The sequence below is a fragment of the Nocardia jejuensis NBRC 103114 genome, assembly GCF_001613145.1.
Lineage (GTDB): Bacteria > Actinomycetota > Actinomycetes > Mycobacteriales > Mycobacteriaceae > Nocardia > Nocardia jejuensis.
Map to the genome: position 1 here is coordinate 1 of NZ_BDBU01000049.1, position 57,671 is coordinate 57,671.

General features: G+C 69.5%; 18 protein-coding genes (1 of these 18 running past the window's edge). 5 read left to right on the forward strand and 13 right to left on the reverse strand.

Annotated features, from left to right (window positions below; all coding sequences use genetic code 11):
- Positions 1-215 precede the first annotated feature (215 nt).
- From NJ1_RS31860 to NJ1_RS31875, 4 genes are all read right to left on the reverse strand, one after another.
- Positions 216-1,694, reverse strand: coding sequence for an NAD(P)/FAD-dependent oxidoreductase (locus NJ1_RS31860; protein ID WP_067701928.1), 1,479 nt, complete (start codon positions 1,692-1,694; stop codon positions 216-218).
- 150 nt (positions 1,695-1,844) lie between these two features.
- Positions 1,845-2,660 carry a ParA family protein gene (locus NJ1_RS31865; RefSeq protein ID WP_245717677.1) on the reverse strand — a complete coding sequence of 272 codons (816 nt, stop codon included), beginning with the start codon at positions 2,658-2,660 and terminating at the stop codon, positions 1,845-1,847.
- A 404-nt stretch (positions 2,661-3,064) separates the two neighbouring features.
- Complete coding sequence (locus NJ1_RS31870; RefSeq protein WP_245717678.1) at positions 3,065-3,340, reverse strand: PQ-loop repeat-containing protein; 276 nt, start codon at positions 3,338-3,340, stop codon at positions 3,065-3,067.
- A gap of 18 nt (positions 3,341-3,358) precedes the next feature.
- On the reverse strand, positions 3,359-3,631 hold the full coding sequence (locus tag NJ1_RS31875) for a DUF4242 domain-containing protein (RefSeq protein WP_067701937.1): 273 nt from the start codon (positions 3,629-3,631) through the stop codon (positions 3,359-3,361).
- 199 nt (positions 3,632-3,830) lie between these two features.
- Here NJ1_RS31875 and NJ1_RS31880 point away from each other — a divergent pair, with 199 nt between their 5' ends.
- The gene (locus tag NJ1_RS31880; protein ID WP_245717679.1) at positions 3,831-6,413 is read left to right on the forward strand and encodes an ATP-binding protein; all 2,583 of its coding nucleotides are present in this window, start codon (positions 3,831-3,833) and stop codon (positions 6,411-6,413) included.
- A 27-nt stretch (positions 6,414-6,440) separates the two neighbouring features.
- On the opposite strand, the gene NJ1_RS31885 is transcribed toward NJ1_RS31880, so the two are convergent.
- A complete protein-coding gene (locus tag NJ1_RS31885; protein WP_169813228.1) occupies positions 6,441-7,586 on the reverse strand; it encodes a GGDEF domain-containing protein in 1,146 nt (381 codons plus the stop codon).
- Between the two features lie 259 nt (positions 7,587-7,845).
- Here NJ1_RS31885 and NJ1_RS31890 point away from each other — a divergent pair, with 259 nt between their 5' ends.
- Complete coding sequence (locus NJ1_RS31890) at positions 7,846-8,226, forward strand: DUF1801 domain-containing protein (protein ID WP_067701948.1); 381 nt, start codon at positions 7,846-7,848, stop codon at positions 8,224-8,226.
- Between the two features lie 8 nt (positions 8,227-8,234).
- On the opposite strand, the gene NJ1_RS31895 is transcribed toward NJ1_RS31890, so the two are convergent.
- Positions 8,235-9,380: an LLM class flavin-dependent oxidoreductase gene (locus tag NJ1_RS31895; protein WP_157574406.1), complete on the reverse strand. Its 1,146-nt coding sequence runs from the start codon at positions 9,378-9,380 to the stop codon at positions 8,235-8,237.
- Between the two features lie 93 nt (positions 9,381-9,473).
- The gene (locus NJ1_RS31900) at positions 9,474-10,712 is read right to left on the reverse strand and encodes a serine hydrolase domain-containing protein (protein WP_067701951.1); all 1,239 of its coding nucleotides are present in this window, start codon (positions 10,710-10,712) and stop codon (positions 9,474-9,476) included.
- Positions 10,713-10,816: 104 nt separating this feature from the next.
- Between NJ1_RS31900 and NJ1_RS31905 the strand changes: the two genes are divergently transcribed.
- Together NJ1_RS31905 and NJ1_RS31910 are read left to right on the forward strand one after the other, a co-directional pair.
- Positions 10,817-11,023 carry a hypothetical protein gene (locus tag NJ1_RS31905; protein WP_067701954.1) on the forward strand — a complete coding sequence of 69 codons (207 nt, stop codon included), beginning with the start codon at positions 10,817-10,819 and terminating at the stop codon, positions 11,021-11,023.
- Between the two features lie 332 nt (positions 11,024-11,355).
- Positions 11,356-12,858, forward strand: a complete 1,503-nt coding sequence (locus NJ1_RS31910) for a WS/DGAT/MGAT family O-acyltransferase (RefSeq protein ID WP_084479077.1) — start codon at positions 11,356-11,358, stop codon at positions 12,856-12,858.
- A 14-nt stretch (positions 12,859-12,872) separates the two neighbouring features.
- Here NJ1_RS31910 and NJ1_RS31915 read toward each other — a convergent pair whose 3' ends face one another.
- The 3 genes from NJ1_RS31915 to NJ1_RS31925 form a co-directional block, all read right to left on the reverse strand.
- Positions 12,873-13,721 carry an NAD(P)H-binding protein gene (locus NJ1_RS31915; protein WP_157574408.1) on the reverse strand — a complete coding sequence of 283 codons (849 nt, stop codon included), beginning with the start codon at positions 13,719-13,721 and terminating at the stop codon, positions 12,873-12,875.
- Positions 13,722-13,732: 11 nt separating this feature from the next.
- Positions 13,733-14,737 (reverse strand): saccharopine dehydrogenase NADP-binding domain-containing protein, encoded by a 1,005-nt coding sequence (locus tag NJ1_RS31920; RefSeq protein ID WP_067701960.1) that lies wholly within the window; start codon positions 14,735-14,737, stop codon positions 13,733-13,735.
- Positions 14,738-14,837: 100 nt separating this feature from the next.
- Positions 14,838-16,109, reverse strand: coding sequence for an SDR family oxidoreductase (locus NJ1_RS31925; protein ID WP_157574410.1), 1,272 nt, complete (start codon positions 16,107-16,109; stop codon positions 14,838-14,840).
- Between the two features lie 464 nt (positions 16,110-16,573).
- Here NJ1_RS31925 and NJ1_RS31930 point away from each other — a divergent pair, with 464 nt between their 5' ends.
- Entirely contained in the window at positions 16,574-17,332 is a 759-nt protein-coding gene (locus NJ1_RS31930; protein ID WP_067701966.1) for a thioesterase II family protein, read from the forward strand.
- Between the two features lie 69 nt (positions 17,333-17,401).
- Here the strand turns inward: NJ1_RS31930 and NJ1_RS39470 are convergent, their stop codons facing one another.
- The 3 genes in view from NJ1_RS39470 to NJ1_RS31945 are tightly spaced (at most 8 nt apart) and all read right to left on the reverse strand, a layout consistent with a single transcriptional unit that may run on beyond the window.
- Positions 17,402-33,625 carry a type I polyketide synthase gene (locus NJ1_RS39470; protein ID WP_067701969.1) on the reverse strand — a complete coding sequence of 5,408 codons (16,224 nt, stop codon included), beginning with the start codon at positions 33,623-33,625 and terminating at the stop codon, positions 17,402-17,404.
- Between the two features lie 8 nt (positions 33,626-33,633).
- The gene (locus NJ1_RS31940; RefSeq protein ID WP_067701972.1) at positions 33,634-49,392 is read right to left on the reverse strand and encodes a type I polyketide synthase; all 15,759 of its coding nucleotides are present in this window, start codon (positions 49,390-49,392) and stop codon (positions 33,634-33,636) included.
- A protein-coding gene (locus tag NJ1_RS31945; RefSeq protein WP_067701975.1) for a type I polyketide synthase crosses the window boundary here: on the reverse strand, positions 49,389-57,671 show its 3' portion. It continues 2,559 nt past the right edge of the window; 8,283 of the gene's 10,842 nt are visible here — the last part of the coding sequence; its start codon lies beyond the right edge, outside the window; it ends in the stop codon at positions 49,389-49,391. The genes NJ1_RS31940 and NJ1_RS31945 overlap by 4 nt, the downstream gene beginning before the upstream one ends.

Below are 57,671 nucleotides of genomic sequence, written 5' to 3' on the forward strand. Positions count from 1 at the left end.
CTCTCTCGTCCCAGCCGGGCTGGATGGCTGTGGTCACCACTCGGGCACTCCAGGACCACCACCCACATGCCCTACTGACCCGCACGCCCTACTGCCCCAAGAGTGCCCCGCACCCCCTCTCCACACCCGACATCCGGCAGACCTGGAAACCGCCGTTTGCGCGGGCACTTCTTCCCTTCTCTTCCAGGCATCTCTTGTCTTTGATCTTGTTATCTTTAACTCTTATCCCCTAACTCCCACCATTCCCCACCCCCGAACCACCCCGGAACCACATCCCGCACAAACGAACTGATGCACTCCGCAGTAGGCCCCGAGAGAACCTCACCGACAAAGTAGATCCCACCCCTCCCCTGAACACCTTCCACCCGCCCGAACCACCCATCCCGCATCGCAGCCGCACTGGGATACACCGGCCACTCCGCAACAGTCTCCGCAACCAACTCCGCATCCTCGAACAGGAACAAGCTGTCTCTCGCCACAGCCCACGCCTCGGCATCCGAGACAGACAGATCAGAGTTGCTGAACCCCACCCAATACGCCCCCGGGTGCTGCTTGTTGACAGCCGTGATCCGATGCATGGCCTGCGCGGGATCGGTATCTGTGTAGCTGCCGTAGGGATCGATCACCCAGAACCCCAGAGGTTCATCGGCTCCGGCGCGACGGGGAAACGTGATCAGCTCACCCGGTACCCGAAACAGGTAACTGCGAGTCCACGCCCGCGGACAGTTCCGTTCGGAGAAGAGTTCGTGGATGTCCCCAGCCGGGAACATGTCCCGGATCTGCGCCGGTCTCGCGGTGATGATCACCCGTGAAAAGGTCCGGGTGCGCTCGACTCCATCGGCCGTGTAGGTGAGCAGGACTTCCCCGTCACGCACCGGCTCGACGCGGGTCACCCTGCTGTTCAACGACACCTGCAGCCGACACTCCTCGACGATCCTCCGCAGCATCGTGATGAACCCCTGCCGGAAGCTCCGACTGACCGGCCGCCGCGAACTCATTTGCGCGATCAGGGTTTCCGGCATGCGCGTCAGCAACTCCTCTCGCTGTGCCGGGTAGGCGGAGAGCAGCATTTTCGCCAGCTGTGACACGTGCCCGGAAATGTGCGCGTTGATATTGATGACCGTCTCGGCAGGCTGCCGCGGGCGGCGCATGTTCGAGTAGAGCGTCAGACCCTGCAGGATCTCCCCCACCAGGGGCGCGTGGCGAGTCCGGTATGTCTCCCAGGTCTCGCCGGGGGTCCGGTCGAAGTCCAGTCCGGCCAGGCCCGGGCCACGCCTGTTCCGCACCGCTCGTTCGATGATGTTCCAGGCCTGGCACAGCTGATCCACGGCTTGCTCGGGTGTCAGCATTCCGAGCAGAGGCACGAAGTGCGGCGGAATCGCTATCTGCGGCTTGCCCGATTCGGATCTCGACACGAAGTACAGGATCTCGGTCTGCAGTTCCGTGCCGAACCTGCTGGTCAACTCGTCGATGGCGGTTCCTGCGATGTCCGCACCGAAATCCTGCTGCACGATGAGGTGCGACTGGAAGTCGTAGACATCCCCGTCCAGGGTGACGGTTTCGCAGTATCCACCCAATTGTGGACCCGCTTCGAAGATTTCGATATTCCGGTAGCCGAGATCACGCAGCTTCGCCGCCGTGATGATTCCGCTTTGACCGGCGCCGACAATGCACACGGGTGCCGAGAGATCCATGAGGACTCCTTCAGGATCAACAAATTATCGGCGGCACGGCGGGACAGAGTCAATGCCCGGAAAACGGTCTGCGACACGCGAAAACCGACCACACGGGCCTGTGGGCGAACCCGTGCGGTCGGCGAAGAGCGTGTCGGCCCGAGAAGGTGCTCAGCGGCCGGAGCGGGCGATGACCTCCTTGGCCAATGCCCGGTACTGATCGGCACCCGTGGACGAGGGCGCCCAACTGGTGATCGGTTCGCCGGCGATGCTGGCGTCGGGGAAACGGACCGTGCGCGAGATCATGGTGTCGTAGACCTTGTCGCCGAAGACTTCCACGACCCGCGCCTGAACCTGACGCGAATGCAGCAGGCGGCGGTCGTACATGGTCACGACGATCCCGAAGAGGTTGAGCGCGGGATTCAGTCTGTCGCGGACCTTCTCCATGGTGTCGTTGAGCAGGGCGAGGCCGCGGAGCGAGAAGAACTCGCACTCCATCGGAATGATCACGCCGTCCGCGCACGCGAGTGCGTTCACCGTGAGCAGGCTCAGCGAGGGCTGGCAGTCGATGAGGATGTAGTCGTACCGGTCCCGGACGGGATCCAGTGCCCGCCGCAACGCCTGCTCGCGACCGACCTCGTTGACGAGCTGAATCTCCGTGGCGGACAGGTCGATATTGCTCGGCAGCAGATCCATTCTCTCGACGCCGGTCCGCAGCAGCACGTCGTCGATCGAGGGCGCCGATTTCCCGAGCAGGTCGTACACCGTCAATTCGAGTTCGTTGACGGCCACACCCAGCCCGGCCGACAGCGCACCCTGCGGATCGAGATCCACCAGCAGCACCCGCAGGCCCTGCTCCGCCAGTGCGGCACCGAGATTGATGGTCGACGTGGTCTTACCGACCCCGCCCTTCTGATTGCACAGCGCGACGATCTGCGCCTGACCAGTGGCGACGTCCACGTCCCTGGATCGCTCGAAAGCGCTCACGGTACTCACGATCCGCAAACGTTTCCGCTCGGAGCCGCCCCTGACTCACTCTGACCGCTAGGCCTTTCAACAGGCCACCGATAGTTTGCCGACATGTCGCTAGGCTAGTCCCGCAAACCCGAAACCGTTCAACACGCCGCATGAGTCATTGCTCACGAACCGCCGATAAGACCACGCTGACCTGGCGATTTATCGAGAAACAAGCCGTCACAGACAATTACGGCACCGAGCATGTCGTAATGCCGAGGGACGCATACGCCGTCGGGTTCGGGAGTGACACCGATCAGACGGGACGAGCCGGAACGGACTGAGGGTGGTGCACACGCGAGCCCAACCACCCGCGCGCACCCGACCGCGCGGCGACCGAGGTCCCGACTCCGCCCCCGCACGAAATCGTCACGCTCTCAGTGGATCTCAGCCTCGCTACGCCGAGCCAGGACCACGTACCGCAGGTACCAGATCAACATCAGCGCCGAGCTCAGCGTGTGGAACAGGTGTAGTGCCCAGATCGGGCCCGGCGGCAAATGCAGCACGTACACCATGTAGATGATGTTGCCGATGTTGGCGAGGGCGATATTGCTCGGACTGTAGGAGCTCACGTCTTTCGTGCGTACCGCCTTCACCAACATCGGCAGTGTGCTGGAGGCGAAGACCGCGGTCGCGACCGCACCCGCAACCACGGGAACCTCCACGTCTACCTACCCGGCGGTGTGGGGGCCGAATTCGTTGGCCACCACCGAGACGACGTTCGCGGGGAAACCGCCGCGGCGGGCGTGCTCGCGGATGGCGTCCTCGTCATCGCTCTCGTGCAGGCAGTAGATCTTGTCACCGGCGACGAAGCTGGTGATCCACGTGTAGGGAACACCGAGCGAGGCCATTGCGGCATTGGACTTCTGGGCGATGGCGGCGAGATCTGCCTCGGTGAGGTCCGCCGCGCCGGGGATTTCCCGTTCGATGAGGAAGCGCTTCATGAGGGTTCGGTCCTGTCGTGTCGTTCGTCGGAGTTGTGTCTCGCGGCCTCTGGATGGCGACCGGTGACTACTACGGTCGGCTATCCGGACGCGAAGGTCATGGGGAGTGATTCCCTATCTTCGATCCGGTGGCCCGGTCGGCCCGCTCGGGTAACAGCGCTGGTCGGGCGAGATTCGGGCCGGTAATATCCACCCTGTGATGCTCACCGAGCGCGAGTACGAGCTCGGAGAGCTCGCGACTCTGGCAACCGCGGCGCGCGCCGGACAGGGCGCGGCCGTTCTGGTCTGCGGTGAATCCGGTGGCGGCAAGACCTCGTTCGTCGAGGCGTTCCTCGAACGCCACGACGCGAACGGCAGAGTGCTGTGGGGAGCGTGCGATCCGCTGTCCACTCCCAGACCGCTGGGACCACTGCACGATCTCGCACCTCGCCTCGACGGCGCGACGCAGGCGCTGCTGCGGAACGGCGATCAGCCCTACGACATCTTCGCGGCGGTGTTCGAGGACCTGCGGACCGAGCCGACGATCCTGGTGCTCGACGACCTGCACTGGGCCGATCAGGGCACCATCGACCTGTTCCGGTTCCTGCTGCGGCGGGCGGCACAGACCCCTTTGCTGCTGATCGGGATCGCGCGCGATGACGAAGTGGGCGTGACGCATCCGCTGCGCGGACTGCTCGGCGATGTCGCGCGGTCACCGCACGCCCGATCATTGACATTGCCGCCGCTGAGCCTGGGCGCGGTGACGACGCTGGCCGCGGACCGGGACGTGGATCCGGAGTGGCTGCACCGGGTTACGGGCGGGAACGCGTTCTTCGTCTGCGAGATGCTGGACCACCGCACGGGTGAGCTGCCGACCACGGTCCGGGATGCGATTCTGGCTCGCACGGCCGGACTCGATGTTCCGGCATGGGATCTGCTGCATCTGCTCACCTGCGCGCCGGGAGCGATCGCGGATCATCTGCTCACCGATCTGGGAGTGACACTGCCGGCGCTGCGCGCACTCGACGACGCGAAGCTGATCCGGCGCAACGATCGCGGCGTGGCGTTCCGGCACGATCTGTGCCGGTTGGCCGTCACCAGCGTGATTCCGCCCGGGGCCGAGCCGGGTTTGCATCGGCGGTTCATCGACGCGCATTACGCGGCGGCGCATCCCGATCCGGCGGTGATCACCCATCATGCCCTCGGGGCCGGTGACCGGGTGCTGATCAGCGAGGCGGCCGCCGACGCGGGCCGGGCCTCGGCCCGGTCGGGGGCGCACACCCAGGCGACCGAGTTCTTCCGGATCGCGCTGGATCAGCATCGGCTCCCGAGCGAGACGGAGGCCGAGCTGCTGGAACTGCTTGCCGCCGAGTACTACCTGACCGATCAGCTCGACGATGCGATCGTGTCCTGCCGACGGGCGATGGAGTTGCGCGAGGCCATGAGCGCCCGCGTGGCGGTGAGCGCGGATCATCACGCGCTCGCGGTGTACGAGTGGTACAACTCCAACCGCCGGGCCGCCGACGACCATGTCGCCGCGGCTATTTCGGTGCTCGACGCCGACGCGGGAACCGATGAGCCGGTGCTGCTCGCGCGAGTAGGGCACGCGTTCGCACTACAGGCTTTCCTGGCGGTTCAGGCGAGCCGGCTCGATTCCGCGACGCAACTGCTCGAGCGAGCCCGCGAGATCGCCGCCAAGGCAGAGGATCCCGCGCTGCGGGTGCGGGTCTCGCTGATCGAGGGGTACTGCGCGGTCCTGGGCGGACAGCAGATCGCACGCCACGAACTGCTGGAGGTCCTCGCGGCCGGGCCCGAGCACATCGACGAGGTCTACTCCAGCGGCTACACGAACCTGTCCTTCTTCGACGTCGAACAGCGCCGACTCGACGCGGCCGCGGACCTGCTCGAGGTGTGCATCCCACTCATGGTCGAGCACGACCTGCCGGTGTGCCGTGTAGTGCAACTGGGTTCGCGCAGCCGATTGAAGCTGCTCGTCGGGGATTGGAACGGCGCGATCGCGGATGCCGACTCGGTGCTCGACAGTCCCAGCGCGCCACTGGCCCGGGGATGGCCGCTGCTGATTCGAGCGATGGTGGCCTTGCGCCGGTCCGGGGACGACGGCGGCGGTATCGAGGAAGCGTGGCGGCTCGCCTGCCGATACGGGGAGCCCGTGCGAATGCTGCCGGTGGCGGCGGCGATCGTGGAGAAGACGTGGCTGACCGGGGTGGCCGACGCGCGCCTGGACGAGTGCCGGGCACTGCTGGGCACGGTGCCGATCACCGGGCTCGAATGGGCGCGTGGGGAATTGGCGATGTGGCTGCGACGGATCGGCGACGACACCGCGACCGCGGAGGTGGCCGAGCCCTATCGGCTGCTGGCCCAGGGCCGGTTCGAGGATGCGGCGAACGCGTTCGAACGGCTGTCGACGCCGTACGACGCCGCCCTCGCCTTGGCGGAGTCGGGCGAGTCGGGGCTCGCGCGGCGGGCGCTGGATATTCTCGATCGGCTCGGAGCCGACGCGGTGGCGGGCAAGGTGCGCTTCGAGTTGAGAGCCGCTGGGGCGCGCGATGTCCCGGCGCCGCGACGGGCCACCACCCGGGCCAATCCAGCCGGTCTGACCACCCGGCAGATCGAGGTGCTGCGACTACTCGAGACCGGCCTCACCAATGCCGAACTGGCCGAGCGGCTCTATCTTTCGGTGAAGACCGTCGACCATCACGTGTCGGCGATTCTGACCAAGTTGCAGGTCACCAAGCGCCGGGACGCGGTGCGGCGAGCCCGGGAGACGGGGATTCTGGGCTGAGCCGGGTCAGAGATACAGGTCGCCGCATCACCCCGGGAAGCGGGAAAGCTTCAGGAAACGGCCGGGGCGATGATGGGCCAGTCGTTCGGGATCGGCGGGTGAGAGCGTGCCCGCGACCACGACGGCGTCCCCGCCCTGCTGCTTCGCCTGGTACATCGCCTGATCCGCGGACCGGATGACCTCGCGCAGCGAGCACCGGTTGCGCTCACCGGCCACGTCCCGGTTCACCAGTGCGAGTCCGATACTCGCGGTGACCGAGATCGATCCGATCGGTTCGGCAACGGCGCAGCGCAGGCGGTCCGCCGCCGCCAACGCCGAATCGGCGGGCAGCCGGACGATGATCGCGAATTCCTCACCGCCGAACCGGGACACGATGCTCCCTGCGGGCGCTGCTCTGCGCAGGCGGTCGGCGGTGCGCACCAGAACGTCGTCACCGGCACAGTGTCCGAAGGTGTCGTTGACCACCTTGAAGCGGTCCAGGTCGATCATCAGGACGCCGAGGGGCACCGGTGTGCGGCGCGCGAGCATCGGCGCGGCGTGATAGTCGAGCCCGCGCCGGCTCAGCAGCATCGTCAGTGGGTCCGACAGCATTTCGCTGCGCAGCACCCAGTAGCAGAATTGCAGCCCGGGCGGCACGACGACGGCGGCGGCCATTCCCAGCATCATGACGACCGCGGAGGTGGTGTCACCGCTGCCGAACAGCGGCGCGGCGAAGACCCCCACCGAGCCCATCGACCATACGGTGTGCGCGGCAAGGACTTTGGGGCTGTGAAAGGCGCTGACGTAGACGCCGACGATCAACAGCAGAATCGTCCCCACCGAGCGGATCGCGTATCCGGTACTCACGGCGCACATCACGGTGACGCACCCGTCCGCCGCCGCGACCAACGCCAGCGACGCGCGCTTACCCGGCCAGGGCAGCACCAGCCAGTGCGCCGCCCAGGCGATTCCCCCGGCAATGAGAATCCACAGCACCGTACGGCCCAGATGTGTGCTCGGCCCGGCCGGTGACAACACCGTGAGCACACCGATCATCGGCGCGGCCAATCCGGACCATCCGATCGCGACCTTCAGTATGCCGAGCGCCGATCTGGACGCGATCGCGTCCACGACCCACTGATAGTCGACGTCCTCACGCCACCATTCCCGAAGCAAACGCAGATCAACCCACATGTACTTCCCCTCGGAACCGGACGAACCCACCGCTGCGGCCGAGCAATATCCGGTCACTCCCCCGAGTCGGGCCGGATACCGCAGTCTATTCAGGCCGTGATGCGACGACCGCATGACTGTAATCCAAGTCACACTCCGGGAAATTCGGTCACCCGGAAGCCCTCGGCGGTGTCGATCGCACGCTGCCGCCGTCACGTGTGATAGCAAGATCGTGTAGTCGGCACATACGCGAACTCGATGCTCAGGACAGGAATCGGCTATGAGCAATGCGTCCGAGGAAGTCGATCGGCGAATCGAAGAGCTCGGTGATTGGCGGGGTGAGACGCTGGCTCGGGTTCGGGAGCTGATCAAAGCCGCGGTTCCGGATGTGGTCGAGGAATTGAAGTGGAAGAAGGCCACGAATCCCGGGGTGCCGACATGGTCGTGCGATGGGCTCATCTGCACCGGGGAGCCGTATCAGAAGGTCGTGAAGCTGACCTTTGCCAAAGGGGCTGCGCTGGAGGATCCGGCGGGGCTGTTCAACTCGAGCCTCGATGGCAAAGTCAGGCGGGCGATCGATATTCGGCAGGACGAGGCGATCGACGAGGACGCGCTACAGGAGCTGTTCCGGGCAGCGGTCGCGGTGAATCGCTCGAAATAGGGCGGTGCTCAGGCGGGCGTGCGGCGCAGGCGGTCGGCCAGCCACAGAACGGTCCCGTAACCGAAGGCCGCATCGGCATTGGAGACCATCGCCGAGGCCGGGAAGACGATGGCGTGACGCAGACCCGCCTCGGCGAGAGCGCGCAGCCGAGCCAGAACCTCTGCGGGAGAACCGATTACGAGCCACTCGTGCAGCACCTCGTCGGGAACCTCCGCGATGGCGGCCAGCACCTCGGCTCTGGTCAGCTGATGCGGCATCAGGTCGATGAGGCCCCGGAAGTCCTCTCCGAAAGGATGTTTCGCCCCGCACCGGGTCCAGACGGCGCCCGGGGCGAACAGGCCCAGATAGCGCACGCCGGGCGCGGCGAGGAGTTTCTTGATTCCGGCGGGGGTGCGGGCGGTGAGGAACGAGACCATCTGCGCGGGCACGATCGAGTCGGGATCTCGCCCGGCCGCCCGGGCGGCGGCGTGCACGACACCGAGCCGCCGTTCGTATTCGTCCGGCGATTGCGACTCCCAGGGGTACCAGCCGTCGGCGTAGCGGCCGGTGAGTTCGAGCATGCGGGGACCGTGTGCCCCGATCCAGATCTGGGGCAGGCGCCCGGGCGGGGCGGTGAGATCCATTGGGCCACGGTCTATCCGGTAGTACTTTCCGGAGAAATCGATGGGTTCGGTCGAGGTCAGGGCGATGCGCAGGATCTGCAGGGCCTCTTCCAGACGGGAGACCGGCCGATCCCAGGCGAAGCCGTACGGCTCGAGGTTCTCCCGTTCGCCGGAACCGATTCCGAGGATGGGCGGCGACTTCGTCATATGCGACAGGGTCAGGAACGTCTGCGCCAGCAGGATCGGGTGGCGGCGAATGGGATCGGTGGCACCGACACCCAATTGCACCCGCCCCGCGCTCGCGGCCAGATGCGCCAGCAGTGGGGCGAAGTCGAACTGCTCGTCGGGGCTGCGAACGGTTTTGGCCTGGATACTGAACTCGGCGTCCCAGGCCGCGCGGGGGAACACCCCGATCAGGTGGTCGGTGGCCAGAACCGAATCCAGCCGCCCGAGTTTGGCCATTCGCGCCACTAGACGGGCCGCTCCCAGTGGCGGATTGACGCCCGCCATGGTGCCGACGGCGAAGGATTTCTGATTACGCGAGTCCGACACGGTGGTCTCCTCTCGACGGGACACCCGGTGCGGGGCCGCACCGATTATCCCGTCGAGTCACCGACCGCGTCCGGCGAACGCGAGCATTCCCCCTCAGGCCGCGCCCCGGGCGCGACGCTCGGTCTCCCCCGCCGGGAGCCGGGCGGCACGCAGGATCAGGTGCAGCAGCGGCACCAGCACGGTCATGTCGATTGCGCTCCAGCCCAGCGACATTCGGTTGTGCACGAAGCCCACCGAGACTCCGGATCCGGGATCGGCCCAGCCCGCCGAGCCGAACGCGCCGAGGTGACCGTAGCCGCGCGGCGCGTGCGGAGAGGGGAAGCTGTGGTAGCCCAGATGCCAGAACGGGACGATCAGCGCGCGGTCGAGTTGGTAGGTGCGAATGCGCTCGAGTTCGGTGACCGTCCGCGCCGAGAGGTAGCGCCGGCCGTCCACCATGCCGCCGCATGCCAGGGCGCTGTACATCTTGGCGAGCGCGTCGGCGGTGCAGACGGCGTTGCCCGCGGGCAGCGCGGTGTCCAGGATCGGCGGCCGCTCGCCACGGAAGATGGCCTCCAGGCCGGGCAGATAGATGGATGCCAGCGGTGCGCGCACCGTGCGCAGCAGGCGCAGCACCCGATCGGCGACCGGCCCCGGAATACTGCGGTCGGCAAGGGTTTTCACCGAGCCGACCAGGTCCGCGGCGAGGGTGGGCGAGCCCGCGGGCGGGCGGCCCAGATGGATGCCGTCGACGCCCAGCGGTTCCGCGACCTCGGTGCGGTAGAGCTCGGCCATATCCCGACCGGTCACAGCCCGGGCCACACCGGCCATCAACCAGCCGATGGTGAGCGCGTGGTAGATCGGCTTGCCCAGTAGATGATCCGGCTTCGCCGCGGCCAGCCGCTCCTCCATGAGCCGGTGATCGAGCACCTCACCCAGGTTCGCCGCCGGGAGCGCCGACAGGCCCGCACGGTGACTCAGCAACTGGGTCACGGTGATTCGGCTCTTGCCGTTCGCGGCGAATTCCGGCCAGTATTCCGCGACCGGCGCGGCGTAGTCGAGCATCCCGCGATCGGCCAGCCGATGCAGGACCGTCGCCGAAATGCCCTTGGACGCCGAGTAGATCATCGTTCCGGTATCGCGGGTCCACGGCGTACCCGCCGCGTCGGCGGAACCGGCCCAGACATCGACGACCGGTTCACCCCGCAGATACACCGACAGCGCACCCCCGTTTCCGGTCCGCTCGGCAAAGATCCTCGCGAAAGTCTTGACAGCGGAATCGAATCGCGGGTCCGAGGACCCACTCACCCCGACCGGAAGACCGTCGACGGTGACGGCTCTAGATGCGTTCATTTACCAACAGTAGCGGCGGAACCACACCGAAACAAGCATTGTCTGAGACAGAGAGCTTGGAGACTCTGCCCCTTGTAGTCCTGCGCTGCCTTACAGTCAAGCCCATGTCAACATCTTCGACCGACGTCGATCTCGCCGCCGAACGCGCCCACCTCCGCGAACTCGAGCATGTACTCGATCTGGCGGAGGGCGCGTACAGCCGCGCGACCAGCGCCGCCGCCCGGGACACCATGGAGCGACGAATCGACAAGCTGGGCCTCGACATCGAGGCGGTTCACGCGCGGATCGCCGCCGCCGAGTCCAGGCTGTGAACTAGCCGAGTTCGGCTCCGCGCCATTCGGCGCATTCGCACCGGAAACCCTGTGAGTGTTTTTCTGTGTCGCCGAATAACATTCATGTTTTCCGTCAATTTACCGTGCGTGTCGAGCGAGGACGACCATTCGCCGCGCCATAGGCACTACACTCGAGCCGTATCTTCGATGATGGAAGATCAGTCGGCCGAGAACAGTCAGACGAACCGGCTTCAGCGCCCGTGCCGCGATGCATGGAAATCCACTGAACAATCGGGGTGCCTCCGTACCCGACTTCCGCGGATGTGCGCGTGACTCGGATCGGGGATCCCGGCATATGCCAAGGGGATCAGATGACTATCTCGGATACCGCACCGGTGCGAGTGACGATCCGTACCACCACCCACGGCGAGGTGTACGCCGCCGGGCGAATGACCAAGACCCGCACGGCGACTCCCGCCGTGACCATGCTGGTGTCGGGCGACTCCGGCCCGACGCGGCAGCTCAGTTCGCTCGATGTCCAACTGCTGGACAATGAAACACCGGCCACGCCGATGAGCATCGGTGGCGTGGTGATGCTCCAGCCCGAGGACGCCCCGCTCACCCTCGGCGCGCTACGCCGCTTGTTCGCGAGCCGCCTGCACATGATCGCCCCGCTGCGGTGGCGATTGCGCACCGTGCCACTGGGGTTGGATCTGCCGTACTGGGACGACAGCGCGTCGATCGATCTCGGCTTCCACGTTCGGGAGACGATGTTTCCCGACGGCGCGAGCGATCAGGATCTGGCGGATCTCGTCGCCCGACTACATTCCTCACCGCTGGATCGCGATCGGCCCCTGTGGGAATGCCATCTCGTCACCGGGCTGTCCGGTGGTCGCCAAGCCCTGTACATGAAGGTGCATCACGCACTGATCGACGGCTTGTCCGCCGCCGAGATCATGGCCGCGATCTGCGACATCGTCCCCGATGCGACGCCACTGCCCGCACCGGTGCGGGGCGTCCGGCTCAACCGGACCCCGGAGCTGCCCGAGATGCTGGCCCGCAGCGCGGTGAACGGCATCGAGCGCCAAAGGAATCGGATTCGCGCGCTGGCGAGCTCAGGTCCGGCGTTGCTGCGGACACTGCCCGAGCTGTTCAAGAAGCATCCGGACGTGCCCTTCAACCGGACCAACACCGCCGGGCGGAGCCTGGCGTTCGCCTCGGTGCCGCTCGCGGACGTCAAGCTCGTCAAGCAGAGCGTCGGCGGAACCGTCAACGACGTGGTGATGACGCTGTGCACCGCGGCGCTGCGGCGATGGCTGCTGGCACACGACCTGCCCGCGGACCGGTCACTGGTCGCCGCGGTGCCGGTCTCGGTGCGCACGCCCGAGCAACTCGGCACCGCCGGCAATCAGTTCTCGATCATGTTCTGCGATCTGCCCGTGGACGAGTCCGAGCCGCGGCGGCGACTGAATCGGTTGCACGACGGGCTCATCGAGGCGAAGGAGCGATTCCAGACCGCGCCCTCGACCATGATGCACGAGGCCACCGGAATGCTGACGCCGCTGTTGAACGGGGCGCCCACGCGTGTCGCCCTGCGCGCGGCCGCCGCTGTCCTGCCGTTCGCCAATACCATCGTGTCGAATGTTCCCGGTCCGCAGATTCCGCTGTATGTAGCGGGAATTCGGGTAACGGCGAGTTATCCGGTTTCGTTGCTGACCGACCTTTCGGGCGGGCTCAATATCACGGTCATGTCCTATGACGGCCATTTGGATTTCGGCATTCTCGCCTGCGCCGATTCGATTCCGGATGTCGGGACCATCGGCGAATATCTGGTCGAGGCGCTGGAGGAGTTGCTCGCGGGTATCCGCGCCTGACTCGCGGGGTCGGATTACCCGGGATCGACGAAATCGCGCAGGGTGCGTGGCGGGCGGCCGGTGAATTCCTCGATGGATTCGGTGACCCGGAACAGTTCGTGGCCGGAACCGATGGCGGCGAACATGGTCCACAGGTGGGTGAGGTGCTCCACCACGACGTCGTCGCGGTACCGGGCCATCGCCGAGGCGGCCCATTCCTCGGGATCGACGTTCACGTAGGGGACGTCGAATATCGCGGCCGCCTCGCCGACGGTCATGATCTCGCCCGCCAGCCACTGCACGGGCGCGACAGGCGTGTCGGCGCACAGGACACCGGCGCCCACGTCGGCCACGTCCGCACCCGCGATCAGGGGCAGGACCGTATCGGGGGATCCGAGCGGGAGCCGGAGTTCGCCGGTATCCCCGATGGCCACTCGAAGGTTCTCGAAGAAGACGGCGGCCCGCAGGTGGACCGCGCCGATACCGGCGCGGTCCAGCAGTTGCTCGGCCACCCAGTGCCGTCGCATGTGCGGGGTGCCCGCCTGCGGGTCGGAGCCCAGTTGGGAGACCGCGACCACGCGTTCCAGCCCGGACTGGTGGGCCACGGCGGCGAAAACCGCTGCGGCGTCGAGCATTCCGGCGGCGACCGGGTAGGTGAAGTACGCGCGCCGGACGTCCTGCAGAGCCGGGGTGACCGCTCGGATCTCGCGCAGGTCGCCCAGCGCGATCTCCGCGCCGAGGTCCTTCAGTTCGGCGGCACGGGCATCGTCGCCGCGCACGAAGGCGCGGACCGGCAGGCCCGCACGCAGTAGGGTTTCGGCGACTCGGCGACCGGTGCCGCCCTGGGTTCCACCGGCCGCGCCGGTGACGAGGATGGGGGTCATCTCGGTGTTCCTCACGCCGTGGCGGGCAGGTCGAGGGTGAACGCGCCGCGCTCGGCGAGCGTGCTCAGGAACTCGACGGGGTCGAAAACCTCACCGGGACTTGACACTCCCGCCTTGGCCGCGCCCTCGGTGAGCCGGATGGCCGCCTCCACCGAGGCCAGGGCGGCGGCCGACCACAGGTCGCGGCCGTGCAGGTACCCGGCCGTCGACGCGGGACCGGCGAGAATCTGTGCGGCGATGGTGAATTCGCTGGCGGACCGGGCGGCGGGGTCCACCTTTTCGCTGGTGAACGCCTGATCCTCTTCGAAAGTGCGGGTGGTGAGCTGTGCTTCGACCGCCCTGGTCCGGGTGTGGCGAGGCACGGTGACGGCTTCGGGGAACGGCACCGGGGCGATCATGGGGCGCGGGCCGACGGGCGGAGGGAAGGCAAACACCGCTTGACGGGGTTCGACGAAACCGTACTTCGGTTCGCCGTCGGCATAGCCGATCCGGTCGGTACCGGCGAACAGCAGGCCGGCGGTCTCGACCGCGCCGTGGGTCATCATCCAGTTGTGCACGTGGTAAGCCACTGTCACACGGTCGATTTCGGCAATGCCGCGCGCGCTCGCGCCCGCGAGCAGGTCACCGAGGCCGCCGTAGAAGCTGACGCTGGGCACCATGGCGATCCCGGCGCGCTGAGCCTTGTCCTGGAAGGTGTCGAACAGCAGTTTCACCGGATGAACTTCGACGGAATGATCGACGTAGTGCGCACCGCCTTCGACGGCGGCGGTGGCGACCGGCAGGCCGGTGACGGTGAAAGGTCCCGCGCAGTGGACGATCACGTCGGCGGCCTCGGCGAGGGCGCGCAGGGCCGCGGGGTCGTCCACGGCGGCGGGCAGAATCGGCCCGGTGCCCAAGGCTGCCAGGGCAACTGGATCCCGGCCGGAGAGCAGGACCTGCTTACCGCGGGCGAGGAGGTCGGCGGTGACGAGGCGGCCGGTATGACCGGTGGCCCCGTAGACGGCGAATACGGTCATGAGAGATCAACTCTTTTGAATCGACGGACAATGGGAACGTCTGTCGAATCAGGGTAGGCCCGAGCACCGACAGAAAATCCTCGCCGGAGCCGGGAACCGCTCAGGCGGTGATGCCGCAGGCGGTGGGGGTCGGCAGGAACCCCACCTCCGTCAAGTAGTCGATGTGGCGGTCGATCAGGTCGAGAGTCATCGGGGGGCAGGCGATTCCGGAGTCGGACAGAGCGCCGCGAGCGACGACATCGTCCCACTGGCTCTCGCCCGGGGTGGCGAGCTGGCTCAGGATCAGGGCACGGGCCATGCCCATATCGGTGAGCGCGGCGGCGGAGAGATCGGCGACGAAGTCCTCGGCAGAGGCGATCTGGATCGGAAACCCGTTGGCGCGCAGGCGGTCCAGCACCGCGTGCAGGGGAATGCCGGAGTGGTTGACCAGGTGGTGCACCGGGGCATGGCCGGTGGCCGGGGTGGGGAGGCCGACCGTGTGCGCGATCGCGGAGGCGACATAGTCCGCGGGAACGAGACTCACGGCCGCGTCGCCGAGGGGCGGGACGACGCCGAGTGTGGCGATGGCGCGAATGATGGTCCAGAACGCGTCGTCCGTCCCGGTCGCGCCCGTGGTGGATCCGCCGCAGATCCGGTCGGGGCGGTGAATCACGGCAGGGAGGCCGCGGGCGGCGGCCTGCGACACCAGCGTCTCCCCCACCCATTTGCTCAGCACGTAGCCGTCGGCGACAGCGGGACGGCTCGGCACCGATTCACGGACGGGGTTGTGCTCGTGTGCGGCAACGGAAGTCGTGGACACGAAGTGCACGGGCGTCGCACCGCCTCGGCAGGCGAGACGCAGTATCGCGACGGTCCCGCCCACATTGGCCGTCCGAAGTCGCCCATAGGGTTCCGCGTGATTGACCCGGGCTCCGTTGTGCACGATCGCATCCGTCGTTTCGGCGAGGCGGTCGTGCTGCGCGGCGGTGAGGCCGAGCCGCGGCGCGGACAGGTCGCCGGGAATCGCCTCGACGTTCCGCATGATCGATTCGCTCCAGAGTCGATGCCGGCGCAGCGCCGCCTCGACCCTGCCCTGCGCGGTCACCGGCCCGGAGGCGCGCACCACGCATCGCACCCGGACCCCGAGACGGCTCACCAGCGCGTGCACCAGATACGCGCCGAGGAACCCACTCGCGCCGGTCAGCAGGACCGTCTCGAGCTCACCCGATCGCCGCGCACCGGGCCGCACGCCCGCATCCAGCACGGCGTCCGCGAGAGCCGCGTCACCCGGCGGCGACCGGCGCGGATCCGCCCGGAACGGACCGCCCAACTCCTCCAACGACTTCGGGCGAGCCAGCAACCCCATTCGGATCCGCCCCCTCGCCGTAGACACGTGTCCCGAGGCTATTGACCGAGATCACGACGCGGCAGACCCCGATTCCTGTGCCCCGGATCTCTCCGGCGTCCCGGTCCGGTCGCGCGCGGCCCCGGATGGGAGCGGGTGAACGGCGGCGATCCTCCTGGCCACCGATCAGCTGGGCGAACGGATCACCGGCGCGGTGCGGTGCGCAGACCCAGTCGCGGCAAACCATGCTGAGTCGCCCAGCGGACCGCGTGCCGTGCATTCATCAAAACTCCTGTGTCGCACAGCGAACGCTTCACAGTACGTTGAGCGGCGACTGAGCGCCGAGGTCGAGCTCGCCCATGACCACGGCGAATGCCGGGCAGCGCAGCCCGGGCCTGCTTGGTAGCCTGAGTCGTTCATACGTGCGAACGCGACCGACAGGTGTGGCGCGGATGCCTTTCCCGTCGCCCTGATCGGTGAAACCCCGCTCGAACGAAAGGCTTCACAGCTCCATGGCTGATAGTTGGCTACGCCGTTTGACCTCCTCGCCCAGCGACGACGCCCACACACTGGTGTGCTTTCCGCACGCGGGCGGCTCGGCCATCTCCTTCGGGCCGTTGGCCAAGAGCATCGGGCCGGACTACGAGATGCTCGCCGTTCAGTACCCGGGGCGGCAGGACAGGCGCCGCGAACCGCTAGTCGGGGATATCGGAGAGCTGGTCGACGGCCTGCTTCCCGAGCTGACCGGCCTGCTCGGGGACTCGCGGGCGTTCTCGCTGTTCGGGCACAGCATGGGATCCGTCGTCGCTTTCGAGACCTCCCGGCGGCTGGAGTCGACGATGGGAGCGACCGCGCGCGTGCTGTTCGCCTCCGGTCGGCGGGCACCCTCGGCCGCGCTGCCGGAGGTTCGGATACATCAGATCAGTGATCGGGAGCTGGCCGATCACCTCGTGCGGTCCGGCGGCACTCCGGCGGCGTTGCTCGAGGATCCGGAATTTCGCCGGTTGATCCTGGAGGTCGTGCGGAACGACTATCGCGCCATCGAGACGTACCGCTGCGACGCGGATGCCCGGGTCGGCAGCCCGATCGTCGCGCTGGCCGGCGAAGCGGATCCCGACGCGAGTCTCGCTCAGATTCAGGAGTGGGGCGCGCACACGTCCGAAAGCTTCTCCGCGACAACGTTTCCCGGTGGCCACTTCTTCATCGACGCCAATCGCGCACCGATCGGCGAGCTGATTCGCGAGCATTGCGCGCGAGCGCTGTCGAAGTAGGCGCGCTCGAGCGCGTGTCGAAGTAGGCCGGAGCGACCGGGTGGGCACGGGCCCACCCGGTCGGTGTCGCTAGCGGTCCAACCAGTTCTCGATCGCGGCGGCGGCTTCGGCCGAGCGGTCCTCCAGGATCGTGAAGTGGTCGGCATCCACCGATACGACGGTGTGGGCGGGGTCCCAGGGTTCGGCCTGCCAGTCGGCGCGGTCCGGGTCACTGCCGAGGAACGACCGGGCGCACTGCAGGAACAGGGTCGGGACGGCGACCGATCCGGGCGCCATGTGCTGCAGCAGGTGCACGTAGCGACCCATCCCGGTGAGCCGGGCCTGATCGAAGCGGCCGAAGGTGGCCTGATCCGAGACCATGTGCTCGGCCATCGCGCGCAGCAGCCATTCGCCGTCGTCGTGGACCTCGTAGGTGTCCAGCAAGACCACGCTCTCCGGCGTCGGACCGCCTGCGCCTTCGAGGTACTCGGCGGTGAGGTAGGCCAGCAGGCCGCCCGAGGAGTAGCCGAGCAGGACGAACGGATCACCCTGTGCCGCTTCGAGAACGGAGCGGGCCAAGCCCTGCAGCGCGGCGGCCGGGGTCGACGGCAGCGACTCCCCCGCACCGAAACCCACTGGCGGCAGTGCGATTACGTCGCGGTCGGCGCCCAGGTGCGAGACGACGCGGGCATACTGGTGTGCGCCGCCGGTGGCCAGTGGCGGTGTGACGCAGATGATCCGCGGCCGGGTGGGGCCGACCGCGAGTCGCGCGGGCACCGGTAGCCGATCGAGTTCCGCCGCCGTGGCGAACTCCTCACGCAGCTCCGCCACCGCACGCAGGAGATGGAATCCCTTGGCGGCCTGTCCGCTCAGTACCGCACCACGGAACATTCCGTACAGGGAGTCGTCCATGGCGGCGCCGGTGGACGCGGTGGGTTCGCCGGTGGTGAGCTCCTTGCACAGATACCGCGCCAGGGCCGCGGGTGTCTTGTGATCGAAGATCGCGGCAGTGGGCAGGGTCAGGCCGGTGGAGGCGTTGAGCGCGGTGCGCAGTTCCATCGCGGCGAGCGAGTCGAAACCGGATTCGAGGAAATCGCGTTCGGGATCGAGTGATTCGGCGCTGTCGTGGCCGAGCAGCCTGGCGGCGTTCTCCAGGATGTGCGTGCGGAGCCACTGTTCGGCCTCCGATTCCGAGAGTTGCGCCAGGCGGCGGCGCAGCGCTCCGGCATCCTGCGCGCTGCCACCGCGACGTCCCGTGCGCGTGACCAGATCGCGCAGCAGCGCGGGGACCGTGTCCCGGGCCCGCAGGGCGGTCCGATCGATGTCGACCGGAACCGATACCGGGCGATCGGAAACGACCGCGGCGTCGAACAGTTCGAGCGCCTCGGCCGCGGACAGCGGCGGGAAGCCTTGACGGCGCAGGCGCCGGCGGTCGGTCTCGCCGAGCCACTGCGAGAGCCCGGTGTCGATGCCCCACAGACCGTAGGCGAGTGAGGTGGCGGGCAGGCCGGCGGCGTGCCGGTGAGTCGCCAGAGCGTCGAGGAACAGATTGGCGGCGGCGTACCCGCCCTGTCCGGCGGGCAGGATCAGACCGGCCACCGAGGAGATCAGCACGAAGGCCGACAGATCCAGGTCGCGGGTGAGTTCGTGCAGGTGCCAGGCGGAGTCGGCCTTGGCGGCCAGGGAGTAGTCGATCTGGTCGGGGGTCAGCGATTCCACGAGGCCGTTGTGGGCGACGCCCGCCACGTGGACGATCGCGCCCAGCGGGTGGTCCGCGGGGATGGAGGCGAGCAGATCCCGCAGGGCGGCACGGTCCGCGACGTCGCAGGCAGCGACTCGGACCTGGGCCCCCAGGGTTTCCAGGTCACCGGTGAAGTCTGTGAGGGTGGCGGGATCGCGGCGGCCGACGAGCAGCAGGTGACGGACGCCGTGGTGGGTGACCAGGTGTTCGGCCAGAATGCGGCCGATTCCGCCGGTGCCGCCGGTGATGAGGACGGTGCGGTCCGGATCCCAGGGGCTCGGCAGGTCGTGCTCGGGTGCTACGGCGCGCACGAGCCGGGGGACCCGGGTTCCCTCGGTGTCGACGGCCAGTTCCGGTTCGCCGGTGATCGCCACGGCGGCAAGGCGTTCGGACGCGATCGCGGCGGGAGCCTGGAGCAGGACGACGCGACCGGGGTTCTCCGCCTGTGCCGCGCGGACCAGACCCCACACCGCGGCGGCGGCCGGGTCGTCGGCGCTGTCGGTGACCACCGCGAGAGTGCTTGCGGCATAAGCCTGTTCGCGCAGGAACTCGTGCAGCACCGCGAGCGTGCCGTGCAGGGCGTCGCGCAGTGCGGCGGGCACATCGGCGCCCGTGACCGGGGGGCGGAACAGCAGCAGCGGTGCGGGGTCCGCGGTGCCCCACTCCGCCCAGGCGATGTTGCCCGAGCGCGGCTCGGGACCCGGACGCCAGCTGAGTTCGTACAGCGCGTCGGGTGCGGATCGGGTTGCGGCGGTGAGCAGCTCGCGGGACATCGGACGGACGGCCAGCGACCGCACCGACAGCAGTGGTCCACCGGCGGCGTCGGTCATCGCCAGGGTGAGCGCGCCGTCCACCCAGGTCAGGCGGACCCGGACTCGGCGCGCGCCGTCGGCGTGCACGCGGACCGAGGACCAGGCGAACGGGACCAGTGTCGGGCGGTCGGCGCCGTCGTCGGTGAGCGGTGCGCCGAAGGACAGGGCGTGCATGGCGGCGTCCAGCAGTGCCGGATGGACGCCGTAGCCCTGGGCGGAGACCTGTTCGGGCAGGGCGATCTCGGCGTAGAGGTCGCCCTCGCGCCGCCACAGAGCCGAAAGTCCTTGGAAGGCAGGGCCGTAGTGGTAGCCCTGGTCGGCGAGTGTGTCGTACGCACCGTCGATGCCGATGGCCGTGGCCCCCGCCGGTGGCCAGTCGGCGAAGTCGGTCCAGGTGGTGAACTCGTCGTCGGTGCTCGGGCGTACCGCGCCGATGGCGTGGTGCGTCCATGGGAGGGAGGGATCCTCGCCGTCTCCGCTCGAGTAGATGTCGAGCGTGCGGCGACCGGTGTCGTCGGCCTCACCGACGATCACCTGGAGTTGCACTCCGGTATGCCCCCGCAGGATCAGCGGGGCCAGGAGGGTGAGTTCCTCCAATTCCGCGCAGTCGACCTGGGTTCCGGCGTAGACGGCCAGTTCGACGAAACCGGTGCCGGGCAGCAGGACGGTGCCCAGCACATCGTGATCGGCCAGCCATGGATGCGTGGTCGTTCCGAGGCGGCCGGTGAATCGGATGCCCCCGGTCTCCGGCTGCGGGACCGCCGCTCCGAGCAGCGGGTGCTCGGTGGAGCGCAGGCCCAGGGTGAAGGCTTCGCCGGTGTGGAGCGGGCCGGTGGTCCAGAAGCGACGGTGCTGGAAGTCGTAGGTGGGCAGATCGATCCGGGCGGCACCGGTGCCGGTGTAGTAGCCGGGCCAGTCCACCTGCGCACCGGTGACGTGCAGGCGGGCCAGCGCGGTCAGCAGGGTCACGGGGTCGGCGCTGTGCCGCTTGGCGAGCGGGACGGTGGTCGCCGGATCGAGAGTCTGGGCGACCATCGGGGTCAGGACGGCATCGGGGCCTACCTCGGCGACGCGGACGACGCCCAGGGAGGCCATGGTGGTGACGGCGTCGGCGAAGCGGACGGCGCCGCGAACCTGGTTCACCCAGTAGGCCGGATCGGACATCTCGTCCTCGACCCGTGTCCCGGTCACGGTGGAGACCAGTGCGATATGCGGACGGCCGAAGGCCAGGCCCGCTATGGCCGTGGCGAATTCGGCGAGCATCGGGTCCATGAGCGCGGAGTGGAACGCGTGTGAGACGCGCAGTCGATGTGTGCGCCAGCTGTTTTCGACGCATCGATCGAGAATCGGTGCGATATCGGCCTCGGTGCCGGACAGGACCACCGAGAACGGGCCGTTGACGGCGGCGATCGAGACGTCACCGGACAGCAGGGGTGCGATATCCGCCTCCGAGGCGCCCACCGCGACCATTGCTCCCGCGGTGGGCAAGGCCTGCATCAGGCGGCCGCGCGCGGCGACGAGCACACAGGCGTCGCGCAGGGACATGACCCCGGCGACATGGGCCGCGGCTATTTCGCCGATCGAGTGACCGGCGACGACATCGGCACGGACGCCCCAGGATTCGACGAGGCGGAACAGCGCCACCTCGAAGGCGAACAGGCTCGCCTGGGCGAACACCGTCGCGTCGATGAGGTCCTCCGAGTGCAGCGCCTCGGCCAACGACACCTGGTGTCCGAGGAGGGGATCCAGCTCGGCGACGATCGCGTCGAAGGCTTCGGCGAACACCGGGTAGGCGGTGTGCAGCTCGGTGGCCATGCCGGACCACTGTGCGCCCTGACCGGAGAACACCATGCCCGTCGAGCCCGTCACCGCGCGCCCGGTCACGACGCCGGGGGTCTGCGCACCCGAGGCGAGTGCCTCTACTCTCGTGCGCAGATCGGCGGGATCCGAGGCCAGCACCACCGCGCGGTGCTCGAATACCGCACGGGTCGCGGCCAGGGAGAAGCCGATGTCGATCGGATCGTGTTCGGCGGCATGACGTGTCAGGCGTTCCGCCTGCCCGGCCAGCGCCGTGCCGTGCCGTGCGGAAATCACCCAGGGCAGGATGTTCCCGGCCGGAGCTGTCGTGGTCCCGGCGACCGGAACCGGTTGCGGGGCCTGCTCGATGATGACGTGCGCGTTGGTGCCGCTGATGCCGAAGGAGGAGACACCGGCGCGACGGGGGCGATCGACCTGCGGCCAGGCCACCGACTCGGTCAGCAACTGGACGTTGCCGTCGGTCCACTCGACCTTGGTGCTCGGCTGATCCACGTGCAGGGTGCGCGGCAGCACCCCGTGGCGCATGGCCATGATCATCTTGATCACGCCGCCCACGCCCGCGGCGGCTTGAGCGTGGCCGATATTGGATTTGAGCGAGCCGAGCCACAGCGGCCGATCCGCCGCGCGGCCCTGGCCATAGGTGGCCAGGAGGGCTTGCGCCTCGATGGGATCACCCAGTGTCGTTCCGGTGCCGTGGGCTTCGACCGCGTCCACCTCGGCCGCGACCACGCCCGCGTTGGCCAGCGCCTGCCGGATGACGCGGCGTTGCGCGGGGCCGTTGGGGGCGGTCAGACCGTTGGAGGCGCCGTCCTGATTCACCGCGGAACCGGCGAGCACCGCCAGCACCCGGTGCCCGTTGCGCTGGGCGTCCGACAGACGCTCGAGCACGAGCACGCCCGCGCCCTCGGCCCAGCCGACGCCATCGGCGTTGTCGGAGAACGATTTACACCGGCCATCCGGTGACAGGCCGCGCTGGCGGCTGAATTCCACGAAGGTCTCCGGTGTCGCCATGACGGCTACGCCACCGGCCAGCGCCAGGTCGGACTCCCCCGAGCGCAGGGACTGCGCGGCCAGATGCATGGCCACCAGCGACGACGAGCAGGCCGTGTCCACCGACACCGCGGGACCTTCCAGGCCGAGTGTGTACGCGATGCGGCCGGAGACCAGGCTGCCGGTCGCGCCGACCCCGGCGCCCTGGGCGTAGTCGTGGTACATCACGCCGGTGAATACGCCGGTCGCGCTGCCGCGCAGCGACGCGGGATCGAGTCCGGCGCGTTCCAGTGCCTCCCAGGTGGTTTCGAGCAGCTGACGCTGCTGCGGGTCCATCATGGTGGCTTCGTTGGGGCCGATGCCGAAGAAGTCGGCGTCGAAATCGGCCGCGGTGTGCAGGAATCCGCCTTCGCGGGTGTAGGACTTGCCCGCGCGGCCCGGTTCGGGGTCGTAGATGCCGTTGATGTCCCAGCCTCGGTCGACGGGCAGCCCGGATACCGCGTCGGTGCCCAGGCGCACGAGTTCCCAGAGATCCTCCGCAGATGTGACCCCGCCGGGGTAGCGGCAGGCCATGCCCACCACGGCTATCGGATCGTCACCGGCGGATCGGGTCGCGGTGACCGCGACATCGCGGTTGACGCCGGTGAATTCGTCGGCCAGGTATTCCGCCAGTGCCTGCGGAGTCGGATAGTCGAAGACCAGGGTCGCGGGCAGTCGCAGACCGGTGGCGGTGTCGAGGGCATTGCGGAACTCGACGGCGCTGATCGAGTCGAAGCCGAGTTCGCTGAAGGCCTTGTCGGCGGCGATGGCGTTCGCGTCCTGATGGCCCAGAATCGCCGCGGCCTGAGCGCGCACGATCTCGACCAGAATGCCGAGGCGTTCATGCCCGGGGGTGTCGGTGAGACGGCTGCGCAGTGCGGTGGCGGCCGCGGATGCTGCCTTGCGGCGAGCGGGGATCAGGCCGGTGAACAAGGGCGGCACCGGGATTCCGGCTCCGCGCATGGTGTCCAGATCCAGCCGGGCCAGGACGAGGGTGGCCGCGTCGGTGCGGGTCGCGGCGTCGAACAGGGCCAGGCCCTGATCGGCGGACAGCGGCAGCAGACCGGAACGGGACATGCGGCGGCGTTCGATCTCGCCGAGTTCGCCGGCCATGCCGCCGTCCCAGAGTCCCCAGGCGAAGGACTGAGCGGGGCGGCCCGAGGTCCTGCGGTGGGCCGCGAGAGCGTCCAGGCAGGAGTTGGCGGCGGCGTAGTTGCCCTGACCGGCATTGCCCAACGCCCCGGCCGCGGAACTGAAGAGCACGAAGGCTTTCAGCGGCAGGTCGGCGGTCAGCTCGTGCAGATGCAGGGCGGCGTCGACCTTGGGGCGCAGGACCGTGTCCATGCGCTCGGGGGTGAGCGATGCGATGGCGCCGTCGTCCAGGACACCGGCCAGGTGGAACACCCCGGCGAGGGGGCGCGCGGCGGGGATGTCGCTCAGCACTCGGGTGAGGGCGTCACGATCTGCCACGTCGCAGGCGTCGAACTCGACCTCCGCGCCCAATTGCCGCAATTGCGAACCCAATTCGGCGGACTCGGGGGTGGAGTCGCCGCGACGGCTCAGCAGCACCAGGTGGCGCACGCCGTGCGAGGCCACCAGGTGCCGGGCGAACAGGCCGCCGAGCAGGCCACTGGCTCCGGTGATCAGAACGGTGTCCTCGGGACCGAACGAGGCTGTAGCCGAGAGTGTTTCGGCGCTCGCCGCGAGCGAGTCGGCGCGAGCGAGCCGGGCGATGTGTACCTGACCGTGCCGGACGGCCGCCTGGGGCTCACCCGCGGCGATGATTCCTCCGAGCGGTACGTCCGCATCGGAATCGCTGTCCAGCAGCAGGATTCGGCCGGGGAATTCGGCCTGGGCCGAACGTGCCAGACCGCACACCGCCGCACCGGCCAGGTTCGTGAGGTCCTCGCCCGCCACCGATACCGCGCCGCTGGTGCGGATCACCAGGACCGATTCCGCGAACTGTTCCCGGCTGGTGAAGGACTGCAGGACCTGGAGTACCTCCTGCGTGGCGGCGTGCACGGTGGCGGAGTCGTTACCCGCGGGCGGCGACAGGATCACCGCCCGCGGAGCCGGCTGCTCCCCCGGTTCCGCCCATGCGGCCGTGGTGATCTCACTCTCGGCAACGGTCAGCGGGGTCCACGAAACGTGGAACAGGGCAGTTCGGGCGATGGGGGTGCTCGCGGCGAGCTGAGCCGGATCGATCGGGCGCGAGGCCAGATGGCGCACCGTCGCCACCGGTGCGCCGGTGGGGTCCGCGAGGTCGAGGGAGACGCCGCGTTCGCCTCTGCGGGTGAGTCGCACGCGCAGGGCGTCGGCGCCGGCGGCGTGCACGGTGACGCCGGACCATTCGAACGGCAGGGCCAGCTCGGCGCGCTCGGCAGGCTGTTCGTCGGCGAAACGCAGGGCGTGCAGGGCGGCGTCGAGCAGCGCGGGGTGCAGGCCGAAACGTTCTGCCTCGGAACGGGAATGCTCCGGGAGCTCGACCTCGGCGTAAACGGCCTCGGGTGTGCGCCACACCCGCGAGAGAGCCTGGAACACCGGGCCGTAGTGATACCCCTGCGCATCGAGCGAGTCATAGGCGTCGTCGATGTCGACCGGCGTCGCACCGGCGGGCGGCCACTGCGTCAGATCCGCCGGTGCACTGTCGAATCCGGAGGCGAGGGTGCCTTCGGCGTTCAGCGTCCAGGAGCGCGCGGAATCATCGGCCTCGTCGTCGGGGCGGGAGAAGATCCGGACGCCGCGACGGCCGCCGCCGTCGTCGCCGCCGAGTACGACGCGAACCGCCACGCCCGCCGAATCCGGCAGGACCAGGGGCGCGCGCAGCACCAGTTCGTCCAGGACCGCGCAGCCGACGCGCTCGCCGGCGTGCAGGGCGAGTTCGACGAGTCCGGTGCCGGGAAACAGCACGGTGTCCATCACGCGGTGATCGGCGAGCCACGGGTGGGTCTGCACGGACAGCCGTCCGCTCACGGAGATCACGTCGGAGTCCGGTTGGGAGAGCACCGCCGAGACGAGGGGGTGTCCGGTGGCCACCAGGCCCATCGAACGGGCGTCACCGCCCCCGGCGGGTCCTTCGGTCAGCCAGTAGCGGCGGTGCTGGAACGCGTAGGTGGGCAGGTCGATTCGGCGGGCCCGGGTACCGGCGAAGAGGGCGGGCCAGTCGATGTCCGCACCGGAGACGAACAGGGCGGCCACACCGGTCGACACCGAGGTCGAATCGGCGTTCGCCTTGCGGGCCAGCGCGATTGCCGCCGATGCCACCGGCGTTGATCCGATGTCGAGGGTGTGGGCGATCATCGGGGTGAGGACGGCGTCGGGCCCGATCTCGGCGAATCTCACCACGCCCGACTCGGCCATGGTGGTGACGGCGTCGGCGAAGCGCACGGTGCCACGGACCTGATCGACCCAGTAGCCGGGGTCGCTCATCTCATCGTCGACCCGCGTGCCGGTGAGGGTGGACACGAGCGGAAGGACCGGGCGATGGAAGGTCAGACCCGCGAGCACCGAGGCGAACTCGGTCAGCATGGGATCCATGAGAGCGGAGTGGAACGCGTGTGACACGCGGAGACGGTGTGTGCGCCAGCCGTTCTCGGCACAGCGGTCGATCATGGCGTCGATGTCGGCGGTGGCGCCGGACAGGACCACCGACGACGGGCTGTTGATCGCGGCGATCGAGACGTCGCCCGGCAACAGCGGCCGCACCTGCGATTCCGACGCGCCGACCGCGACCATCGCGCCGCCGGCCGGGAGCGCCTGCATCAGGCGGCCGCGGGCTGCCACCAGCACGCAGGCGTCGGGCAGTGACATGACTCCCGCGACGTGGGCCGCGGCGATCTCGCCGATCGAGTGACCGGCGAGCACCCCGGGGCGCACGCCCCAGGACTCGAGCAGGCGGTACAGCGCCACCTCGAAGGCGAACAGGCCCGCCTGGGCATAGACGGTCCGGTCGATCAGATCCTCGGCGGGCAAGGCGGCGGGCAGCGACACCTCTTGCCCGAGAAGAGGATCCAGTTCGGCGACGATCGCGTCGAAGGACTCGGCGAAAACGGGGTGGGCGGCGTGGAGTGCGGTGGCCATCCCTGCCCACTGCGCACCCTGGCCGGAGAACACCAGGCCCGTCGAACCGGCTGTCGCGCGACCGGTCACCACGGCCGGGACGGTATCTCCGAGACTCAGTGCTCCCGCGGCGTTCAGCAGACCTTCGCGCTCGGCCGACAGGACCACGGCACGGTGCTCGAATCGCACCGCGGCCGTTGCCAGCGAGAAACCGATGTCGATCGGATCATGCTCGGCGGCATGGGATATCAGGCGCGCGGCTCGGTCGGCGAGGGCCTGTTCGCCGCGCGCGGAGATCACCCACGGCAGCACCGCGCCGGAAGGGGTGGTCTCGGGCACGACCGCGGATTCGACCACCGGAGCCTGCTCGACGATGAGGTGGGCGTTGGTGCCGCTGAGGCCGAACGAGGAGACACCGGCGCGGCGCGGGCGATCGACCTGCGGCCACGGCATCTGCTCGGTCAGCAGCCGGATGTCGCCGTCGGTCCACTCGACCTTGGTGCTGGGCTGATCCACGTGCAGGGTGCGCGGGAGCACGCCGTGCCGCATGGCCATGATCATCTTGATCACGCCGCCCACACCGGCCGCGGCCTGCGAGTGACCGATATTGGATTTGAACGAGCCCAGCCACAGCGGGCGGCCGGGTTCGCGGTCCTGACCGTAGGTGGCCAGGAGCGCCTGGGCCTCGATCGGGTCGCCCAATGTCGTTCCGGTGCCGTGGGCTTCCACGGCGTCGACCTCGGCGGCGGTGACTCCGGCATTGGCCAGGGCCTGGCGGATGACCTTGCGCTGCGCGGGGCCGTTCGGGGCGGTCAGGCCGTTGGAGGCGCCGTCCTGGTTGACCGCGGAACCGGCGATGACCGCGAGCACCTGGTGGCCGTTGCGGCGGGCATCGGAAAGGCGTTCCAGGACAAGGACTCCGGCGCCCTCGGCCCAGGCGACGCCGTCTGCCGCATCGGCGAAGGACTTACAGCGACCGTCCGGAGCCAGGGCGCGCTGGCGGCTGAACTCGAGGAACATCTCGGGCGAGGCCATGACCGCCACACCGCCCGCCAGCGCCAGATCGCATTCGCGGGATCGCAGGGACTGGGCGGCCAGATGCATCGCCACGAGGGAGGACGAGCAGGCCGTGTCGATGGAGACCGAGGGGCCCTCCAGGCCGAAGACGTACGAAACCCGGCCCGAGACAAGGCTTCCGGCCGCCTTGCCCTGTGCGTAGTCGTGGTACATGACGCCGGTGAACACGCCGGTCGCGCTGCCGCGCAGCGCCGCCGGGTCGACCCCGGCACGCTCGAGCGCCTCCCAGGAGATCTCCAGCAGCAGACGCTGCTGCGGGTCCATGATCAGGGCTTCGTTGGGACTGATCCCGAAGAACTCGGCATCGAACTCGGCTGCGTCGTAGAGGAATCCGCCGCGCCGCGCGTAGGTTTTGCCCGCCTTGCCGGGGTCCGGATCGTAGATGCCGTCGATGTCCCAGCCTCGGTCGGCCGGGGAGTCACCCGTGGCATCGGTTCCCGAGGCCACCAGGTTCCACAGTTCCTCCGGCGAGGTGACGCCGCCGGGGAAGCGGCAACCCATGGCCACCACCGCGATCGGTTCGTCATCGGCGCGGACCCGGCTGATCGCGTGGTCCTGAGCCGTCCCGGTCCCGGTCAGCTGGGCGGCGACGAAGTCAGCGACGACCTGCGGATTGGGCTGGTCGAAAACCAGGGTGGCGGGCAATGCCAGGCCTGTCGCGGCATTGATCCGGTTGCGGAACTCGACGGCGCTGAGCGAGTCGAAACCGAGCTGCTGGAACGGCTGGTCGGGTTCGACGGCCTCGAGGGAGGCGTGGCCCAGCACCTCGGCGGCGATCGAGCGGACGAGGCCGAGCAGAGCGGTGCCGCGGTCGGCCTCGGAGAGTCCGGACAGTTGCCGTGCGAGGGCCTGCGCGGCGGGAGTGCGGGACGCGCGGCGGGGCGCGGCCGGAACGAGTGCGCGCACCAGAGCCGGGAGTTGCTCGCCTCGGGTGCGCAGGACGGCCGGATCGACACGCAGCGCGACGAGTCGGTCGATACCGGTCGCGATGGCCGCGTCGAACAGGGCCAGGCCCTCGGCCTCGGTGAGGGGCGGGAAGCCCTGTCTGCGCATCCGATCGAAGTCGGCCTCGGACAGGTCGGCGCCCAGGCCGGTGGATCGGGCCCAGAGTCCGTAGTCGATGGAGGTGGCGGGCAAGCCCAGACGGTGACGGTGGGCCGCGAGGGCGTCCAGGAAAACATTGGCGGCGGCGTAGTTCGCCTGACCGGCGGCCAGCACCAGACCACCCGCGGAGGACAGCAGAGCGAACAGGGTCAGCGGGTGGTCGAGGGTCAGTTCGTGCAGATGCCATGCGGCATCGGCTTTGGGGCGCAGGACCCGGTCGATCCGGTCGGGGGTGATCGATTCGAGGAGACCGTTGTCTGCGACGCCGGCGGCGTGCACCACACCCGCCAGCGGGTGCTCGTCGGTGACGGTGGCGAGCAGGGACTCCAGCTGTGTGCGATCGGAGACGTCGCAGGCGGCGATGGTGACCGAGGCGCCGAGGTCGGCCAGTTCGAGCTGGAGTTCGATCGCTCCGGGGGCGTCGGGTCCGCGGCGGGAGGTCAGGAGTAGTTGGCGCACACCGTGTTCGGTGACGAGGTGGCGGGCGATCAGCGCGCCGAGACCGCCGGTGCCGCCGGTGACCAGCACGGTGCCCTCGAGCGCGGGACGAGTGACCGCGCCGGGCGCGTGACGGGCCAGCCTGGGAATCAGCAGCGTCGCGTCGCGCAGTGCGGCTTCGGGTTCCTCGGCCGCGGCTACGGCTGCCGCGATGACGGTGCCGGGTGCGGCGTGAGCGTCGAGGTCCAAGAGCTGGAATCGGCCCGGGTGTTCCGCCTGAGCGGCGCGGAGCAGACCCCATACCGGCGCATGGGCCAGATCGATGGGATCGGAATCGGTGACGACCACCGCGTGCCGGGTGAGGACGACCAGTCGCGAGTCGGCGAATCGGGGCTCGGCGAGCCAACTCCGCACGGTGGCGAGAACTTCGGTCACGACCCGGCGTGCGGATTCCGGCGGAGCGCCGTCGGCGCTCGGGCACTCGAGTAGGACGAGGCCGGGCACGGTCGATTCGGGGGTGGAGTCGAGGTCGGCGATCAGGGACGCCAGATCGCGTCCGCCGGGGCTCAGCGTGGCGACGCGGGCCGGATCGACCGACTCCGTCGACACCGCCCGCGCGGTCGCCCATTCCACTGTGAAGAGGGCTTCGGAGGTGTGGTCGCCGGGGAGCCGGTCGGCCGATATGGGCCGTGAGACCAGCGAGCCCACCGAGAGCACGGGGCGGCCGTGGTCGTCGGCCATCTGGATCGCGAAGCGGTCGCCCCGCGGTTCGATCCGGACGCGGACGGTGGTGGCGCCGGTCGTGTGCACCCGCACCTGGTTCCAGGAGAACGGCAGCGCCGGGAAACCCGCCGCCCCGCCCCGGAGCGCGTGCACGATCGCGACGTGCAGCGCGGCATCGAACAGCGCCGGATGCACGCCGAATCCCTTGCCTGACTGCGTATCCGGCAGGGAGACCTCGGCGAACAATTCCTCACCGCGCTGCCAGGCGGCGCGCAGGCCGCGGAAGGACGGACCGTAGCCGTAGCCCGCGCCGAGCAGTTCGTCGTAGGCATCGTCGATCGAGAGCGGCTGCGCGCCGACCGGAGGCCAGGAGGCGAGATCGACCGCGACCACCGGTTCGTCGGGCGCGAGCACGCCGTCGGTGTGCAGAACCCACGGCCCCTCCCCCGCCGGGCGCGAGTGCACGGTCAGCCGGCGGCGACCGGAGTCGTCGGCCGCGGTCACCACGACCTGTACCGAGACGCTGCCCGAGGCGGGCACGGTCAGCGGGGCATGCAGGATGAGCTCCTGCACCAGCGGAGAGCCGAGCAGGTCGCCGACATAGGCGGCGAGTTCGACGAACCCTGTTCCGGGTAGCAGAACGGTGCCCAGCACGCTGTGGTCGGCCAGCCAGTGCACCGAGTCCACCGACCAGCGGCCGGTGAAGCTCACGCCGCCGGAATCCGGATGCGGCACCACCGCACCCAGCAGCGGATGCTCGATGAGGTCGAGCCCGGCGGAGCCGAGACCACGCAGATCGGCGGCCGACCAGGACTGCGTCAGCCACTGCTTGGCGTCGAGCCAGAAGCGCTCGCGCTGGAAGGCATAGGTGGGCAGGTCGATCGCCTGCGATCCGGTGCCGGAATACGGAGCGGCCCAGTCGATGTCGGCTCCGGTCACGAACAGGGCGGCCAGCCCGGACAGCAGCGTGTGCGCGTCGGCGTGGTCGCGACGTGCCAGTGCGACGGCCGCCACATCACCGGCAGTGTGCGCGATCATCGGCGTCAGGGCGGCGGCGGGGCCGAGTTCGGCGAATCTGCTGACACCCGACTCCGCCATGGCGACAACGGCATCCGCGAAGCGGACGGTGTCGCGGACCTGCCGGACCCAGTAGGCCGGGTCGCACATCTCGTCGCCGATCCGGGCGCCGGTGACCGTGGAGACGAGGGGCAGGTTCGGACGAGTGAAGCTCAGCCCCGAGATCGTGGTCGCGAAATCGGCGAGCATCGGCTCCATCAGGGCCGAGTGGAACGCATGCGAGACACGCAGACGGGTTGTGCGCCAGCCGTGTTCGGCACAGGCTTCGCTCACCGCGGCGATGTCGCCCTCGGGACCCGACAGCACCACGGCAGCGGGACCGTTGACGGCTGCGAGCTGCGTGGCACCGGACAGCAACGGCAGGACGTCCGATTCCCCGGCGGCGACCGCGACCATCGCGCCACCGGCGGGCAGAGCCTGCATGAGGCGGCCCCGGGCGGCCACCAGGACACACGCGTCCCGGAGTGACATCACACCGGCGACGTGGGCGGCCGCGATCTCGCCGATGGAGTGACCGGCCACGACGCCGGGGCGCAGGCCCCAGGATTCGAGAAGGCGGAACTGTGCGACCTCGAATGCGAACAGGGCGGCCTGGGCGAAAACGGTTCGGTCGATCAAGGTTTCGTCGGTCAGCGCGGTGCCGAGCGAGACGGTTTGCCCCAGTTGAGGATCCAGCTCCGCGATGATCTCGTCGAAGGACTCGGCGAACACCGGGAAGGCGGCGCGAAGCTCGATGGCCATACCCGCCCACTGCGCGCCCTGACCGGAGAACACGATCCCGGTGGTCCCGGGCACCACCCGGCCGGTCACGAGTCCCGGACCGGTGCCGGTGTGGCCGAGTGCGCGCAGCCCGGCCAGCAGGCCGTCGCGGTCCTCGGCGAGGACCACGGCGCGGTGCTCGAAGACAGCCCGGGTCGTCGCCAGGGAGAAGCCGACGTCGGCCGGATCCTGTTCGGCCGCAGGGGACGTCAGGCGGGCGGCGTGGGCGGCGAGACCCGCCGCGGTCCGGGCAGACAGGACCCAGGGCAGCAGGCCGCCGACCGGAACTGGCCGTGGTGCCGGTGTCGGTGCGTCTTCGGCCGAGGGGGCCTGTTCCACGATGACGTGTGCGTTGGTGCCGCTGATACCGAAGGAGGACACCCCCGCGCGGCGGGGACGATCGGTCTGTGGCCAGGGCACGGACTCGGTCAACAGGCGGACGTGGCCATCGGTCCACTCCACCTTGGTACTGGGCTGATCCACGTGCAGGGTCTTGGGCAGCACACCGTGCCGCATCGCCATGACCATCTTGATCACGCCACCCACACCCGCGGCCGCCTGGGCATGACCGATATTGGACTTGAGCGAGCCCAGCCACAACGGCCGATCCCCGGGACGATCCTGACCGTAGGTCGCAAGCAGAGCCTGTGCCTCGATCGGATCACCCAATGTCGTTCCCGTGCCGTGCGCTTCGACCACATCCACCTCGGCCGCGGACACTCCGGCATTGGTCAGCGCCTGGCGGATCACCCGGCGCTGGGACGGGCCGTTCGGCGCGGTGAGGCCATTGGACGCGCCGTCCTGGTTCACCGCGGAGCCCGCCATGACCGCGAGGATTCGATGGCCGTTGCGCTGGGCGTCCGACAGGCGCTCGAGCACCAGGACACCCGCGCCTTCGGCCCAGCCGACGCCATCGGCGTTGTCGGAGAACGATTTACACCGCCCGTCCGCCGACAGGCCACGCTGCCTACCGAACTCGATGAAGGTCTCGGGTGTCGCCATGACGGCCACACCACCCGCGAGCGCGAGGTCGCACTCCCCCGACCGCAGCGAGGCGGCCGCCGAATGCATGGCCACCAGCGAGGACGAGCACGCCGTGTCCACCGTGACCGACGGCCCCTCGAGGCCGAAGACATACGAAATACGCCCGGAGGCAATGGATCCCGAGTTCGCGTTGGCGGGATAGTCGTGGTACATCATGCCGACCCAGACGCCGGTCCTGCTGCCCTTCAGGGTGCCGGGGTCCACGCCCGCGCGCTCGAAGGCCTCCCACGATGTTTCCAGCAGCAGGAACTGCTGCGGATCCATCAGCGCGGCCTCGTTGGGGCTGATATTGAAGAAGGCGGGATCGAATTCGCCTGCGGAGTGCAGGAATCCGCCCTCGCGGGTGTACGTGCTGTTCGGCGTCTCACCGGTGGGGTCGTAGAGACGGTCGATATCCCAGCCGCGATCGGCGGGGAACCGCGACGTCGCGTCGGTGCCGTCCGAGACGAGCCGCCAGAGATCCTCGGGAGAGTTGACGCCGCCGGGATAGCGGCAGGCCATGCCCACGATGGCGATGGGCTCGCGCAGGGCCGCGTCGAGGGAGCGATTGCGGGCCCGCAGCCGCTCGGTCTCCTTGAGGGAGACGCGCAGCGCCTGGGCGAGCTTCTGGGTGTTGTCCTCGGGCTTGGTCATAGTCGCCGTCAGTCCTCTGCGGAGTTGTTGTACGCCATGGTGATCAGGTCGTCGATATCGAGCTCGTCGATCGATTCCTCGGTGTCGCTCTGCTCGGGATCGCCGGGGGTTTCGGGTCCGCGGGCGAGTTGCATGAGCGCGTCGAGCAATCCGGCCTCGCGCAGACGCGGGAGCGGAATCGAATGCAGAGCGGTGCGAATATCGTTGTCCGACAGACCTGTCGACGGTTCGGGGGCGCTGTGGTCGGTGAGTTCCTCGGCCAGGTAGTCGGCCAGGGCGTGCGGTGAGGGGTAGTCGAAGACCAGCGTTGCCGGAAGTCGCAGGCCCGTCGTGGTTTTGAGGGCATTGCGGAACTCGATGGCGGTGATGGAGTCGAATCCCAGTTCGCTGAAGGCGCGGTCCGGCGCGATCGCGTTCGCGTCGCGGTGTCCCAGTACCGCTGCCGCTGTGCCGCGAACGATCTCCACGAGCACCCCGAGGCGTTCCCCCTCGGGGGTGTTCGCCAGGCGGGCGCGCAGGGCCGCGGAATCGTCCGAGGTGGTGGTCCGGCGAGCCGGGATCAACCCGGACAGCAGGGCTGCGGCGAAGCCGGCATCGCGCAGGGCCGGTAGTTCCAGGCGGGCGAGAACCGGTGCCGCAGTGCCGAGTTCGGCAGCGGCGGCGAACAGCGCCAGGCCCTGGTCCGGTGACAGCGGCAGCATGCCCGAGCGGGACATGCGGTGGCGGTCGATCTCGCTCAGGTCCGCTGCCATGCCGCCGTCGGTGCTCCACAGACCCCAGGCGAGGGATTGCGCGGCGCGGCCGGAGGCCCGGCGGTGCACCGCCAGCGCGTCCAGGCACGCATTGGCGGCGGCGTAGTTGCCCTGACCGGGATTTCCGAACGCCCCTGCCGCGGAGCTGAAGAGCACGAAGGCGGTCAGCGGCAGATCGGCGGTCAGCTCGTGCAGGTGCAGGGCGGCATCGACCTTGGGGCGCAGCACCGTATCGAGCCGGTCCGGCGTCAGGGCCGTGATCGCGCCGTCGTCCAGAACACCGGCGGTGTGGAAGATGCCGGTGAGCGGATTGCTCGCGGGGATGGCAGCCAGCACCTCGGCGAGAGCGTCGCGATCGGCGACGTCGCAGGCCGCGAACCGGACGTCGGCTCCGAGGGCTCGCAGTTCCGAACGCAGGTCCTCGGCCCCGGGTGCGGTCTCACCACGACGACTCAGCAGCAGTAGGTGGCGTACACCGCGTGCCGCGGCCAGGTGGCGGGCGAACAGACCGCCGAGGTATCCGCTCGCACCGGTGATCAGCACCGTGTCGTCGGGATCGAAAGCGGGACCGTGGGTTTCGGAGAGCCGATCGGGGGTGCTGCGGGCGAGGCGGGCGATGTACACCCGACCGCCGCGGACTGCCACCTGTGGTTCCTCCGAGGACACGATGGCGCCCAGGAGCGGTCCGAGGTCCGAATCGGTGTCCATCAGGACGATCCGGCCGGGGTTCTCGCCCTGGGCGGAGCGCACCAGTCCGGCGATGGCCGCACCGGCCAGATTCGTGATGTCCTCTCCGGCAACCGATATCGCGCCGGTCGTGCGCACCGCCAGCACAGAGTCGGCGAACCGCTGTTCGGTGATCCAGGACTGCAGTACCCGCAGCACCTGGTGAGTCGCGGAGCGGATCGTGTCGGGGTCGTTCCCCGACTGCGTTTCCAATAGCACCACGGCGGGGATCTCGTCACCGAGCTCGTCCCAGGACACCGCGGCGACCTCGGGTCCGGAGACGGCCAGCGGCGTCCAATCGACCTGGAACAACGCATTGTCCACGGTGGACGTCACCGCGATGAGCTGTGCGGGGTCGATGCGACGCGACACCAGGCGCCGCACCGTGGCCACCGCGGCGCCACTCGAGTCCGCGAGGTCCAGCGATACCGCGTTCTCCCCGACACGTGTCAGCCGCACGCGAAGCGCACCGGCCCCGGTCGAATGCAGGGCGACGCCCGACCATTCGAACGGCAGCGCAGGTCCGGAGTCGTCGGCCGCCAGGTGACCGTCCAGCCGCAGGGCGTGCACGGTGGCGTCCAGGAGCGCCGGGTGCAGGCCGAACGACGTGGCCGCCTGCGGATCCGGCAGGGCGACCTCGGCGAACAGCTCGTCGCCGCGTCGCCACGCCGCCTGGAGTCCCTGGAAGAGCGGTCCGTACCGGTACCCGGCGTCGTGGAGGTCGGCGTAGACGCCGCTGATGTCCACCGCCTGTGCGCCCGCCGGGGGCCACGAGGTGAGAGAGGCGGCGGGCTGGAGTTCGTTGGGTGCGAGGGCCCCTTCCGCGTTGAGCGTCCATGCGGACGTCGAATCGTCCTCTCCTTCGGGAAGGGAGAAGACGCGCACCGGGCGGCGGCCGGTCTCGTCCTCGGCCCCGACCACGACGCGCACTGCGACACCGCCGGCTTCGGGCAGGACCAGCGGCGCGGTCAGAGCCAGATCCTCCAGAGTCGCACTGCCCACGTGTGTTCCGGCATACAGGGCGAGTTCGACCAGTGCCGCGCCGGGGAGCAGGGTCGCGCCCAGCACTCGGTGATCGGCCAGCCACGGGTGCGTGCTCGTCGAGAGTCGACCGGTCAGGATGACCGTGCCCGAGGCCGGATCCGAGACCACCGCCGACACCAGTGGGTGCCCGGTGGCTGCCAGGCCCATCGAGCGGGCATCACCGGTGGCGGCGGAGCCCTCCCGCATCCAGTAGCGACGGCGCTGGAAAGCGTAGGTGGGCAGATCGATTCGACGGGCCGCGGCGCCGATGTAGACCTCGGCCCAGGCCACGTCCGCGCCGGAGACGAACAGTTCGGCGACGCCGGTCAGCACGGAGGTCGCGTCGGCGTGGTTCCGGCGTGCGAGGGCCACGACCGCCGGAGTGGGAATCGGCTGACGTTCCTCGAGGATGTGATCGACCATCGGCGTCAGGACGGCGTCGGGACCGATCTCGGCGAACCGGGTCACGCCCGAGTCCGCCATCGTCGTGATGGCATCGGCGAACCGGACCGTGTCCCGGATCTGATCGACCCAGTAGGACGGGTCGGAGATCTCGTGGCCGACGCGGGCGCCGGTCACCGTGGAGATGAGCGCGAGTCGCGGCCGGGTGAAGCTCAGACCGGCTATGGCCGTGGCGAATTCACCCAGCATGGGTTCCATGAGCGGTGAGTGGAAGGCGTGGGAGACGCGCAATCGGTGTGCGCGCCACCCCAGCACCGCGCATTCCTCGACGGCGGTGGTGACGGCGGACTCCGTGCCCGAGAGCACCACCGAGGACGGCCCGTTGATCGCGGCGATCGAGAGATCGTCCGAGAGCAGCGGCAGCACAGCGGTTTCCGAGGCTCCGACGGCGACCATCGCGCCACCGGCGGGCAGGGCCTGCATCAGGCGGCCACGGGCGGCGACCAGGACACAGGCATCGTGCAGGGACATCACTCCGGCCACGTGGGCGGCGGCGATCTCGCCGATCGAGTGACCGGCCACCACATCGGCGTGCACGCCCCAGGATTCGAGCACCCGGAACAGCGCCACCTCGAAGGCGAACAGACCCGCTTGGGCGTAGACGGTCCGGTCGACCAGGTCCTCCGACACCAGGGCCTCCGCGAGCGACACCGGCTGTGCCACCAGGGGATCCAGTTCCGCGAGAATCGCATCGAAGACCTCGGCGAACGCCGGGTACGCGGTGCGCAATCCGGTGGCCATACCGGCCCACTGCGCGCCCTGACCGGAGAACACGATCCCGGTGGCACCGGAGATCGACCGGCCGGACACGACAGCCGGAGACCGCGCACCGGCCGCGGTTGCCCGCAAGCCCGCCAGCAGTTCGTCGCGATCGGCCCCGACGAGCACAGCCCGGTGCTCGAAGACGCTGCGCGTCGCCGCGAGGGAGAAGCCGATATCGACGGGATCCCGTTCGCCCGCGAGGGTTGTGAGGCGGACGGCTTGATCGGTGAGGGCCTCGCCGCTGCGGGCGGTGAGAACCCATGGCAGCACCGCCGGGACACGCTCTCCGATTCGAGTCTCGGGGACGACCGGCGCCTGCTCGACGATGACGTGTGCGTTGGTGCCGCTGATACCGAACGAGGACACCCCCGCGCGGCGAGGACGATCGACCATCGGCCAGGGCACCGTTTCGGTCAGCAGACGCACGTGCCCGTCGGTCCACTCCACCTTGGTACTGGGCTGATCCGCATGGAGGGTCTTGGGCAGCACACCGTGCCGCATCGCCATGACCATCTTGATCACGCCACCCACACCCGCGGCCGCCTGGGCATGACCGATATTGGACTTGAGCGAGCCCAGCCACAGCGGCCGATCCTCACCACGATCCTGACCATAGGTGGCCAGCAGGGCCTGCGCCTCGATCGGATCACCCAATGTCGTTCCGGTGCCGTGCGCTTCGACCACATCCACCTCGGCCGCGGACAGACCCGCGTTGGCGAGCGCCTGATTGATGACCCGCTGCTGGGACGGGCCGTTCGGCGCGGAGAAGCCGTTCGACGCGCCGTCCTGGTTCACCGCCGAACCGGCCAGCACCGCCAGCACCTGGTGACCGTTGCGGCGCGCGTCGGACAGACGCTCGAGCACCAGCACACCGGCGCCCTCGGACCAGCCGACGCCATCGGCGTTGTCGGCGAACGACTTACAGCGTCCGTCCGGCGACAGTCCGCGCTGGCGGCCGAATTCCAGGAACATGTCCGGCGTCGCCATGACCGCGACTCCGCCCGCGAGGGCGAGATCGCACTCCCGAGTCCGCAGCGACTGTCCGGCCAGGTGCAGGGCGACCAGCGAGGACGAGCATGCCGTGTCGACGGTCACCGCGGGGCCCTCGAGGCCGAAGACGTACGACACCCGCCCCGACACCAGGCTTCCGGCGGCGCCGCTGCCCGTGCCGGAGGCCTGGGCGTAGTCGTGGTACATGAGGCCGGTGAAGACGCCGGTGGAACTGCCGCGCAGCACCGCCGGATTCAGGCCCGCGCGTTCGAGCGCTTCCCAGGAGACCTCCAGCAGCACGCGCTGCTGGGGGTCCATGATCTTGGCCTCGTTGGGGCTGATGCCGAAGAAGTCGGCGTCGAAATCGGCTGCGTCGTAGAGGAATCCGCCGCGTCGCGTGTAGGTCTTGCCCGCGAGGCCGGGTTCGGGGTCGTAGATGCCCTCCAGATCCCAGCCCCGGTCGGTCGGCATCGCACCGATGGCGTCCGCACCCGAGACGACCAGGTTCCAGAGGTCCTCCGGTGAGGCGACACCGCCCGGATAGCGACATGCCATGGCCACCACGGCAATCGGCTCGTCGTCGGCGCGGACCCGGCTGACGGCGTGCTCGGTGACGCTCTCGACACCGCCGAGTCGGGCGGCGAGGAAGTCCGCGACGGCCTGCGCGTTGGGGTGGTCGAAGACGAGCGTGGCGGGAAGTTGCAGTCCGGTAGCGGTGGCGAGTCTGTTGCGGAACTCCACGGCGGTCAGGGAATCGAATCCGAGGTGCTGGAACGCCTGCTGGGGATCGACCGCTTCCGGGGAGGCGTGGCCCAGAATGCCCGCGGCGACGGTGCGGACGAGTTCGATCAGAGCGCTGTCGCGGTCGGTTTCCGACAGCCCTGCGAGCTCGAGCGCCAAGGCTTGCCCCACCTGTGTCCGGCCGTGACGGCGGGCGGGGGCCGGAGCCAGCGTGCGCAGGAGCGCCGGAACCTGCTCGCCACGAGAGCGCAGCGCGGCGGCATCCACCCGCAGGGCCACCGATTGCGCTGTGTCGGTGGCGATCGCGGCGTCGAACAGCGCCAGGCCGTCTGCCTCGCTCAGCGGCGGGAAACCCTGCCGGCGCATCCTTTCGAGATCGTCCTCGGACAGTTCGGCGCCGAGACCACTGGATCGGGCCCACATGCCGTAGTCGATGGCGGTCGCGGGCAGCCCCGACGCATGACGCTGTGCGGCAAGGGCATCCAGGAAGACGTTCGCCGCCGCGTAGTTGGCCTGCCCGGCGGCGAGCACCAATCCACCGGCCGAGGAGAGCAGAACGAACAGGGACAGGGGGTGGTCGCGGGTGAGCTCGTGCAGGTGCCACGCGGCATCGACCTTGGGCGCGAACACCCGGTCGATCCGGTCCGGTGTCATCGATTCGATCAGCCCGTTGTCGGCGATTCCGGCGGCATGGACCACACCGGCCAGCGGATGCTCGGCGGGGATACCGTCGAGCAGGTCCGCCAGCGCCGCACGATCGGAGACGTCGCACGCGGCGACGGTGACGTGCGCCCCGAGCGCGATGAACTCATCGCGCAGAACCGCCGCGCCGGGAGCGCTCGCTCCGCGACGGGACGTCAGAAGCAGGTGTCGTACACCGTGTTCGACGACGAGGTGCCGGGCGAGGACCGCGCCGAGACCACCGGTGCCGCCGGTGACCAGGACGGTGCCCGCGCCGATCGGCCGCGCGACGGTACCGGGAGCGTGGCGAGCGAACCGGGGCACGGCCATGCTCGTTCCCCGGAGCGCGATCTCCGGTTCGTCCACGACTGCCACGGAGTTCGCGACGGCCGAGAGGTCGTCGTCGTGAGCCAGGTCGAGAAGTTGCAAGCGGCCCGGATGCTCGGCTTGCGCGGCCCGGAGCAGACCCCACACCGGCGCTTGGTCCAGTCGCACCCTTTCGGAATCGTCTACGGCCACCGCACCTCTGGTCGCGATGACCAGACGTGAGGCAGCGAGACGGGGTTCCGCCAGCCACTGCTGGACGGCATCCAGGACGGCGGCCAAGACGCGCCTGGATGCGGCGGTCGGTGAACCGTCGTGGCGCGGGCATTCGAAAAGCACCGTCGCGGGAACGGCCGAGTTCCCGTCCAGCGAGGCGATGAGGGTCGCGAGATCGTGTGCGGCGGAACCGAGTACCACCGCTACGCCCGGCTCGGCGCTTACCGGCGGCAGGGGCAACGTGGTCCACTGCACGCCGTAGAGGGCATCCGCCAGGCGGTTCGCGCCGAGACGCTCGGCCGAGACCGGGCGCGAGACCAGCGCCCCGACCGAAAGCACGGGCCGTCCCCGCTCATCGGCGATCTGGATGGCGACGTTGTCGCCCTCGGGGACGCTGCGCACGCGCACGGCGGTAGCGCCGGTCGAGTGCGTGACGACGCGATTGAAGGCGAAGGGCAGCACGGCGGCGTCGGAGTCGCTGCGCCCGTGCAGGATTCCGGCGTGCAGGGCCGAATCGAACAGTGCGGGGTGTATTCCGAAACCAGCGGCCGATCGTGCGTCCGGAAGGGCGACTTCGGCGAACAATTCGTCGCCGCGCTGCCAGGCGGCGTGCAGACCTTGGAAGTACGGACCGTATTCGTATCCCAGCGCGAGCAACTCGTCGTAGGCGGTGCCGACCGACACGGGACGCGCGTCCGCCGGAGGCCAGGCGGACAGATCGAAATCGGCGGACAGATCGCCGGGAGCGAGTGCGCCTTCGGCGTGCAGCACCCAGGAATCCGTTGCGGCGTAGCGCGAATGGACTGTCAGTCGCCGGTGACCGGCATCGTCGGCCGCCGCCACGACGACCTGCACGGCGACGCTGGCCCCGGCGGGCAGGGTCAACGGGGTGTGCAGTACGAGTTCGTCCACCACGGGGCAGTCCAGCAGGCCGCCGACATAGGCGGCGAGTTCGACGAATCCGGTTCCCGGGAGCAAAACGACGCCGTGCACGCTGTGGTCGGCGAGCCAGTCGACGGTGTCCGCCGACCAGCGGCCGGTGAAGCTCACCCCACCCGAATCCGGATGCGGCACAGCGGCGCCGAGCAGCGGATGGTCGACCGCGTCGAGTCCGGCGGAGACGACCCCACCCGGTTCCGCGCCGAGCCAGGACTGCGCGTGCACGCGGGTGGCATCGAGCCAGAAGCGGTCACGCTGGAAGGCGTAGGTGGGCAGGTCGATGGGTTGGGCTCCGGCGCCGAGATACAGCGTGGCCCAGTCGATCTCCGCGCCCGACACGAACAGGGCAGCCAACGCGCTCAGCACGGTCGCGGGGTTCGCATGGTCGCGCCTGGTGAGCGCCACCGCGGTACTCGTGTCGAGACTCTGGGCGATCATCGGGGTCAGTGCGGCGTCGGGGCCGACTTCGGCGAATCGGGAGACCCCAGCCTTCGCCATCGCGGTGACCGCGTCGGCGAAGCGCACCGTGCCGCGGACCTGGCCGACCCAGTAGGCCGGATCGCGCATCTCGTCGGTGACCTCGACGCCGGTGACGGTCGATACCAGAGGGATGACGGGACGGCCGAAGGTCACCGTGGCTATCGCCGCATCGAAATCGGCCAGCATCGGCTCCATCGAGGCCGAATGGAAGGCGTGCGAGACACGCAGTCGGTGTGTGCGCCAACCATGTTCGGCGCAGCTGTCGGCGACGGCCAGGACATCGGCTTCGGCGCCGGAGATCACCACCGAGGCCGGCCCGTTGACCGCCGCGATCGACACGGCGTCGGACAGCAGGGGCACCACGTCGGCTTCCGGTGCGCCGATGGCAACCATGGCTCCGCCCGCCGGCAGTGCCTGCATCAGGCGGCCACGGGCGGCCACCAGCACACAGGCATCGGCCAGGGAGAACACTCCGGCCACGTGGGCGGCGGCGACCTCGCCGATGGAGTGGCCCGCGACGACATCCGCCTGGAATCCCCATGATTCGAGCAGGCGGAACAGTGCCACCTCGAACGCGAAGAGGCCCGCCTGCGCGAACACGGTCTGGTTCACCAGCTCATCGTCGTCCAGCGCACGGGTCAGCGAGATCGACTGTTCCAGTAGCGGTTCCAGCTTCGCGACGATCGAGTCGAACGCGGTGGCGAACACCGGATACGCGATGCGCAGTTCGGCTGCCATACCCGCCCACTGCGCGCCCTGTCCCGAGAACACCACGCCCGTGGAACCCTGGATCGCGCGACCGGTCCGCAGGCCTGGAGCCTGTGCGCCGGTCGCCAGAGCCCGCACGCCCGCGAGCAGACCGTCGCGGCCCTGTGCCACGACGACGCCGCGATGCTCGAAGAGGGCGCGGGTAGCGGCCAGCGAGAGTCCGAGGTCGGCCGGATCATGTTCGCCGGCAATCGATAGCAAGCGCTCGGCCTGGTCCGCGAGGGCGTCGCCGCTACGGGCGGAGACGACCCACGCCTGCGCGGGAGGGTCTATCCGGTCGTGCGGAGTCGGGGCGGGTTCCGCCGCCTGTTCCAGGATGAGGTGAGCGTTGGTGCCGCTGATGCCGAAGGACGAGATGCCGGCGCGCCGCGGGCGGTCGGTGACCGGCCAGTGCACGGACTCGGTCAGCAGCCGGACGTGGCCGTCGGACCAGTCGACCTTGGTGGTGGGCTGATCGACGTGCAGGGTCTCGGGCAGCACGCCGTGCCGCATGGCCATGATCATCTTGATCACGCCGCCGACGCCCGCCGCGGCCTGGGTATGACCTATGTTCGATTTCAGCGAGCCCAGCCACAGCGGCCGATCCTCGGGACGATCCTGGCCATAGGTGGCCAGCAGGGCTTGCGCCTCGATCGGATCGCCCAATGTCGTTCCGGTGCCGTGCGCTTCGACCACATCCACCTCGACCGGGGAAACCCCGGCATTGGCCAGCGCCTGACGGATCACCCGCCGCTGCGACGGTCCGTTCGGCGCGGTCAGGCCGTTCGACGCACCGTCCTGGTTCACCGCGGAACCGGCGATCACCGCGAGAACGTGCCGACCGTTGCGGCGAGCGTCGGACAGCCGCTCCAGCACCAGCACACCGGCGCCCTCGGACCAGGCGACGCCGTCGGCCGCGTCGGCGAACGACCTGCTCCGGCCGTCGGGCGAGAGGCCGCGCTGACGGCTGAACTCGACGAAGACCTCCGGCGTCGCCATGACGGCCACGCCACCGGCCAGGGCCAGATCGGACTCGCCCGAGCGCAGGGACTGCGCGGCCAGATGCATGGCCACCAGCGAGGAGGAGCACGCCGTGTCGATGGTGACCGACGGCCCCTCGAAGCCCAGGACGTACGACACCCGCCCGGACGCAATGGATCCCGCGTTCGCATTGGCCGGATAGTCGTGATACATCATGCCGGTGAAAACGCCGGTCGCGGTGCCGCGCAGCACCGCCGGATCCACACCGGCCCGTTCCAGCGCCTCCCACGAGGTCTCGAGCAGGAGGAACTGCTGCGGGTCCATCGTCGCGGCCTCATTGGGACTGATGCCGAAGAACGCGGGATCGAATTCGCCTGCGGTGTGCAGGAATCCGCCCCGCCGGGTGTAGGAGGTGTGCGGGGTCTCGCCGGTGGGGTCGTAGAGCCGAGCGGCGTCCCAGCCTCGGTTCACGGGGAATTCCGAGGTCGCGTCGGTCCCGGTGGCGACCAGATTCCACAGCGCCTCGGGCGAATCGACGCCGCCCGGGTACCGGCAGGCCATGCCGACGATCACGATGGGGTCCTCATCGACCGCCGTGACGGCGGTGACGGCGACCTCCCGGTCGGTGCCGGTGAGCGTATCGGCCAGGTGGGCGGCCAGCAGCTGGGGCGTCGGGTAGTCGAAGACGACCGCCGCCGAAAGCGACAGGCCGGTCACGGATTTGAGCCGGTTGCGCAGTTCCACCGCACTGAGGGAGTCGAATCCCAGTTCCTGGAAGGCGAGATCGAGGTCGATCGCCGCGGTGTTGTCGTGACCGAGCACGGCGGCGACGTGGGCGCGCACGATGTCGGCCACGACCTGCCGCGATCGATCGGCGCCCAGACCGGTGAGACGTTGCCGGAGAGCGGATTCCGACGCGGACGACCGCATCGGACGGCGGGTTGCGGCCGGGACCAGATCCCGCAGGAGCGAAGGCAGCAGACCGGCGTCGGCCTGGGCCCGGATCGCGACGGTGTCCACGGCGGCGATCACCGCGGCGGAACGACCGTGTCCAAGGGCGATATCCCATGCGGCCAACGCATGGTCGTCCGAGAGAGGCGTGAATCCGCCACGGCTCATTCGGGCCACGTCGGTGTCGCCGAGATGACCTGCCATACCGCTCGAGCGAGCCCACGGGCCCCAGGCCAGCGATTGCCCGGCGAGACCCCGCGCGCGCCGGTGCGCGACCAGTGCGTCGAGGAAGGTATTCGCCGCCGCGTAGTTGGCCTGTCCGGGCCCGCCGATGGTGCCCGAGACCGAGGAGAAGAGCACGAACGCAGCCAGATTCAGATTCGCGGTCGCCTCGTGCAGATACCAGGCGGCGTCGGCCTTGGGGGCCAGGACGGCGTCCAATCGAGCGGCGGTCAGCGAGGGGATGGTCGCGTCGTCGAGCACACCCGCGGCGTGGACGAGGGCGGTCAGCGGCCACTCGGCGGGAGCCTCGGCGGGCAGGCCTGCCACCGCGTGGGGGTCGGTGACGTCACAGGCCAGCACCCGGACCTGCGCGCCGGCCTGTTCCAGTTCGGTGCGGAGCTCCGCCGCGCCGCGGGCGTGTGGCCCGCTGCGGCTCACCAGGAGCAGGGACCGCACGCCGTGCCGGGCCACCAGGTGCCGGGCGATCACCGGGCCCAATCCGCCGGTGCCGCCGGTGATCAGCACGGTGCCGGTGCCGAAGGGGTTGTCGATCGACGCCGACGGCTCGGTTGCGGGCTTGATCAGGCGGGCGGTGTGGGTGACGCCGCGGCGGACGACCGCCTGAGTGTCGTGCGTGGCCAGGACGCCGGCCGCGAGGTGCTCGTCGACGGGAATGTCCGTGTCGAGCAGTACGATTCGGCCCGGGTCCTCGGTCTGTGCGGTGCGCACCAGGCCCCAGATCGTGGCACCGGCGAGGTCGGTGAGGTCCTCTCCGGTCAGCGCCACCGCGCCGCGCGTGGCGACCAGCAGGGTGCTGTCGGCGAATCGCTCGTCGGTGCGCCAGGTTCGCACCACGTCGAGAATCCGTGCGGTCTCGGTGTGGGTGGTGGTCACGACGTCGGAGTCGGCGTGCACGCGCCACCCGGATCCCGCCTCGACGAGAACCACCGGGGGAACCGGTGATTCCGAGATCGGATCGGCCCAGCGGCCCAATGGTGTTGGTGCGACGACTGATTCGGGGACGACCGGCGACCAGCGCACCTGCAGGATCGGATCGGCGGCACCGGCGGTGTTCGTGGAGAGCTGCGCGAGCGGCAGTGCCCGAGTCGTCACCGTTCCCGAGAGCACCGCGCGGCCGTGTTCATCGAACACCGCCACCGCGACCGCGGATCCGGCGGTGGTCAGGCGAACGCGCAGCACCGTGGCGTCGGTGGCGGACAGTGAGACGGACTCCCATGAGAACGGAAGCACTATCTGCCCGGTGGGAACGGCGAACGGCGACTCGTGCTGTGTCGCAGCGCTGTCGATCACACCGGCGAGCAGACCCGCGTGCGCGGCCGCGTCCAGCAGGGCCGGATGAATGCCGAATCCTTCGGTGCGCACACCCGTGCCCGGGACCACGGCGATCTCGGCGAACACCTGCGCGCCGCGCCGCCACAGGGCCCGAACGCCGTGGAATGCCGGGCCGTAGTCGTATCCGCGTGCCAGCAATTGCGTGTACGCGACAGCGGGATCGATGTCGGTCGCCTCGGCCGGTGGCCAGGCTGCCTGTTCGGGAGTGGCCCGGGTGTCGTCCGTGCTCAGCAGGCCACGAGCATGCAGGATCCATTCCCCGTCGCGGTCGTGTTCCGGGCGGGAGTAGATGGATATCGGGCGTTGGGGGGAGTCGGGTTCGGTTCCGCCGACGAGCACGTGGATCTGCACGCCACCGGATTCCGGCAGGATCAGGGGCGCGTGCAGGGTCAGTTCGTCGATGGCCGGGAATCCGGTCACGGCGCCCGCGCGCAAGGCCAGCTCGACGAATCCGGTGCCCGGCAAAAGGACCGAACCAGCCACCGAGTGATCGGCCAGCCAGGGCTGGGCGGTCACGGACAGGCGACCGGTGAGCAGCACGCCACCGGTTTCCGGAACCGAGACGATCGCACCCAGTAGCGGGTGGTCCACCGCGCCCAGACCGGCCGATTCCACACCGGTAGCGCCGAACCCGGTCTCGAGCCAGTAGCGGCGGCGCTGGAAAGCGTAGGTGGGCAACGTGACTCGCGATACCGGGCGAGCGGCGAAGACCGCCCGCCAGTCGATCTCGACGCCGACCGCGTACATCTGCGCCGCGCAGGTCATCAGCTGCTCGACCTCGGCTCGGCCGCGGCGCGCTCCGGCCGCCACCACGGTCTGCGTGTCGATGTCCTCTGTCAGGCACTGGCGGGTCATGGCGGTCAGCACCGCATCCGGGCCGATTTCCAGGAATCGGCGCACACCCGAGGCGACCAGGGTCTGCACGCCCGGTGCGAACCGGACCGCCTCCCGGACCTGGCGCACCCAGTACCCGGGTTCGAGCAATTCGTCACCGACGATCGCGCCGGACAGGTTCGAGACGACGGGGACCTGCGGGCGGTGATAGGTGACAGTGCCTGCCACGGAGACGAACTCGTCGAGCATGGAGTCCATGCGATGGGAATGGAAGGCGTGCGACACCCGCAACCGCGAGGTCTTCCTCCCGAGTTCGGCGAAGTGCTTCTCGAGCGCGGCCACGGCGTCTTCGTCACCGGAGATCACCAGGGACTCCGGCGAATTCACCGCGGCCAGGCAGGCGTGGTCCGCGTGCGCGACGAGCGCCTCGGACACCTCGGATTCGGTGGCCGCGACGGCCAGCATCGCGCCGCCCCGGGGGAGGCGGCCCATGAGGCGGCCACGCGCCGCGACCAAGCGGCAGGCATCCTCGAGCGACCAGACTCCGGCGACGTACGCGGCGGTCAGCTCACCGATCGAATGTCCCAGCAGGGCATCGGGACTCACGCCCAGCGAATCCAGCAGCCGGAACATCGCGACTTCGTGGGCGAACAGCGCGGGCTGGGTGAACTCGGTGCGGTCGAGAACCTCGGCTTCGCCGGTGAACATCAGCTGCCTCAGCGATACGCCCAGCAGCGGGTCGAAGTGCGCGCAGAGCTCGTCCAGGGCCTCGGCGAACACCGGGAAGGCCTCGTACAGTTCGCGGCCCATGCCGATCCGCTGCGCGCCCTGACCGGTGCACAGGAAGGCCGTCTTGCGAGTGACGGCCTGGCCTACCGCCACTCCGGTGGCGGCCGCTCCGTGTTCGGCGAGCTCTGCCAGTCCGGCGAGCATGGCGTCGCGGTGCTCGCCGACCACGACGGCCCGGCGGTCCATCCGGGCGCGGGTCGTCGAGAGCGAATAGCCGATGTCCCCCACCGTGAGGTCGGGATGTGCGATGACCCAGGCGGAGAGTTTCGCCGCCTGGGCCCGCAGGCCGTCGTCGGTCTTGGCGGAGATCAGCCAGGGGGTGACGCCGGAAACCGCTGCCTTCGGACCGCTGTCGGTGTCGTCCTCGGCGTCGGCGGGCGACTCCGAGGCAGCGGGCGCTTCCTCCACGATCACGTGCGCGTTGGTGCCGCTGGCGCCGAACGAGGAGATGCCCGCGCGGCGCACCCGCTCCCCCACACGCCACGGCTCTGCCTCGGTGAGCAGCCGGACCGATCCCGCCGACCACTCCACGTGTGGCGTCGGAGCGTCGATATGCAGTGTGGCGGGTAGGGTTTCGTGACGCAGGGCCTGCACCATCTTGATCACGCCGCCGACGCCGGCGGCGGCGGAGGTGTGCCCGATGTTCGATTTGAGCGAGCCGATGCGCAGCGGATCCGCGTCGCGACCACGACCGTATGCCGCGATCAGCGCCTGGGCTTCGATGGGATCACCCAGGGTGGTTCCGGTCCCGTGCGCTTCGACGGCATCGATGTCGGCGGGGCTCAGCCCGGCGTTGGCCAGCGCCGCGGCGATGACCTTCTCCTGAGAGGGGCCGTTGGGCGCGGTCAGCTGGCTGCTGGCGCCGTCCTGATTGATCGCGCTGCCGCGCACCACCGCCAGCACCTGATGGCCGTGCCTGCGCGCATCGGAGAGCCGCTCGATCGCGAGCATGCCGAGTCCCTCGGAGAATCCGGTGCCGTTCGCCGCCGCCGCGAACGCCTTGCAACGTGCGTCGGGGGACAGTGCGCGCTGGCGGCCGAAGGCGATCAGCAGGGTGGGGTCGGACATGACGGTGACGCCGCCGACCAGGGCGAACGAGGTCTCACCCTGGCGCAGGGCCTGACACGCCAGGTGCAGGGCGACCAGCGAGGACGAGCACGCGGTGTCCACCGAGATGGCCGGGCCCTTGAAGCCGAGGGTGAAGGCGACGCGTCCGGACAGGACGCTGGCAGACACACCGGGGTAGGCATGGCCTTCCGATTCGGCGGTCAGGCCGGGCGAACCCACCCGGGGGCCGTAGTCCTGGTGGATGACACCGGCGTACACGCCGGTGTCGCTGCCGCGCAGGGTGGTCGGATCGATCCCGGCGTCCTCGAGCGCCTCCCAGGCCGCTTCCAGGAACAGGCGCTGCTGTGGATCCATGGCCTCGGCGGCGCGGGGTCCGATCCCGAAGAAGCCCGCGTCGAAATCGCCCGCGGCATCGAGGAATCCGCCCTCGCGGGTGTAGACGGCGCCCGGCGCGTCCGGGTCCGGGTCGAACAGCCGCTCGAGATCCCAGCCGCGATCGGCGGGGAACGGGCCGACGGCATCGGTGCCGGAGGCGACCAGTTCCCACAGCTGTGCCGGGGTCTGCACGCCGCCGGGATAGCGGCAGCTCATGCCGACGATCGCGATCGGTTCCCCGGCCTGCTCCTGGAGGTGCGCGATGCGCTTGTTGGCCGTGCGGAGGTCGCCGGTGAGCTTGCGCAGATACCGGCTCAGACGTTCTTCGTTGCTGGTTCCGGGGTTGCTCATGCTGGGCCGAACTCCTCGTCGATCAGATCCAAAAGTTCACTGTCGGAATGGAATTCGAGGTCCTCGTATTCCGTTTCCGACCATCTGCCGCCCAGATAGCCGCGCAGGCGCTCGTTGACGCCGCGCAGGGCGGTCACCGTGTCCTCGGTGTCGCCACCGGCGGCGATGATTCGCTCGAGCAGGGCCTCGAGCCTGGCGATGTCATCGGGCGTCGTGGGCGCGGGCTGCTCGCTCACGGGCGGGGCGGCGACAACGGTGTGCGCCAGTAGGTAATCCGCGACGTCGGCCGCGGTGGGGTAGTCGAATACCAGGGTCGAAGGCAGCGACAGTCCGGTCACCGTGGACAAGCGGTTGCGGAACTCGATGCCGCCGAGCGAATCGAAGCCGAGCTCGGTGAAACCGCGCTCGGGTCCGACGTCGTCGGACGAGGTGAAATCCAGTACCGCGGCGACGTGTTCGCGCACCAACTCCAGGACCACGCCCCGGCGCTTGGGCTCGGCGACACCGTGCAGACGATCGCCGAGCGAGGGCTCGACGCGGGTGGTCGCGGTCGCCCGGTCGCCGGTGCGGACGAATCCGCGCAGTACCGCCGGAACGGGGCCGGTGTGTGCCTCCAGGCGCAGTTTGTCGGTGTCCAGCCGCAGCAGCGCCGCCATCGGCTCCGCGCCGGTGAGCGATTCGTCGAAAAGGCGCAGACCCTCGGCCCGATCCAGCGGGGCCAGACCCATCCGGTCCAGTCGGCTCAGCGCGGTGCGGTCCAGCGCACCGGTCATGCCGATATCGGGATCCCACGGACCCCAGGCGAGCGACAGGGCCGGGAGGCCTTCCGCGTGACGCCGCGCCGCGAGAGCATCCAGGAAGGAGTTCGCGGCCGCGTAATTGGCCTGGCCGGGTGAGCCGATCAGACCGGCGATCGACGAGAACATCACGAACGCGGAGAGATTCAGGTCACGGGTGAGCTCGTGCAGGTGCCGGGCGGCGTCCGCCTTGGGCGCGAAGACCCGATCGATCCGGTCTCCGGTGAGGGTGTGGAACGTGCTGTCGTCCACGACGCCCGCGGTGTGCACGACGGCGGTGAGCGGATGTTCGGCGGGAATGCCCGACAGCAGGGACGCGAGCGCGTCCCGGTCCGTCACATCGCAGGAGGCGATGCGCACCTCCGCACCGAGTGCGGACAGTCGTGCCGCGAGTTCCGTTGCGCCGTCGGCATGTTCGCCGCGGCGGGAAGCCAGCAGTAGATGCCGCACACCGTGGTCTGTGACGAGGTGCGCGGCCAGGAGCGCGCCGAGTCCCCCGGTTCCGCCGGTGATCAGCGTCGTGCCGGTGCCGAACGAGACTCGTTCGGCCGCAACGGAGGTCACCGCTTCCAGACGCGGCGTCAGGACGCTGTCGCCGCGCACTGCCACCTGCGTCTCGCCGGTCGCGAGTGCCGCCCGGACCGAATCGATCGAGAGCTGCTGCGCACCGGTCGATTCGGCATCGAGCAGGACGATGCGATCCGGATATTCGGTCTGAGCGCTGCGGATCAGGCCCCACACCGACGCGGATGCCGGATCCGGCACGGTTCCGGGCACGGCTGCCGCGGACGTGGTCACCACGACCAGCCGCGAGCGCGCGAAGCGATCGTCGGCCAGCCACTCGCGTACCGTGCGCAGCGCGGCCTTCACCCGGTCACCCGCCGAGGCTCGCGAATCATGCTGCGGTCCGGCGCCTTCGAGCCAGACGACGACCTCCGGGACGGCCGATGCCGTGGCGAGCGCCGCGAGATCCGCATGACTCTGCTCGATTCCGGGGACCCGGGCATCGCCGAGCACGGCGACGCTTGTCTCCGGGATGGTCGCGTCCGGCATTCCGGCCGCGACCCAGCCCAGTCCGTATCGCGCCGCCCGGCCACCCGAGAGCGTCGCGCGGAATTGCTGGACATCGTAGGAGCGCATGACCACCTCGTCGATGGACACCACCGGATGGCCGTCCTGGTCGACGGCGAGGACGGTGATCGACTCCGCGCTGCGCTGAACGGCCATGACGCGCAGGGTCGTGACCCTCGCGGCGGCGTGGAACCGGGTTGCGCCCCAACGGAACAGGAGCTTGCCGCGGGTTGCGTCCCCCTGATGATCGGACCAGATCAGACCGACGAGTCCGGCGTGCATCACCATGTCGAACAGTGCCGGATGCAGGTGGAAGCCGTCCGAGGAAACCCGTGGATCCAGGGTCACCTCGGAGAACATGGTGTCGCCACTGCGCCACGCCGCGTCGATACCGAGGAAGGACGGACCGTATTCCAGACCGGCGACCCTCGCCACCTGGGCCGGAATCCATTCGGGGACTATCGGTTCGGCGTCGGGCGGCGGCCACGGCAGCTCGCGCAACATGTCCACGAGTCCGATGTCGGTCGGTGTGCGGCCGCTCAGCACGCCGCTGCCATTGCGCGTCCACCCGCTGTCCGCCGCGTCGGTGAGGCGGTAGTGGAAGGTGAAGGATCGGCGGCCTGCCGCATCCGGTTCGCGCACCAGCACCTGCAGATCGACCGCTCCGTCCGGCGGCGGCAGGATCGGCGTTTCGAGGGTGAGCTCTTCCACTGCCGCACAGCCGATTCGGCGACCCGCGACGAGCAGCATCTCCATGAGCGCGGCGCTGGGCACCAGCACGACACCGTAGGTGGTGTGATCGGCGATCCAGGGGTGCGTGCGCAGCGAGAGCCGTCCGGTGAACAGCCATTCGTCGCGGTCGGCCACGCGCACCACATCGGTCAGCAGGCCCTGGCCGGAAGGGTTGCGCGCGATCTCGGCGGCGGGGTCCAGCCAGAACCGGCGCTGTTCGAAGGCATAGGTGGGCAATGCGACTCGCGTCGGCCGGACCGTGCCGAACAAGGCCTGCCAATCCACGGCCAGCCCGGCATCGTGCGCCTGAGCGAGCGTCGTCAGGAACTGCCGTGCCTCGTCGTGATCGCGGCGGGCGGCCGCGGCGACCACGGATCGATCCGCGATCTCCTCGGACAGGGTGTGCCGGGTCATCGCGGTGAGCACCGCGTCGGGCCCCACCTCGAGAAAGCGGCGCACACCCGCGGTCACCAGGGTGTCGATGCCGGGTGCGAAGCGCACCGCCGCGCGCACCTGCCTCACCCAGTAGGCGGGGTGCAGGATCTCCGCACCGGCCGGCACACCGGAAACATTGGATACCAGGGGAATCAGCGGATCGTGGAAGCTCACCCCGGCCAGCAGAGTCTCGAACTCGGCCAGCATCGGTTCCATTCGCGGGGAATGGAATGCGTGCGACACCCGCAGTCGGCTGGTCTTTCGCCCCTGCTCGGTGAACCGTTGCCCGAGAAGGTCGATGATCTCCTCGTCACCCGAGATCACCACGGCGGCGGGCGCGTTCACCGCCGCCAGCGACACTCGATCCGCGAGCCCGGCGATCGCGGCGCTCACCTCGGCTTCGGGCGCACCGACGGCGAGCATCGCACCACCCTGCGGCAGCGCGTCCATCAGCCGCCCGCGCGCCGCGACCACGGCGCACGCGTCCGGCAGTGACCACACGCCCGCGACGTGGGCCGCCGCGAGTTCGCCGATCGAATGACCGATGAGGACATCGGGAACGATGCCGAACGACTCCAGCAGCCGATACAGCGCCACCTCGAACGCGAAGAGCGCGGGCTGGGTGACCCCGGTGCGATCGAGCACGGTGGCGTCGGCGGCCACGCCCTGATCGTCGATCAGGTGACCGGTGAACATGAGTTGCTTAAGCGAATGTCCGAGCAGCGGATCGAACTGCGCGCAGATCTCGTCCAGTGCGGCGGCGAAGACCGGGAAGGCGTCGGCGAGGCCAGCACCCATACCGACTCGCTGCGCGCCCTGGCCGGTGAACAGGAATGCGGTCTTGCCGGAGCCGATCTCGCCGGAAACCACTCCGGCAGTAGAGGATCCGGTGGCCAGCTGCGCGAGCCGCGACATCAGTTCGTTCCGGTCACCGCCCAGGACGGCCGCGCGCGACTCCAGGTGGGCGCGGGTGGTGGCGAGCGAGTGGGCCACGTCGACCGGATCGGTGTCCGGGTGCTCGGTCAGCCAGCTGTGCAGCTTCGCCGCCTGAGCGCGCAGCGCGGTGTCGTTCTTGGCGGACAGCAGCCACGGCGGGATCACGTGCGGACTCACGGTGAGCCGCGGCGGCTCGAGCGGGCTCGACGCGGGGGCTTCCTCGAGGATGGCGTGCGCATTGGTGCCGCTGACGCCGAACGAGGACACGCCCGCGCGCCGCACACGTCCACCGGCAGGCCACGGCTGTGCCTCGGTCAGCAGTCGGACATCGCCCGAGGACCAATCCACGTGCGGGCTGGGCTCGTTCGCGTGCAGCGTCATGGGGAGGGTTTCGTGGCGCAGCGCCTGCACCATCTTGATGACGCCGCCGACACCCGCCGCGGCCACGGTGTGGCCGATATTGGATTTGATCGATCCGATGCGCAGCGGGTGGTCGGCGCGATGCTGTCCGTACGCCGCGATCAGCGCCTGCGCCTCGATCGGATCGCCGAGCGGCGTGCCGGTGCCGTGCGCCTCCACCGCGTCGATATCGCCGGGCTCGAGTCCGGCATCGGCCAGGGCCGCGGCGATCACCCGCTCCTGGGACGGGCCGTTGGGTGCGGTGAGCCCATTGCTCGCGCCGTCCTGGTTGACCGCCGTGCCCCGCACGAGGGCCAGCACGTCGTGGCCCAGCCTGCGTGCGTCCGAAAGCCGCTCCAGGACAAGGACACCGACGCCTTCGGCGAAGGCAACGCCGTCGGCGGAGGCGGAGAACGCCTTGCACCGCCCATCGGGTGAGAGTCCGCGTTGCCGGGCGAAGTCGACGTAGAGATACGGGCTGGCCGCGACGGTGACGCCGCTCGCCAGCGCGAGGGTGCTCTCGCCCTGGCGCAGCGCCTGGCAGGCCAGGTGCAGCGAGACGAGCGAGGACGAGCAGGCGGTGTCCACGGTGACCGCCGGGCCTTCCAGGCCCAGGACGTAGGCCACCCGCCCGGACATGATGCTGCTCGTGGTGCCGGTGAGCCGGTAGCCCTCGAGGTCACCGGCCACTCGATCGACGTAGCCCGAGGAACCCGCGCCGACATACACACCGGTGGCGCTGCCGCGCAAGGTGGCCGGATCGATCCCGGCGCTTTCGAGCGCCTCCCAGGAGGCTTGCAGCAGCAGACGCTGCTGCGGGTCCATCGCGGACGCTTCGCGAGGCCCGATCCCGAAGAAGGCCGGGTCGAAATCGCCCGCGTTGTAGAGGAATCCGCCGCGCCGGGTGTAGACGGTGCCGGGCTTGTCGGGGTCCGCGTCGAAGAGGCGCTCCAGATCCCAGCCTCGGTCCGAGGGGAATTCGCCGGTTGCATCGGTCCCGGAGGCGACGAGATCCCAGAGCTGCTCCGGTGTTTCGACGCCGCCGGGGAAGTGGCAGGCCATGCCGACGATGGCGATCGGTTCGTCGGCGCGGACCCGGCGCACCGCCTTCCTGGCGGGTTCGACCACGGTGGGCTCGATGCGGGAGCGGATCAGTGTCGCGACCGCTGTCGGAGTCGGATGATCGAAGACCAGCGTCGAGGGCAGGTGCAGCCCCGTGGCCTTTGCCAGACGGTTCCGGAACTCCACGGCTCCGAGGGAGTCGAAGCCGATCTCGTCGAAGCGCTGATCGGGCCGAATGTCGGCGGCGGAGGCGTGCCCGAGCACGGCCGCTGCTTCGGCGAGCACGACCTCGAGGACCACCTCGGCGTGCCGTGTGGTGGGCACACCGGTCAATCGATCGGCCAGTGCGCCCGTGGGTGCGGCGATCGCCGTCCGGGCGCGGCTCGGGCGTGGGAGGAATCCGCGCAGGACCGCCGGGACGGTGTCGAGATCGGATCGACGGCGCAGAACACCGGTGTCGAGCTGGATCGGAGCCAGGTGCGCGTCGGCGTGCGCGAGGGCGGCGTCGAACAGCCGCAGGCCCTCCGCGCTGTCGAGAGGGCTCAGGCCCAGGCGGTCCCAGCGGGCGAGAGCGGCGCGTTCCAGGTCGCCGGTCATTCCGTTGCTCTGGTTCCACGGTCCCCATGCCAGTGAGGTGGCGGGGAGACCGGCTGCGCGCCGTCGCTGTGCCAGGGCGTCCAGGAACCCGTTGGCGGCAGCGTAATTGGCCTGGCCCGAGGTGCCCAGCACCGTCGCGATCGAGGAGAACACCACGAACGCGGACAGTTCGAGATCTCGGGTCAGTTCGTCCAGATACCAGGCTCCGTCGACCTTGGGGGCCAGGACTCGATCCAGTTGATCGGTGGTGAGCGTCTCGACGGTGGCGTCGTCCAGGACACCCGCGGTGTGCACGACGGCGGTCAGCGGAGCGTCGGGGTCGATGGTGGCGAGGAGCTCACGCAGGGCGGTGCGGTCCGCGACATCGCAGGCGACGATGCGGGTTTCGGCTCCGGCAAGAGCCAGCGCGGCTGTCAATTCGGCGGCGCCGGGCGCATCGCGGCCCCGGCGCGAGGTCAGGATCAGATGGCGCACACCGTGTTCGGCGACCAGGTGGTGTGCGAGCAACGCGCCCAGTCCACCGGTGCCGCCGGTGATCAGGACGGTGCCGTCTCCGAAAGTCGGCCGCACACCGGGGTTCTCGTCGGCACGGACCAGACGGGAAACCAGATGCTCGGCGCCGCGCAGAGCGATCTGAGGCTCGCCGGATGCCAGGATCGCGGCGATGCGATCCGCATCGAGCGGCCGGAAGGGGTCCTCGTCGAGCAGGACGAACCGTTCCGGATGCTCCGACTGCGCACTGCGCATCAAGCCCCAGACCGCCGCCGCGGCCGGATCGGGCACATCGTCGGGCAGGCCCGCACCCGCCATCGTCACCACGAGCAGCCGGGTGCCGGACAGGCGCGCCTCGGCGAGCAGGGACCGTACCGTCGCGACCGCGCGATGCAGGGTGGCCCGCACCACGTCGGGGCCCTCGGTGCGACCGTCCGGAGTGAGCGACTCGGTCGCGCGCCACACCAGGACGTCGGGAACACGCTCGGCAGCAGCGACATCCGCGATGGTCGCGTACCGGGCGTCCGTTCCGGGCACGGTCGTGGTCCCGAGCACAGCCATCGACGGCCGACGCGTTCCCTCGGCCGACTCCGGGATCGGCTCCCAGCGCACCTGATAGAGCTCCGCCGCCTCACCGAGGAGACCGCTGCGGAATTCGCGCACGTCATAGGACCGCATCACCACCGCGTCGACCGACACGACGGGGTTGCCGTCGGGGTCCACGGCCGCGACCGAAATGGTCTCGGGACCGGCCGCACTCGCGATGACGCGAAGCGAGGTGATCTCCGCGGGCCACTGTGCGGCCGACCGGTACAGGCGGGCCCCACCCCATCGGAACAGCAGCTTGCCGGTGTCGGGATCGGAGTCGCCGTCGCGCCACAGCAATCCGGCGAACCCGGCGTGCATGACCATGTCCAGCAGCGCGGGGTGCAGGTCATGACCTCGAGATTCCGGGGCCGCCTCGGTATCGAGCACGATCTCGGACAAGACGGTGTTCTCGCGCTGCCACGCGGCGCGGACTCCGAGAAAAGCCGGTCCGTACTCGAGTCCGGCGAGCGCCGCGATTCGCGCGGGAAGGCCTGCGCTGTCGGTGATCTCGGCGTCGTGCGGCGGCCACTGTGCGTCCCGCAGGTGAGCCAGCAGCGCCGACTCCCCCGCCTCGTCGGCACCGAACGCACCGGTGGCATTGCGGGTCCACTCCCTCTCGCCACCCCTGCGGAAGTAGCACTCGAACTGACGGCGGCCGGAGCCGTCCGCGGCCTGCACCAGGACCTGCAGCTCGACCTCGTCGTGCGGGGTCGGCAGGATCGGCGCCTCGAGGGTGAGTTCTTCCACGACGCCGCAACCGATTCGGTGCCCGGCCACGAGCAGGAATTCGACGAAGGTGGCGCTCGGCACGACCACCACGCCGTATGTCCTGTGATCGGCGATCCAGGGGTGGGTGCGCAGGGAGAACCGGCCGGTCAACAACCATTCGTCGCTACCCGCCAGGCCGACCACACCGGTCAGGATCGGGTGGTCGGCGCTCCGGTGCGCGGTGTCCGACGCGCCCGGCAGCCAGAAGCGGCGATGCTGGAAAGCGTAGGTGGGCAGCGGGATTCGGCGAGCCCGGCGGCCCGCGAACCACGATCGCCAGTTCACCCGTGCGCCCGCGACATGCAGCCGTGCCAGAGCGGTGAGGAACTGCTCGACGTCCTCGGCCGACCGACGTGCGGCCGGGGCCACCGACGAGACCGACTCGAGCTCGGGGTGTTCGGC

What these genes read in the sequence shown, in the direction of transcription:
- NJ1_RS31860 (WP_067701928.1), bottom strand. Translation starts at nt 1,694, where the DNA reads ATGGATCTCTCGGCACCCGTGTGCATTGTCGGCGCCGGTCAAAGCGGA.
- NJ1_RS31875 (WP_067701937.1), bottom strand. Translation starts at nt 3,631, where the DNA reads ATGAAGCGCTTCCTCATCGAACGGGAAATCCCCGGCGCGGCGGACCTC.
- NJ1_RS31880 (WP_245717679.1), top strand. Translation starts at nt 3,831, where the DNA reads ATGCTCACCGAGCGCGAGTACGAGCTCGGAGAGCTCGCGACTCTGGCA.
- NJ1_RS31885 (WP_169813228.1), bottom strand. Translation starts at nt 7,586, where the DNA reads ATGTGGGTTGATCTGCGTTTGCTTCGGGAATGGTGGCGTGAGGACGTC.
- NJ1_RS31890 (WP_067701948.1), top strand. Translation starts at nt 7,846, where the DNA reads ATGAGCAATGCGTCCGAGGAAGTCGATCGGCGAATCGAAGAGCTCGGT.
- NJ1_RS31900 (WP_067701951.1), bottom strand. Translation starts at nt 10,712, where the DNA reads ATGAACGCATCTAGAGCCGTCACCGTCGACGGTCTTCCGGTCGGGGTG.
- NJ1_RS31905 (WP_067701954.1), top strand. Translation starts at nt 10,817, where the DNA reads ATGTCAACATCTTCGACCGACGTCGATCTCGCCGCCGAACGCGCCCAC.
- NJ1_RS31910 (WP_084479077.1), top strand. Translation starts at nt 11,356, where the DNA reads ATGACTATCTCGGATACCGCACCGGTGCGAGTGACGATCCGTACCACC.
- NJ1_RS31915 (WP_157574408.1), bottom strand. Translation starts at nt 13,721, where the DNA reads ATGACCCCCATCCTCGTCACCGGCGCGGCCGGTGGAACCCAGGGCGGC.
- NJ1_RS31920 (WP_067701960.1), bottom strand. Translation starts at nt 14,737, where the DNA reads ATGACCGTATTCGCCGTCTACGGGGCCACCGGTCATACCGGCCGCCTC.
- NJ1_RS31930 (WP_067701966.1), top strand. Translation starts at nt 16,574, where the DNA reads ATGGCTGATAGTTGGCTACGCCGTTTGACCTCCTCGCCCAGCGACGAC.
- NJ1_RS39470 (WP_067701969.1), bottom strand. Translation starts at nt 33,625, where the DNA reads ATGACCAAGCCCGAGGACAACACCCAGAAGCTCGCCCAGGCGCTGCGC.
- NJ1_RS31940 (WP_067701972.1), bottom strand. Translation starts at nt 49,392, where the DNA reads ATGAGCAACCCCGGAACCAGCAACGAAGAACGTCTGAGCCGGTATCTG.